The organism is Ruegeria sp. HKCCSA071 (assembly GCF_017872555.1).
Lineage (GTDB): Bacteria > Pseudomonadota > Alphaproteobacteria > Rhodobacterales > Rhodobacteraceae > Ruegeria.
The window spans coordinates 166,948-224,618 of the sequence record NZ_JAEDOX010000003.1; the positions used below are offsets into that span (position 1 = coordinate 166,948).

General features: G+C 57.4%; 53 protein-coding genes and 1 riboswitch (2 of these 54 only partly in view). Of the genes, 26 read left to right on the forward strand and 27 right to left on the reverse strand.

The features are described 5' to 3' along the window. On the forward strand, nt 1-107 hold the 3' end of the coding sequence (locus I9188_RS10450) for a glyceraldehyde 3-phosphate dehydrogenase NAD-binding domain-containing protein (RefSeq protein ID WP_209505451.1). 880 nt of this gene lie to the left of the window's left edge; 107 of the gene's 987 nt are visible here — the last part of the coding sequence; the start codon falls outside the window, past its left edge; the stop codon is at nt 105-107. Nucleotides 108-143: 36 nt separating this feature from the next. On the opposite strand, the gene I9188_RS10455 is transcribed toward I9188_RS10450, so the two are convergent. Next, nucleotides 144-1,079 carry a LysR family transcriptional regulator gene (locus I9188_RS10455; RefSeq protein WP_209505449.1) on the reverse strand — a complete coding sequence of 312 codons (936 nt, stop codon included), beginning with the start codon at nt 1,077-1,079 and terminating at the stop codon, nt 144-146. 330 nt (nt 1,080-1,409) lie between these two features. On the opposite strand from I9188_RS10455, the gene I9188_RS10460 reads away from it, so the two are divergent. Both I9188_RS10460 and I9188_RS10465 read left to right on the forward strand, forming a co-directional pair. Then, nucleotides 1,410-3,215, forward strand: coding sequence for a BamA/TamA family outer membrane protein (locus I9188_RS10460; RefSeq protein WP_209505447.1), 1,806 nt, complete (start codon nt 1,410-1,412; stop codon nt 3,213-3,215). Between the two features lie 38 nt (nt 3,216-3,253). After that, complete coding sequence (locus I9188_RS10465; protein WP_209505445.1) at nt 3,254-7,300, forward strand: translocation/assembly module TamB domain-containing protein; 4,047 nt, start codon at nt 3,254-3,256, stop codon at nt 7,298-7,300. A 21-nt stretch (nt 7,301-7,321) separates the two neighbouring features. On the opposite strand, the gene I9188_RS10470 is transcribed toward I9188_RS10465, so the two are convergent. The 6 genes from I9188_RS10470 to ychF all read right to left on the reverse strand — a co-directional run bounded on the left by I9188_RS10470 (nt 7,322) and on the right by ychF (nt 15,384). Then, a complete protein-coding gene (locus I9188_RS10470) occupies nt 7,322-7,843 on the reverse strand; it encodes a thioesterase family protein (RefSeq protein ID WP_209505443.1) in 522 nt (173 codons plus the stop codon). A gap of 10 nt (nt 7,844-7,853) precedes the next feature. Next, complete coding sequence (locus I9188_RS10475) at nt 7,854-8,642, reverse strand: cyclase family protein (RefSeq protein ID WP_209505441.1); 789 nt, start codon at nt 8,640-8,642, stop codon at nt 7,854-7,856. Nucleotides 8,643-8,753: 111 nt separating this feature from the next. Further along, nucleotides 8,754-11,537: a formate dehydrogenase subunit alpha gene (fdhF, locus tag I9188_RS10480; RefSeq protein ID WP_209505439.1), complete on the reverse strand. Its 2,784-nt coding sequence runs from the start codon at nt 11,535-11,537 to the stop codon at nt 8,754-8,756. A gap of 13 nt (nt 11,538-11,550) precedes the next feature. Beyond that, nucleotides 11,551-13,254 (reverse strand): NAD(P)H-dependent oxidoreductase subunit E, encoded by a 1,704-nt coding sequence (locus tag I9188_RS10485; protein WP_209505437.1) that lies wholly within the window; start codon nt 13,252-13,254, stop codon nt 11,551-11,553. 85 nt (nt 13,255-13,339) lie between these two features. Beyond that, a complete protein-coding gene (locus tag I9188_RS10490; protein ID WP_209505434.1) occupies nt 13,340-14,221 on the reverse strand; it encodes a LysR family transcriptional regulator in 882 nt (293 codons plus the stop codon). A 65-nt stretch (nt 14,222-14,286) separates the two neighbouring features. Further along, nucleotides 14,287-15,384, reverse strand: a complete 1,098-nt coding sequence (gene ychF / locus I9188_RS10495; protein ID WP_209505432.1) for a redox-regulated ATPase YchF — start codon at nt 15,382-15,384, stop codon at nt 14,287-14,289. Nucleotides 15,385-15,584: 200 nt separating this feature from the next. Here ychF and I9188_RS10500 point away from each other — a divergent pair, with 200 nt between their 5' ends. The 7 genes from I9188_RS10500 (at nt 15,585) to I9188_RS10530 (ending at nt 21,608) form a co-directional block, all read left to right on the forward strand. Further along, the gene (locus I9188_RS10500) at nt 15,585-16,073 is read left to right on the forward strand and encodes an acyloxyacyl hydrolase (protein ID WP_209505423.1); all 489 of its coding nucleotides are present in this window, start codon (nt 15,585-15,587) and stop codon (nt 16,071-16,073) included. 79 nt (nt 16,074-16,152) lie between these two features. Continuing rightward, on the forward strand, nt 16,153-16,944 hold the full coding sequence (gene trpA / locus I9188_RS10505) for a tryptophan synthase subunit alpha (protein ID WP_209505421.1): 792 nt from the start codon (nt 16,153-16,155) through the stop codon (nt 16,942-16,944). Between the two features lie 145 nt (nt 16,945-17,089). Then, a complete protein-coding gene (locus tag I9188_RS10510) occupies nt 17,090-18,256 on the forward strand; it encodes an alpha-hydroxy acid oxidase (RefSeq protein ID WP_209505419.1) in 1,167 nt (388 codons plus the stop codon). A 251-nt stretch (nt 18,257-18,507) separates the two neighbouring features. Beyond that, nucleotides 18,508-19,155, forward strand: coding sequence for a 50S ribosomal protein L25/general stress protein Ctc (locus I9188_RS10515; RefSeq protein ID WP_209598217.1), 648 nt, complete (start codon nt 18,508-18,510; stop codon nt 19,153-19,155). Between the two features lie 141 nt (nt 19,156-19,296). Then, nucleotides 19,297-19,977, forward strand: coding sequence for an aminoacyl-tRNA hydrolase (gene pth, locus I9188_RS10520; protein ID WP_209599614.1), 681 nt, complete (start codon nt 19,297-19,299; stop codon nt 19,975-19,977). 83 nt (nt 19,978-20,060) lie between these two features. Further along, nucleotides 20,061-21,224 carry a serine hydrolase gene (locus I9188_RS10525; protein ID WP_209599615.1) on the forward strand — a complete coding sequence of 388 codons (1,164 nt, stop codon included), beginning with the start codon at nt 20,061-20,063 and terminating at the stop codon, nt 21,222-21,224. A 9-nt stretch (nt 21,225-21,233) separates the two neighbouring features. Further along, complete coding sequence (locus tag I9188_RS10530) at nt 21,234-21,608, forward strand: DUF2237 domain-containing protein (protein ID WP_209505410.1); 375 nt, start codon at nt 21,234-21,236, stop codon at nt 21,606-21,608. Between the two features lie 28 nt (nt 21,609-21,636). On the opposite strand, the gene I9188_RS10535 is transcribed toward I9188_RS10530, so the two are convergent. The 6 genes from I9188_RS10535 to rpsA form a co-directional block, all read right to left on the reverse strand. Next, nucleotides 21,637-23,292, reverse strand: coding sequence for an Ig-like domain-containing protein (locus tag I9188_RS10535; protein WP_209505408.1), 1,656 nt, complete (start codon nt 23,290-23,292; stop codon nt 21,637-21,639). 689 nt (nt 23,293-23,981) lie between these two features. Then, nucleotides 23,982-25,229 (reverse strand): tryptophan synthase subunit beta, encoded by a 1,248-nt coding sequence (gene trpB, locus I9188_RS10540; protein ID WP_209505407.1) that lies wholly within the window; start codon nt 25,227-25,229, stop codon nt 23,982-23,984. A gap of 98 nt (nt 25,230-25,327) precedes the next feature. After that, on the reverse strand, nt 25,328-25,972 hold the full coding sequence (locus I9188_RS10545; RefSeq protein WP_209505406.1) for a phosphoribosylanthranilate isomerase: 645 nt from the start codon (nt 25,970-25,972) through the stop codon (nt 25,328-25,330). Between the two features lie 5 nt (nt 25,973-25,977). Continuing rightward, nucleotides 25,978-26,328, reverse strand: a complete 351-nt coding sequence (locus I9188_RS10550) for a LapA family protein (RefSeq protein ID WP_209505811.1) — start codon at nt 26,326-26,328, stop codon at nt 25,978-25,980. Nucleotides 26,329-26,335: 7 nt separating this feature from the next. Further along, on the reverse strand, nt 26,336-26,620 hold the full coding sequence (ihfB, locus tag I9188_RS10555; protein WP_050603110.1) for an integration host factor subunit beta: 285 nt from the start codon (nt 26,618-26,620) through the stop codon (nt 26,336-26,338). Nucleotides 26,621-26,890: 270 nt separating this feature from the next. Next, nucleotides 26,891-28,567: a 30S ribosomal protein S1 gene (rpsA, locus tag I9188_RS10560; protein ID WP_209505405.1), complete on the reverse strand. Its 1,677-nt coding sequence runs from the start codon at nt 28,565-28,567 to the stop codon at nt 26,891-26,893. Nucleotides 28,568-29,200: 633 nt separating this feature from the next. Here rpsA and I9188_RS10565 point away from each other — a divergent pair. After that, on the forward strand, nt 29,201-29,677 hold the full coding sequence (locus tag I9188_RS10565) for a YHS domain-containing (seleno)protein (RefSeq protein WP_209505404.1): 477 nt from the start codon (nt 29,201-29,203) through the stop codon (nt 29,675-29,677). 24 nt (nt 29,678-29,701) lie between these two features. Here the strand turns inward: I9188_RS10565 and cmk are convergent, their stop codons facing one another. From cmk to miaB, 10 genes are all read right to left on the reverse strand, one after another. Continuing rightward, on the reverse strand, nt 29,702-30,319 hold the full coding sequence (gene cmk / locus I9188_RS10570; RefSeq protein WP_209505403.1) for a (d)CMP kinase: 618 nt from the start codon (nt 30,317-30,319) through the stop codon (nt 29,702-29,704). Then, nucleotides 30,316-31,662, reverse strand: coding sequence for a 3-phosphoshikimate 1-carboxyvinyltransferase (aroA, locus tag I9188_RS10575; protein WP_209505402.1), 1,347 nt, complete (start codon nt 31,660-31,662; stop codon nt 30,316-30,318). Before aroA ends, cmk begins: the two co-directional genes overlap by 4 nt. Nucleotides 31,663-31,730: 68 nt before the next feature. Further along, nucleotides 31,731-32,441: a tRNA (guanine(46)-N(7))-methyltransferase TrmB gene (locus tag I9188_RS10580; RefSeq protein ID WP_209505400.1), complete on the reverse strand. Its 711-nt coding sequence runs from the start codon at nt 32,439-32,441 to the stop codon at nt 31,731-31,733. A gap of 96 nt (nt 32,442-32,537) precedes the next feature. Then, the gene (gene metK, locus I9188_RS10585) at nt 32,538-33,719 is read right to left on the reverse strand and encodes a methionine adenosyltransferase (RefSeq protein ID WP_209505398.1); all 1,182 of its coding nucleotides are present in this window, start codon (nt 33,717-33,719) and stop codon (nt 32,538-32,540) included. 5 nt (nt 33,720-33,724) lie between these two features. Continuing rightward, nucleotides 33,725-33,773, reverse strand: a riboswitch (SAM-SAH riboswitch). 30 nt (nt 33,774-33,803) lie between these two features. Further along, complete coding sequence (gene lnt, locus I9188_RS10590; RefSeq protein WP_209505396.1) at nt 33,804-35,318, reverse strand: apolipoprotein N-acyltransferase; 1,515 nt, start codon at nt 35,316-35,318, stop codon at nt 33,804-33,806. After that, nucleotides 35,315-36,202, reverse strand: coding sequence for a hemolysin family protein (locus I9188_RS10595; protein ID WP_209505394.1), 888 nt, complete (start codon nt 36,200-36,202; stop codon nt 35,315-35,317). The genes lnt and I9188_RS10595 overlap by 4 nt, the downstream gene beginning before the upstream one ends. 35 nt (nt 36,203-36,237) lie before the next feature. After that, nucleotides 36,238-36,732, reverse strand: coding sequence for an rRNA maturation RNase YbeY (gene ybeY / locus I9188_RS10600; protein ID WP_209505391.1), 495 nt, complete (start codon nt 36,730-36,732; stop codon nt 36,238-36,240). 36 nt (nt 36,733-36,768) lie between these two features. Then, on the reverse strand, nt 36,769-37,791 hold the full coding sequence (locus tag I9188_RS10605; protein ID WP_209505382.1) for a PhoH family protein: 1,023 nt from the start codon (nt 37,789-37,791) through the stop codon (nt 36,769-36,771). Nucleotides 37,792-37,927: 136 nt separating this feature from the next. Continuing rightward, nucleotides 37,928-38,692 carry an outer membrane beta-barrel protein gene (locus I9188_RS10610; protein WP_348540333.1) on the reverse strand — a complete coding sequence of 255 codons (765 nt, stop codon included), beginning with the start codon at nt 38,690-38,692 and terminating at the stop codon, nt 37,928-37,930. 172 nt (nt 38,693-38,864) lie between these two features. After that, complete coding sequence (miaB, locus tag I9188_RS10615) at nt 38,865-40,184, reverse strand: tRNA (N6-isopentenyl adenosine(37)-C2)-methylthiotransferase MiaB (RefSeq protein ID WP_209505380.1); 1,320 nt, start codon at nt 40,182-40,184, stop codon at nt 38,865-38,867. A 122-nt stretch (nt 40,185-40,306) separates the two neighbouring features. On the opposite strand from miaB, the gene I9188_RS10620 reads away from it, so the two are divergent. Further along, nucleotides 40,307-41,170: a hypothetical protein gene (locus I9188_RS10620; RefSeq protein ID WP_209505377.1), complete on the forward strand. Its 864-nt coding sequence runs from the start codon at nt 40,307-40,309 to the stop codon at nt 41,168-41,170. A 6-nt stretch (nt 41,171-41,176) separates the two neighbouring features. Here I9188_RS10620 and I9188_RS10625 read toward each other — a convergent pair whose 3' ends face one another. After that, a complete protein-coding gene (locus I9188_RS10625; protein ID WP_209505375.1) occupies nt 41,177-41,974 on the reverse strand; it encodes a phytanoyl-CoA dioxygenase family protein in 798 nt (265 codons plus the stop codon). 83 nt (nt 41,975-42,057) lie between these two features. On the opposite strand from I9188_RS10625, the gene I9188_RS10630 reads away from it, so the two are divergent. After that, nucleotides 42,058-42,981 carry a LysR family transcriptional regulator gene (locus I9188_RS10630; RefSeq protein ID WP_209505373.1) on the forward strand — a complete coding sequence of 308 codons (924 nt, stop codon included), beginning with the start codon at nt 42,058-42,060 and terminating at the stop codon, nt 42,979-42,981. Here I9188_RS10630 and irrA read toward each other — a convergent pair. Then, a complete protein-coding gene (gene irrA, locus I9188_RS10635; protein WP_209505807.1) occupies nt 42,959-43,375 on the reverse strand; it encodes an iron response transcriptional regulator IrrA in 417 nt (138 codons plus the stop codon). The two genes, I9188_RS10630 and irrA, sit on opposite strands and share 23 nt — an antisense overlap. Nucleotides 43,376-43,563: 188 nt before the next feature. On the opposite strand from irrA, the gene fabA reads away from it, so the two are divergent. Genes fabA through I9188_RS10655 form a run of 4 tightly spaced genes read left to right on the forward strand, consistent with a single transcriptional unit; the run spans nt 43,564 to nt 46,369 of the window. Continuing rightward, the gene (gene fabA, locus I9188_RS10640; protein ID WP_209505371.1) at nt 43,564-44,073 is read left to right on the forward strand and encodes a bifunctional 3-hydroxydecanoyl-ACP dehydratase/trans-2-decenoyl-ACP isomerase; all 510 of its coding nucleotides are present in this window, start codon (nt 43,564-43,566) and stop codon (nt 44,071-44,073) included. Nucleotides 44,074-44,104: 31 nt separating this feature from the next. Continuing rightward, on the forward strand, nt 44,105-45,334 hold the full coding sequence (gene fabB, locus I9188_RS10645) for a beta-ketoacyl-ACP synthase I (protein WP_209505369.1): 1,230 nt from the start codon (nt 44,105-44,107) through the stop codon (nt 45,332-45,334). A gap of 5 nt (nt 45,335-45,339) precedes the next feature. Continuing rightward, complete coding sequence (locus I9188_RS10650) at nt 45,340-46,131, forward strand: enoyl-ACP reductase (protein WP_209505367.1); 792 nt, start codon at nt 45,340-45,342, stop codon at nt 46,129-46,131. 58 nt (nt 46,132-46,189) lie between these two features. Beyond that, on the forward strand, nt 46,190-46,369 hold the full coding sequence (locus tag I9188_RS10655; RefSeq protein ID WP_209505365.1) for a hypothetical protein: 180 nt from the start codon (nt 46,190-46,192) through the stop codon (nt 46,367-46,369). Between the two features lie 33 nt (nt 46,370-46,402). On the opposite strand, the gene I9188_RS10660 is transcribed toward I9188_RS10655, so the two are convergent. Beyond that, nucleotides 46,403-46,831, reverse strand: coding sequence for a peptidylprolyl isomerase (locus I9188_RS10660; RefSeq protein ID WP_209505363.1), 429 nt, complete (start codon nt 46,829-46,831; stop codon nt 46,403-46,405). 126 nt (nt 46,832-46,957) lie between these two features. Here I9188_RS10660 and I9188_RS10665 point away from each other — a divergent pair, with 126 nt between their 5' ends. From I9188_RS10665 to I9188_RS10705, 9 genes are all read left to right on the forward strand, one after another. Continuing rightward, nucleotides 46,958-47,644 carry a haloacid dehalogenase type II gene (locus I9188_RS10665; RefSeq protein ID WP_209505361.1) on the forward strand — a complete coding sequence of 229 codons (687 nt, stop codon included), beginning with the start codon at nt 46,958-46,960 and terminating at the stop codon, nt 47,642-47,644. Continuing rightward, on the forward strand, nt 47,644-48,474 hold the full coding sequence (locus I9188_RS10670; protein WP_209505359.1) for an alpha/beta hydrolase: 831 nt from the start codon (nt 47,644-47,646) through the stop codon (nt 48,472-48,474). Before I9188_RS10665 ends, I9188_RS10670 begins: the two co-directional genes overlap by 1 nt. Further along, complete coding sequence (locus I9188_RS10675; protein WP_209505357.1) at nt 48,471-49,445, forward strand: threonine/serine dehydratase; 975 nt, start codon at nt 48,471-48,473, stop codon at nt 49,443-49,445. Before I9188_RS10670 ends, I9188_RS10675 begins: the two co-directional genes overlap by 4 nt. A gap of 60 nt (nt 49,446-49,505) precedes the next feature. Next, a complete protein-coding gene (gene pcaD / locus I9188_RS10680; RefSeq protein ID WP_209505355.1) occupies nt 49,506-50,294 on the forward strand; it encodes a 3-oxoadipate enol-lactonase in 789 nt (262 codons plus the stop codon). Nucleotides 50,295-50,306: 12 nt separating this feature from the next. After that, entirely contained in the window at nt 50,307-51,023 is a 717-nt protein-coding gene (locus tag I9188_RS10685) for an alpha/beta fold hydrolase (protein ID WP_209505353.1), read from the forward strand. Nucleotides 51,024-51,109: 86 nt separating this feature from the next. Further along, nucleotides 51,110-52,309, forward strand: a complete 1,200-nt coding sequence (locus I9188_RS10690) for a TCR/Tet family MFS transporter (RefSeq protein WP_209505350.1) — start codon at nt 51,110-51,112, stop codon at nt 52,307-52,309. Nucleotides 52,310-52,391: 82 nt separating this feature from the next. After that, nucleotides 52,392-53,486: a Zn-dependent alcohol dehydrogenase gene (locus I9188_RS10695; RefSeq protein ID WP_209505348.1), complete on the forward strand. Its 1,095-nt coding sequence runs from the start codon at nt 52,392-52,394 to the stop codon at nt 53,484-53,486. Between the two features lie 23 nt (nt 53,487-53,509). Continuing rightward, the gene (locus I9188_RS10700; RefSeq protein WP_209505347.1) at nt 53,510-54,742 is read left to right on the forward strand and encodes a mandelate racemase/muconate lactonizing enzyme family protein; all 1,233 of its coding nucleotides are present in this window, start codon (nt 53,510-53,512) and stop codon (nt 54,740-54,742) included. Between the two features lie 111 nt (nt 54,743-54,853). Further along, entirely contained in the window at nt 54,854-55,141 is a 288-nt protein-coding gene (locus I9188_RS10705; protein ID WP_209505346.1) for a metalloregulator ArsR/SmtB family transcription factor, read from the forward strand. 6 nt (nt 55,142-55,147) lie between these two features. On the opposite strand, the gene I9188_RS10710 is transcribed toward I9188_RS10705, so the two are convergent. Continuing rightward, nucleotides 55,148-57,671: the 3' portion of a cyclic nucleotide-binding domain-containing protein gene (locus tag I9188_RS10710; RefSeq protein ID WP_209505805.1), read on the reverse strand. The gene runs 473 nt beyond the window's last position; only the last 2,524 of its 2,997 coding nucleotides appear in the window; the start codon falls outside the window, past its right edge — the gene reads right to left on this strand; the stop codon is at nt 55,148-55,150.

Genomic DNA, 57,671 nt, shown 5'->3' on the forward strand with positions numbered 1-57,671 from the left:
CCCGCATGGTCGGAGAAAATCAGGTGCGCGTTTTCGGCTGGTACGACAATGAATGGGGCTTTTCGGCTCGCATGCTGGACGTGGCCCGTCTGATGGCCGCGTCGTGACCGGACTAACCTTCGTACACAGCGTCGGGTCGGCAACTATGGTTTAGGCCCCGCGACAGGGTATTCTGTAACGCGAACCACCTTACTGATCCGTTCAATCATGAAATCCATGAACAGGCGTGCCTTTGGATCCTGGTGGCGCCGATGCGTGTATAGGCAGGCCATCTGAACTGAAACAGGCGGAGTTTCCGTTGCAACCGGCACGAGGCGGCCGGATTTCAGATGCTCGGCCACCTCGAAAACCGGCTTCATTGCAATGCCTTGACCGGACAACGCCCAATCCGTCAGAACATCCCCATCATCACATTCGAACCGCCCGGACACGGCAAATCGTTTCGGACCATCGGGTGTGACCAGCATCCACTGAAACTCGGTCGCACCCGGAAAGCGCAGATTCAGGCATTCATGCTTGTCGGCAATCAGGTCAGCCCCGGTCTTAGGCATACCGCGCCGCGCCACATAGTCTGGCGCAGTGCACAGTACACGCTGGCAGTCGGCAATCTTGCGAATACGCAACGTGCTGTCCTCGGGCTGGCCAATGAAAAACGCCAGATCCAGACCTTCCGTCGTCAGATCAACCGAGCGATCCGTCAGGCGCAAGCGGACATCAATCTCGGGGTATTCCGTAAGAAACTCGGGCACATGTGGAGCCAGCAGTCGCCGCCCCACCCCCAGTGGAGACGCCACGAACAACGACCCGCGCGGTGCCTCGGTCAGATGTGTGACCTGAGCCTCGGCCTCGTCCACCGCATCCAGAACCGCCACCGCACCGGGATAGAATGCCTTTCCTTGCTCTGTCGGGGACAGGTTGCGTGTGGTGCGCTGGAACAGACGTACACCCAGATGGTCCTCAAGCTGCGATATTCGCGCCGATGTCACCGCTGGCGAAATCCTAAGATCCCGCCCGGCCGCAGACATGCTGCCCAGATCGTAAACCCTGACAAAGGTTCGGATGTTGTCGAGATAGGACATTTTTTCGGTTTTTTTGATACCCGTTGACAATATACTGGGAATACCGAAGAACCGCCCGTTTGCCTAGTGAATTGCACTGGGCCAAGACCAAAGGCCGGCCCGGACATTTGTTGCATACGGTTGGCTATCGCCTGCAACGCGGCAATTCCAGTCTGCCAATCTAGATGCGCAATACGATTGTGTCGGCACAGACCGGGACAATTTGACCAAAATTACCCGATCCCGCGTTTATCTCTTTTCCCAATAGCATTCAGATGTTCTAACCTGACACTATAAGACCGTCCGTGACACGGTAGCTGAGATTTGGAACTGGGACAGTTGGGGCAATTCATGCAAGGGCGCACGCCGCAAGGCCGTTTGAAGTTCTGGCTGAGTGCCATTGTCATGGCACTGACCCCGAACGCTCTGATGGCGCTGGAAACCTCTCTGACGGCGCCGGGCGCTTCGAAGGAACTGGTTGAACGCCTGAAAAAGACATCATCGGTTACAACAGCGAAAGAGCGGGGCTTGGATACGCCACTTGAGATCCTGTCTGCCGCCTTGTCGGATTACCGCACGCTTGTACAGATCTTGTATGATGAAGGGTATTTCAGCCCGGTTGTCAGCATCAAGCTTGACGGGCAGGAAGCCGCTGAGTTGAGCTCTTTGAGTGTGCCAACACAGATCAATAGGGCCGCAATTACTGTTGAAACCGGGCCAAGCTTCAAATTCGGCACGGCCATTGTTCAGCCCTTGGCGTCTGGTACCGTGCTGCCCGAAGGTTTCGCCCCCGGCAAACTGGCAACGACCGGAGCCATTCAAAATGCAGGCTCGGACGGTGTGCAGGGATGGCGGAATGCGGGCCATGCAAAGGCAAAAATTGAGGATCAGACCATTATCGCCCGCCACGCGCAGGCCCGTCTGGATGCGCAGATTGATTTGGACCCGGGGCGCAGGTTGACGTTTGGCAGAATGTTTATCAGGGGCGACACGGATGTGCGCCACCGGTCCATCGAAAAAATCGCCGGTTTCCCAAGTGGAGAAGTTTACTCACCAGAAAAAATCCAGAAGGTTGGAACGCGTTTGCGCCGAACCGGCACATTCAACGTCGTCTCATTGCAGGAACATGAGACAGCAAACCCCGACGGGACACTGGATTTCGACGCCACATTTGAAGACCTGCCAAAGCGCCAACTGACCTTTGGGCTCGAGCTGGCCTCGCGCGACGGTATCGATGTGACCGCGACTTGGATGCATCGCAACATGTTCAAACGCGCGGAACGCCTGCGTTTTGAGGCCGCGATACGAAATATCGGTGGTTCCGAAGATCTTGATGGGCGGATCGGATTGCGTCTGGATCAGCCCGATCGTCTGGGTCCGGACGACAATACATTCTGGAACGCGTTGCTGGAGCGCCGCAATACCGAAAACTACAATGTCTCGGTTGCGTCTGTGGCGTATGGTGCGCGCCGTACATTCTCGGACACGCTCTATGCTGAAGCCTCGGCTGGGTTACAGTGGTCAGATGCTGACGACGCCTACGGAAACGGCCGCAAGTTCAGGTACTTTATCCTGCCCTTCCGCTCGGAATGGGATGAGCGCGACAGTAAAGTTAGTGCCACACGCGGTTTCTATCTGGATTCTCAGATAATGCCGTTTGTCGGTTTTTCTGGCACCGACACAGGCATTCGCATGTTCTTCGACGGTCGGGCTTATACCAGCCTTGGCACGGGAGGAAGGATAGTGCTGGCCGGGCGGGCGCAGCTTGGATCGGTCATTGGCCCGCCTGCGAGTGGCGTTACACCTGATTTTCTATTCTTTTCCGGTGGCGCGGGAACTGTGCGCGGGCAACCCTATGAAAGCCTTGGCATCCCTGTCGGGACCGGTGTCGCAGGCGGCAAATCGTTCCTTGGACTTTCAGGTGAAATCCGGGGCAAGGTGACAGATTCCCTGTCGCTGGTCGGGTTTTACGACTACGGTGTCGTCGATACCTCTTCCTTTATAGGAAGTGGCGCGGAAGATCATGCAGGGGCTGGTATCGGCGTAAGATATGATCTGGGCGGTTTCGGACCCCTGCGGTTTGACCTGGCCTTCCCGGTAAGCGGGTCCAGCGGCGACGGTCTGCAGTTCTATATCGGGATCGGGCAAGCGTTTTGAGACGGCACCTTTCATACCCACTGCTGATTGGCACGCTAATGCTTGTGCCAGTAGCCGGCCCCGCGCAGGAGGACGAAGGCGGCAGCATGATCGAGCGGTTCCTACAGGACACGCTGTCGGGCGACGATCAGAATGTTACCGTCAAAGGCCTGCAAGGCGCGCTGAGTTCACGCGCCACCATTGCCGAGATCACGGTGGCTGATGATGAAGGGGTCTGGCTGACCATCCGGGAAGCGGAACTGGATTGGAACCGGTTGGCGCTAATCCGCGGGCGGTTCTCGGTCAACGCGCTGACCGCGCAGGAAATCGACGTCGCCCGCGCACCGGGCACCACGACCAAGGACACACCGTCCCCTTCTGCCGAGACTCAGGCTTTTCAACTGCCTGAACTGCCCGTGGCCATCGAAATCGGCGAAATCCGTATTGGCGAACTGGCATTGGGCAAACCTTTGATCGGTGTCGCGGCGGAACTGGCCGTCAATGGCAACCTGTCGCTGGCCGACGGCACGTTGGACACCAAACTGGACATCACTCGACTGGATCGGACCGGTGATGAAATCTCCTTGGCTGCGGGTTTTCGGAACTCCGACAGCCAGATCGATCTTGACCTTCAGGTCGTCGAAGCTGCAGAGGGTCTGATCTCGACCGCCTTGAAAATGCCGGACAGCTCTCCGATCGGATTGACCGCAAAAGGGTCCGGGCCGGTGACAGATTTTACGGCCGATATCGGCCTGAGCAGTGATGGGCAGCCACGAGTGACCGGGCAGGTTCGTTTGCGTTCTGCCCCAACAGCCGCGGCTAGCGCGGAGGAGGGCATCGCCTTTACCGCAGATCTGGGCGGTGACCTGACGCCCTTTGTCGCTGAGAATATGGATACGTTTTTCGGCCCCAAAACGCAGTTGATCGTGGATGGGCGTACCCTGCCTGAAGGAGCGTTGGATATCAGTGATCTGGAACTCAGTTCTCAGGCACTGAACCTGAAAGGGGCGCTGCAACTGGCGCCGGGCGGTCGGCTGCAACTGGCGGCCCTGCAAGGACGCATTACGCCGCCAGAGGGGCAAAGCGTCGTCCTTCCGTTATCAGGTGGCGACACATCGATAGAGGCTGCTCAGGTCTCTGCGTTGTTTGATGAGAAAAACGGCAATCTCTGGGATCTGAGCCTGACCGCAAACGCCATAAAATCCGACACCCTGAACCTGCAACGCGCGCAGATTACGGCGCAAGGGACCTTGGAACTGGGTGACGTTTTGCGGATCGACGGTGATTTGCAGGCAGCTTTGGATGGTATCGACCTGGCTGACGATGCCCTGAACACCGCCGTTGGCGACCGCATTACGCTGGACGGTACGTTCCAGTATGGCAGGGATCAGACGTTGAACCTGTCCGGGGTCGAGATGGTCGGCTCGGACTACGAACTGGGCGTTGACGCCGAGATCAGCGGCTTGTCCAGTGGTTTGGCCGTCAATGGTGCCGCGACATTGCAGGCGAGGGATCTGGCACGGTTCTCGGGCCTGGCGCAAATGGAGTTGGGCGGTCAGGCCTCTGCCCGGCTGACGGGCCAGGGTTCACCGCTTGAAGGCAGCTTCGATGGCAAGCTTGAGGTCGAGGGGCGCGATCTTTCCACAGGGCGCGACGACATTGACCCGGTGATCCGGGGCAACACAACAATCGCGCTGGACGCCAAACGCGGAGCTGATGGCGTAACAATCCGTGATTTTACTCTGATCGGCGACACTCTGCGCGCGCAGGCTGACGGCAGGGTTACCACCCCTGATGGCAACGTGACGATTGACGGGCAAGCATCAGTCAACGCGCGTGATCTTTCCGTGTTCTCGGGCCTCGCCAAACGTGAGCTTGGCGGTGCGGTACAGGCGAAACTGGACGGCAAAGGCGCTGTTCAGACGCTCGAATTTGATGGCACCGCCAGCGTGATGAGCCGGGATATCAAAACGGGCCTGCCCGAGATTGACCCGCTGTTGGTCGGTCGGACCGAGATCACATTCGATGGCGCGCTGAGCCAGAAGCAGATTGAAATCCGCGACGCGGTGATCAAAGGTCCAGCCCTTGTGGCAAGCGCCACTGCAACAATTGACGATCCGACGGATGCACTGGCCGTGAACGGAAAGGTTAGTCTGAACGTCCCGGACCTGTCACCTTTTTCAGCCTTTGCCGGGCGAGATCTTGCAGGCTCGGTCATAGCGGACGTCGCTGGCAAAGGTACGGTTGGCAGCAGGGTATTTGACGTCAAAGGCAACTTGGCTGCTGATGACATCAAGTCCGGCATCAACGCGGTTGACACCCTGATCCCGGGGCGAACGAACCTGACCGTGGATGCGGTGAATGACGAGGCCGGTCTGAACATTCGCACATTCCAACTGATCGGCACCGCCCTTTCTGCGGATGCATCCGGCAAACTGGATCGCGATGCGGGCGGAGTGACCTTTTCCGCAGCACTGGATGATCTGGGGCGGCTGTCAAAAACACTCTCCGGGCCTCTGAAACTGGACGGCAACGTCGCTCCGACACAGTCCGGGCTCGAAGGAACCGCTCACTTGCTTGGGCCAGAGAGTTCTTATGCCAAAGTGGCCGGTACGGTGGACACAAATGGATCCGCCGATCTGGACTTTGATGCCAAGTTCAACCGCATCGAAAGGTTTGTGCCAGAGTTTCCCGGCACCCTTACCGCTGCGGGGAATGCAAAGCGGGACAGTGGCGTTTGGACCATCGACGCCAAGGCACAAGGTCCCGCGGACATCGTCAGCACGGTTGCAGGGACATTTGATGAAACCAGCAGCAATGCTGATATTTCTGCGCAGGGTGGCGTAAACTTGGGGATTGCGAATGCCTTTATTACACCCAGAAAAATTGAAGGATCCGCGCGTTTTGATCTGGCCCTCAAAGGCCCGGCTGATCTGGCGTCCCTAAGCGGATCGATTACCACCTCGGGAACATCCCTAGCACTTCCCGGCGCGGGTCAGACCATCACCGGGATCAACGGACAGGTGGATCTGGCGCAAAGCCGTGCAACCATCAAACTGAACGGCGGTGTGCGGGCCGGTGGTGGCTTTACCGTCAATGGACCTGTCGATCTAACACCCCCGTTCAACGCGCAGATCACGACAACAATCGACAACCTCGTCCTGACCGATCGGCTTTTGTATGAGACGACTTTGAATGGCCAGATTGCCATGACCGGCGCCTTAGCCGGGAACAGTTCGCTGGCCGGGCAGATCACCTTTGGTGAGACCAATATCAACCTCGCTGCGGCTTCGGGGGCTGTAGGTGCTGCACCAATCCCCGAGATACAGCATGTCAACGAAAGCGGTGCCAGTTTCATCACGCGCGAGCGCGCAGGTCTGGTGGCTACCGAAGACAAGGGCCAACGCACATCCAGAATAGCGCTGGACATCAACTTGCTGGCGCCCAAAGCCGTGTTCGTACGGGGGCGCGGTGTAAATGCCGAGCTGGGTGGCCGGATTTCAATTGGTGGCACCACGACCTCAGTTGTCCCATCAGGTCAGGTTGAATTGATCCGTGGTAATTTCGATATTCTGGGCCGCAGGCTGGCCCTCACCAAAGGTATCGTGACCCTGCAGGGTGACTTGACGCCCTACATCGAGTTTGAATCCTCCGCCAGCACCTCGGACGGAACCGCGACCATCGAAATCGCAGGGCCGCTGGATTCACCTGAGGTCAACGTGTTTTCCGATCCCGAGCGCCCGGCTGAAGAGGCACTGGCGATGCTGCTCTTTGGGAACAGGTTCTCGGAAATCTCGCCGTTCCTGATTGCACAGATGGCCGCATCGCTGGCGCAACTCAGCGGTGCTGGCGGGGACGCGACCAAGGGACTACGTGATTCTACCGGTGTTGATACGATTGATGTCGGTGCGTCAGAAGGTGGTGCGGGCCGACTAGGTGCTGGGGCCTATCTGGGTGAAAACCTCTACACCGACTTCACCGTCAATACCGAAGGCAATACCGAGGTGAACCTGAACCTTGATGTCACCGACAATTTCTCGGTCAAGGGCACGGTTGACGGTCGTGGAGAAACAGGCATCGGAGTGTTCTTTTCAAAGGACTACTAGAATCGCGTCCGACCCCGGAAACTAATTTCGGCGAATTCCTATCGGCTGGCCGATCTGCGAAGCCGGTTCCAGAGATTTGTGATCATCCACCATTTGCGCAAGACGTGCCGCTGCCCAATCCGGATAGGGCTCGGAGCGCCCGGTGCAGTGGCTGACATTCATGAAAAGCGCCTCTTGCGTCGCGCAAATCTCGTCAGTTTCTGACAAAAGCATCTGCGCGAAATAATGTCCTCTCTTGCTGTCAGCATCCAACATTCGGAACCTGAAATAAAACGATGAACCGTCTTTGACTTCCTGCACGAAATGCAGATGAGACTGCAGGATGTAAGGTCCCTGCCCCAACGCCTTGACCTGCACCTCGCCCAAACCGAGATGGTCAACCATCAGCTTTTCCAAAGCCATGTCAAAGGCGACACCGTAAAACCCAACATTCATATGGCCGTTATAGTCGATCCATTCGGGCCGTACTTCAAAGCCGCGAATTTCCACCGGCGCGGCATATGGGCCATCATGCCCGCCAAGAGGTGTCATAGTCGGCTGCATCTGGCCCCCTTTACTGTGCGTCTTGTTCGTCAAATATTGCAACGGCCCGGACAAATCCGGCAGAGGCCCCTTTTATCTTGAAAGGGAAACAGGAAATCTCGAACCCTGTGGGCGGCAAATCTTCCAGATTGGTCAGTTTTTCCAAGTGGCAATAGCCGATATCCATCGACGCACGGTGGCCTTCCCAGATTATAGATGGATCTCGGGTCTCAGCGTATTCCTGAGCGGTGAGCGGAAACGGTGCATCCCAGCTCCAGGCGTCGGTGCCGGTAACACGCACGCCACGTTCAGTCAGAAAAAGCGTCGCCTCGCGCCCCATTCCACATCCTCTGACCAGATAATCCGGCGCGCCATAACGTGTCCCTGCAGCAGTGTTGACCACAACAATATCCAAGGGGCAAAGCTTGTGGCCGATGCGCTTCAATTCGGCTTCGACATCTGCCGCGGTAACGACATACCCATCCTCGAAGTGTCGAAAGTCCAGCTTGACGCCAGAGTTCATGCACCATTCCAACGGCACTTCGTCGATGGTTATCGCCCGTTCACCTTTGTTCATCGTGGAATGATGGTGATACGGCGCATCCAGATGCGTGCCGTTGTGGGTCGCGATCTGCAACCGTTCGATTGCCCATCCTTCACCGTTCGGCAAGTCTTGCCGTTCCAGGCCCGGAAAGAATGACATGACCTGTTCTGCCGTCTGGTCATGGGTCAGATATTCGATTTGCGGCAACATGATTGGCGGGTCAGACACGATCCCGGTTTCCAACGGAACGGACAGATCGACGAAACGACGTGCCATAAAAAATTCCTCCACCATATTCCCAAACAAGGTTGGTCGAGCACAAGCGTCTGTCAAGAAAAGAAAAAGGCGACCTGTCTGGCCGCCTTCTTTGCTTGATATGTGTTGATCTTACTCAGCCGCAACTGCGCTTTCGATCTTTTCGACGCGAATGGCCGAGAATTTGAACTCGGGGATTTTGCCATAAGGGTCGATGGCCGAATTGGTCAGGATGTTCGCCGCCGCCTCAACATAGGCAAACGGGATGAACACCATATCCTCGGCAATCGCCCGGTCCGCGCGGACCATGATCTCAATCGAACCACGGCGTGTGGTCAGGCGGATCATGTCGCCTGGTTCGATTCCCATCAGCTTGAGCGTACGTGGATTCATCGAACAATTCGCCTCGGGCTCAACCGCGTCCAGAACATTGGACCGGCGGGTCATCGAGCCAGTGTGCCAATGTTCCAGCTGACGGCCAGTGGTGGCGATCATCGGGTATTCGTCGTCCGGAGCCTCATCCGGCGGAATGACGCTGGCGGGGGTGAACTTCGCCTTGCCCCCCGAGCGGGGGAAACCATCCCCGAACACGATGGCCTGACCCGGATCGGTTTCGCTGAGCGACGGGTAGGTAATCGTCTCGGTCTCCAGACGCTCCCACGTGATGTTGTCAAGCGACGCCATGGTCAGTTTCATCTCGGCAAAGACCTGCGACACATCGGTGTAGTCCCAGTTCAACCCGATGCGCTGTGCCAGCTCGACTGTGATCTTCCAATCTTCGCGCGCTTCACCCGGGGGGGTAACGGCAGGCCGTACACGCTGTACCTGGCGGTTGGTGTTCGACACAGTGCCGTTCTTTTCATAGAGCGCCGAGGCAGGCAGGATGATGTCAGCGTAGTTCGCCGTCTCGGTCAGAAAGATGTCCTGTACGATCATCAGATCCAGTTTGGCCAGCGCCGCGCGGGCGTGGTTCACATCCGGGTCGGACATGGCAGGGTTTTCACCCTGAATATACATGCCCTTGATGTTGCCCGCATATGCCTGATCGATGATCTCAGTAACGGTCAGACCTTTCTCGTTCGAGAAGTCATCCGAATGCCATACATCATTGAATCTGGCGCGAACGCGGTCGTCTGTCACCGACTGATAGTCTGGTAGGAACATCGGGATCAGCCCGGCGTCTGATGCACCCTGCACGTTGTTTTGCCCCCGCAGCGGGTGCAGACCCGCGCCCGGTTTGCCGACATTGCCGGTCATAAGGGCCAGCGAGATCAGGCAGCGCGAGTTGTCGGTGCCGTGGATGTGCTGGCTGACGCCCATGCCCCAGAAGATCAGGCCCGCTTTGGCCTGCGCAAAGGTGCGGGCGACCCGGCGCAGCTGATCCGGTTCAATACCACAGATCGGGGCCATCGCCTCGGGCGTGAAGGCGCGCAGGTGCTCTTTCTCGGCCTCCCAGTTCTCGGTCCAGCGATGGATGTACTGGCTGTCATACAGCTCTTCCTGGACGATAACGTTCATGATCGCGTTCAGCATCGAGACATCCGCCCCCGGACGGAACTGAAGCATTTCGTCGGCAAACTTGCGCATACCAACGCCGCGGGGGTCCATCACGATCAGCTTGCCTCCGCGCTTGGCGAACTGCTTGAAATAGGTCGCCGCGACAGGGTGGTTCTCGATCGGGTTCGAGCCGATGATGATCGCCACATCGGCGTTCACAATCTCGTTGAAGGTCGCAGTCACCGCGCCCGAACCTACATTCTCGATCAGCGCCGCAACGGATGAAGCGTGGCACAGACGGGTGCAGTGATCGACGTTGTTGTGCTTGAAGCCCTGACGGATGAACTTCTGGAACAGGTACGCCTCTTCGTTGGTGCACTTGGCCGAACCGAAGCCCGCAACCGAACGTGGGTCTTCGGCACGCAGGGCCATCAGCTTGGTCGCGGCCAAGTCCATCGCCTCTTCCCAGGTCGCCTCGCGGAAATGGCTCGACAGGTTGCCCGGATCAACGTTCAGCCCCTTGGCGGGCGCATCCTCGCGCCGGATCAAAGGTTTGGTCAGGCGGTGCGGGTGGTGGATGTAGTCAAAGCCAAAGCGACCTTTGACACACAAACGACCTTCGTTTGCGGGGCCATTGATGCCCTCGACATATTTCACCTTGCCGTCCTTGACCTTCAGTGACACCTTGCAGCCCACGCCGCAGAAGGGGCAAACGCTTTCGGTTTCGCTGTCGTAGTCCTTGCTGTCCCCCTGCTGCTGGTCGTCCAGCACGGTGGCCGGCATCAGCGCACCGGTCGGGCAGGCCTGAACACATTCACCACAGGCCACGCAAGTTGACGCGCCCATCGGGTCGTTCTGGTCGAACACCACCTGCGCGGTATGACCGCGACCAGCCATGCCGATCACGTCATTCACCTGCACTTCGCGGCAGGCCCGAACACAAAGATTGCAGTTGATGCAGGCATCCAGATTGACCCGCATCGCCACATGGCTGTCATCCAGCAGCGGGATTTTCTCGGCCTCTTTCGCAGGAAATCGGCTGTCGCTGACATCGTTCAGCTTGGCCATATCCCAGAAATGGCTGGATACGTCATGCGGCTGCTCGGGCTGGTCAGCCACGAGCAATTCCATCACCATAGCGCGCGATTTTTCGGCACGGTCGGTATCGGTCTTGACCACCATCCCGTCAGCCGCCGGGCGGATGCATGAGGCGACCAGCGTGCGCTCGCCCTCCACCTCGACCATGCAGGCGCGGCAGTTGCCATCGGGGCGGTATCCCGGCGCAGGCTTGTGGCACAGGTGCGGGATCACCAGGCCCCGGCCATTGGCTGCTTCCCAGATCGTGGTGCCCTCGGGCACAGTGACGTCATCGCCGTTCAGGTTGAAGGTGACGGTCTTGGTTGGGCTTGCGTCAAGCATGGCTCTGTCTCCCTCAGATTTCGTCAGCGAAATGTTTCATGACCAAGCGGATCGGATTCGGGGCCGCCTGCCCCAGACCGCAGATCGATGCATCGCCCATTACCTGACACAGATCCTCCAACAGATCGGTGTCCCACTTGTCGGCCTGCATCAGCTTGACCGCCTTTTCGCAACCTGCCCGGCAGGGTGTGCACTGACCACAGCTTTCATCCTCGAAGAACCGCAGCATGTTCAGCGCGGCATCGCGGGCGGTGTCCTGATCGGACAGAACCACAACGGCGGCAGACCCGATGAAGGTGCCAAGCGGCTGAAGCGTGTCGAAGTCGAGCGGGACGCCGTCAATGCTTGAGGGGAGAAGACCAGACGACGGCCCGCCCGGTTGATACGCCTTGAACACATGGCCATCAGCCATGCCGCCGGCGGCATCAATCACATCAAGAATGGTCGAACCTGCGGGCAGCAGGTAAACGCCTGGCTTCGCCACACGCCCCGAGACCGAATAGCTGCGCAGGCCCTTGCGGCCGTTCTTTTCAACAGAGTTCAGAATCTGCGGCCCTTCGCGGCAAATTTTTGAGACCCAATACAGCGTCTCGACATTGTGCACCAAGGTCGGACGGTTGAAGACCCCAACCTGCGCCACGAACGGAGGACGGTGGCGTGGCAGGCCCTTCTTGCCTTCGATCGATTCGATCATCGCGGATTCTTCACCGCAGATATAAGCGCCAGCACCCCGGCGCAGGTCGATATAGCCTTCTTCGACAATACCCGCCTGTTCCAGAGCCGCAATCTCACGACGCAGAATACCCAGCACTGCTGGGTATTCGTCGCGCATGTAAATGAAGCAGGTTTCGGCCTCGACCGCCCATGCAGCGATCAGCATGCCTTCAAGGAAGACATGCGGCGTGCGCTCCAGGTAATAGCGGTCTTTGAACGTGCCGGGTTCACCCTCGTCGCCGTTGACAGCCAAATAGCGCGGGCCTTCGTTCATGCGAACAAAACCCCATTTCTTTCCCGACGGGAAGCCAGCGCCACCCAGACCACGCAGGCCCGAGGCCAAGACAGTTTCCTGTACTTCTTCCCAGTTTCCGCCGTTGCGCAGATTTTTCAGCGTGGCGTAGCCGCCGTTGGCCTCATAGGCCGCAAAGGTCTCATAGTCGGGCAGATGCGCATGGGTGTCCCCTGCTGCAATCGCCGACTGCACCTTTTCGGGGGTCGCATGATCAATGTGATTGTGGCCAATCTCCAATACCGGGGCGGTATCGCAACGCCCCATGCAGGGCGCGCGAACAACGCGAACTTCGGCAGGGTCCAAACCGCCTTCCAGTGCCTGCTGCAACTGCTGGGCACCGGCCATTTCGCAGGAGAGGGAATCACAAACCCGGATGGTCAAAGCGGGAGGAGGCGTCTCGCCTTCTTTCACCACATCGAAATGGGCATAGAAAGTCGCGGTCTCGTAGATCTCGGCCTGACCGATCCGCATCTCGACGGCCAATGCCGCGATATGGTCGGCGCTGATATGGCCGTGTTCGTCCTGAATCAAATGCAGGAATTCGATCAACAGATCACGGCGGCGCGGGCGATCGCCCAGCAGGCGTGTGATTTCAGCCTGCGCCTCATCCGTGAACTGACGGCCCTTGGGTGTGTGCCGCCCCTTGCCTTTACCTGACTTCCAGACGCCCTTGGGTGTGCCTGATGGCTTGGTATCTAATGGTGCCATGATGCCCTCCGATTGAGGTTCCGTCTCTCATCAGGCAAACATATCGTCAAATCGCTTTTGGCAATCGCACGATAACGACACCTTATTACCGCAAAGAGGTCACCACATCCCGCAAAGCCTTGACCGTCGGCAATTCGGGGTCCCGGTTAAGGGTCGCCAGACAAATCGGTTTGCTGACAACAGGTTCGATCAGCGGCAACACTTTCGTTCCCTTCAAATCGCCCAGCGCGCGCACCAGAACCCGAGGGACAACCGTCGCCGCCAGCCCCTCCCGCACCATGACCATCGAAGCCGTGAAACCGCTGGTTTCGGCCACGATATCAGGGTGCAGCCCCTGTTCGGCAAACACCCGGTCCAGAATACGCCGGTTCTGCATCTGCGGTTCCAAAAGGCTGAGCGGAAATTCTGCGACCTGCGCCCACGGAATCGGGCCGTTCTGGTCCGTCAGATGCGTGGGCACCAACAACACATAGGTTTCCTCGTAAAGGGGCTGAACCTGCCGGAAATCGGTGCCGATACTGTCACCATAAGTCACCCCGGCATCAAGGCTGCCTTCGTCCAGCCGATGCTGAATTGCAGTGGCTGACATGGTTTCAATGCGTGTGACGATACGGGGATGCGCGTCACGCAGCCTTTTGACCAACCGTCCCGTGAAAGCGATTGCCGTCGGGATCACGCCGAGGATCAGTGTACCCGTTATTTCGCCCTTTGCAGCAAGCACCTGCTGTTCCAGCGCCTTGGTGTCGTCCAGAATACGCCGCGCCCGCTGGACGATCATCTCGCCCTCTTCGGTCAGGCCCTGAAACCGGTTGGCGCGGCGGACGATGGAGACACCCAAACGATCCTCAAGATTGCGGATGCGCATAGAAAACGCAGGCTGTGAAATTCCGCACTCCTCGGCCGCCTTGGCAAAATGCCGATGCCGCGCCAAAGCGCTGAGCAGTTGCAGGTCGCGGATTTCGATCAAGGAAAGCTCCAATGCTGCGGATAAGGCAGGATACCCCGCTCACCCGACAGGAACAGCCCAATTGATCAGGTATTAAACAAAAAGTGCATCACATCGCCGTCCTTGACGATATAGCCCTTACCCTCTGCCCGCATCTTACCCGCCTCTTTCGCGCCCTGCTCGCCATTTGCGGCGACATAGTCGTCATAGGCGATGGTCTCGGCGCGAATGAAACCCTTTTCGAAATCGCCATGGATCACACCGGCGGCCTGCGGAGCGGCGGTGCCAGTGCGGATGGTCCAGGCGCGGGCCTCTTTCGGGCCAACGGTGAAATAGGTTTCCAGCTTCAGTAGATCGTAACCAGCGCGGATCAGACGGTCGAGGCCGGGCTCTTCCAATCCCATCTCCTCAAGGAACATCTGGGCTTCGTCCTCATCCAGCAGGCTTATCTCTTCTTCGATCTTGGCACTGATGATGACATGGGCATTACCCTGCGCGGCGGCCATATCGGCCACGCGGGCAGAGTATTCGTTGCCTTGTGCGGCGTCTTCCTCGGACACGTTGCAGACGTAGAGAACCGGTTTGGTGGTCAGCAGTTGCAACATCTTCCAAGCCTTGGCGTCCTCGTCGCTGACTTCGACCAGACGTGCGGGCTTGCCGCTTTCCAGCATCGCCTGCGCCTCGGCCAGCAAACGGTCCTGCTGCTGCGCCTCTTTGTCATTGCCTTTCAGCTTGCGCACCAGATTGGCGCGGCGCTTTTCGATGCTTTCCAGATCGGCCAGCATCAGTTCGGTCTCGATCGTGTCAGCGTCCGCAACCGGATCAACGCGACCATCGACATGTGTCACGTCGCCATCTTCGAAACAGCGCAGCACATGGGCAATCGCATCCGTTTCGCGAATATTCGCCAGAAACTGGTTGCCCAGCCCTTCGCCCTTTGACGCGCCTTTCACCAAACCCGCGATATCCACAAAAGTCATACGCGTTGGGATAATCTGTTTTGAGGACGCAATCGCCGCCAGCCTGTCGAGACGGGCGTCGGGAACCGCAACATCCCCGACATTGGGTTCAATGGTGCAGAACGGGAAGTTCGCGGCCTGCGCAGCTGCGGTTTTGGTCAACGCATTGAACAGGGTCGACTTGCCGACATTCGGTAGACCCACGATTCCCATCTTAAAGCCCATCACGGCCTCCTGCATATAATACGATCGCAGCTTCTATGCAGGTCCGCCTAGATGCGCAAGGGATTGCTGGCGGCACCTTTGCCGAGTCCATTTCGCCACATCACAAAATTGTTTGGAAAATGTGTTCTTGTCTAAATTGAAAAACGGCGCCTACGATAACCAGTTAATATCGCACGATCACTTTTTGTTAGCGGAACCCGATGAAACACTTTTTTCTTGTAACCGTAATGGCGGCAACAGCCTGCGTGTCAGCCCAGGCACAGACCATTGTTTTTGGCGCTGGATACGCAGATTATTCCGAAGACACGTCCGAGGATCAGGGCCTGATCTCGATTGAATACCACCATGCACCATTTCATCAGGCCACGCGGTTTCGCGCCGGTTGGGGTGCGGCCCTAACTGTAGATGAAGATGGTGACACGCATATCGGCGCGGGCCTGATCGGGCAGTATGCGCTGAGCGATCGCTGGTTCGTGGAAGGCAGTGTAATGCCCGGCTACTATAATGCCAGCAACGACCTGAATGATCTTGGGGGCGATTTTCAGATTCGCAGCCTTTTGGGTCTTGGCTATAACCTGAACAATGGCAACAGCGTGTCTGTCGCGCTTACCCATAAATCCAACGCCAGTACCAATGACGAAAACCCGGGCGTGAATGCCCTGCTGGTACGCTATCATCTGGGCTTCTGATCCATTCCTGTCTGGGCGGGATTGATTTTCGGTCAAAGTTTCTGCACATCAGGTCGAAACCCGAGTGCAAGGACATCCGATGACCCGTATCGACGCCAAGTTCGCCGCCCTGAAAGCTGAAGGCAAGAAGGCCTTTGTCGCCTATGTCATGGCCGGGGATCCCGACTATGACACTTCGCTTGAAGTGGTCAAAGGCCTGCCAGGTGCTGGTGTGGATGTTATCGAGCTGGGCCTGCCCTTTACCGACCCGATGGCCGATGGCCCTACTATTCAGGCTGCGGGCCAACGTGCGCTTGAGCAGGGCATGACCTTGCAACGCACATTGGATCTGGCACGAACGTTTCGGGAAACAGACGATACAACCCCCATTGTCCTGATGGGGTATTACAACCCGATCTACAGCCGCGGTGTCGACGCGTTTCTGGCCGATGCAAAAGCGGCTGGTATTGACGGGTTGATCGTGGTGGACCTCCCCCCCGAAGAGGACGCAGAACTCTGCCTGCCCGCGCAAGCGGCAGGTCTGAATTTCATTCGCCTGGCGACCCCAACTACGGATGACAAACGCCTGCCTCGTGTTCTGCAAAACACTTCGGGCTTTGTTTATTACGTTTCGATCACCGGGATAACAGGCGCAGCCGAGGCAGAGGCAACAGATGTTGGCCCCGAGGTTGCCCGCATCAAGGCCGCGACCAATCTGCCGGTGATCGTGGGGTTCGGGATCAACACGCCCGAGAAATCGCGCAATATCGCCTCGGTGTCGGACGGCGCGGTGGTCGGGTCAGCGATCGTCAGCCAGATCGGCGCAGGTAAACCTGTGGCCGACGTGCTGACCTTTGTAAAATCTCTTTCGGATGGCGCGCACAGCGCCTGATTTCGCAGCCAACATGCGAGAATTGTAACCCGTCGCGGGTACCGCGGCGGGTATTTCGTGACTCATTGTTGTAGCGTCAAAACATTGCAGCCTTGGGAATGAATTGGTAAAGAAAACTAACCAATAAACGCGGAGCCCTGTTTTCATGCCTGTGATCACCAATATCGAAGACCTCAAACGCATATATGAACGCCGCGTGCCCCGTATGTTCTATGACTACGCCGAAAGCGGCAGCTGGACAGAACAGACTTTTCGCGAAAACACGACCGATTTTGAAAAAATACGCCTTCGCCAAAGGGTTGCGGTCGATATGTCCGGTCGGTCGACATCTTCGCAAATGATTGGCGAAGACGTTTCAATGCCCGTGGCGCTTGCCCCGGTCGGGTTGACGGGGATGCAACATGCAGACGGAGAGATGAAGGCCGCCAAAGCCGCCGAGGAATTTGGTGTACCCTTTACGCTGTCCACAATGTCCATCAACTCGATCGAAGATGTGGCCGGGTATACCGACAAGCCCTTCTGGTTTCAGCTATATACGATGAAGGACACGGACTACATCAATCGCCTGATCCAGCGGGCAAAAGACGCAAAATGCTCCGCGCTGGTGATTACACTCGACCTGCAAATTCTGGGCCAACGGCACAAAGATCTGAAAAACGGTCTGTCGGCCCCGCCCAAATTGACGGCAAAAACCATCGCCAACCTGATGACCAAATGGGCCTGGGGCATTGAAATGCTGCAGGCCAAGCGGCGCGAGTTCGGCAATATCGTGGGGCATGTGCATGGTATTTCGGACGCGTCTTCATTGGGGGCCTGGACCGCAGAACAGTTTGACCCCAGCCTGGACTGGTCCAAGGTTGAAAAACTGATGGAGCAATGGGGCGGGAAAGTCATCCTCAAGGGCATCCTTGATGCGGATGACGCGAGGATGGCCGCCAAGCTGGGTGCCGATGCGATTGTTGTGTCAAATCATGGAGGGCGTCAGCTTGACGGCGCGCTGAGCTCAATTCGTGTCCTGCCCGAGATCATGGATGCGGTTGGGGGCGATATCGAGGTGCATCTGGATAGTGGTATCCGATCCGGGCAAGACGTGCTCAAGGCGTTGGCGCTTGGGGCCAAAGGGACCTATGTTGGCCGCGCGTTTGTATATGGTCTGGGTGCCATGGGTCAGAAAGGTGTCACTACGGCGCTTGAGCTGATCCAGAGGGAGCTTGATACGACAATGGCGCTTTGTGGTGAGAAAAACGTGGCAGCGTTGGGGCGTCACAATCTGCTGATACCTGAAAACTTCGGGGGCCGCTGGCAAGCGTAAGCGATGTTTCACAAGTGGGCTCTGCCCCCGACGCCCGTTCCGGGCGCCTCCCCCGGGATATTTTTGGCCAGATGAAGCTGGGGATGCTTCAGTCGTTCGCCAGATAAATACTCCAGGACAGGCGATAGAACCCAACCGAACGGCATGGCAAGAAATACCTCTTTCCAAATCGGGTGAATCAAGCTAAGGACGCGGCTTCACGCGGGTATACAGCCTTGGAGGATGCCCGCCCTAACAATGGAGAATATATCATGGCTGGTGAGATTCCTGATCTCGTAGCTCTGGAACGGACGGGGACAGGCAAGGGCGCCGCTCGTCAGGCACGCCGCGACGGCATGGTTCCGGGCATCGTATTTGGTGGCGACAAAGATCCGCTGCCAATTCAGATCCCTTTCAACGTCCTGTTCAAGCGCCTGAAAGCGGGCCGGTTCAAGTCGACTTTGTGGAACCTCAAGGTTGAAGGTCACGAAGATGTCCGCGTTATCTGCCGCGACGTTCAGCGTGACGTTGTCAAAGACCTGCCGACCCATCTGGACCTGATGCGTCTGCGTCGGACCACCAAGATCGCGCTGTTCATTCCCGTTGAGTTCATCAATGAGGATGCAGCCCCTGGCATTAAGAAGGGTGGCGTTCTGACGGTTGTCCGCCCGGAAGTCGAACTGATGTGCACCGCCGGCGACATTCCCGAGAAGATCACGGTTGATCTGACCGGTCTGAACATCAACGACGTTGTGACCATTTCGTCGGTTGATCTGCCTGAGGGCACCAAACCGACCATCGACCGTGACTTTGTGATTGCCAACATCTCGGCGCCGACTGGCCTGTCCACAAGCGACGAAGATGAAGAAGTTGAAGTTGCAGCCGATGAAGTCGAAGTTGTCGGCAAAGAAGAAGAATAAGTTAGGAATAGAATTTCCGACTTTGAAACGGGGCTCGGGTGAGCCCCGTTTTTTTTGGGACCCGACATTCACGCGCGACTGGATTTCCTGACGTTTTCCGGGCATGAAATGTCTTTGAAGTGACAAAGGCAGAACAGAAACATGAAGCTGTTTGTTGGATTGGGAAACCCGGGTCAGAAATATGCCCGGAACCGGCACAATATCGGGTTCATGGCCCTGGACCGGATCGCTGCAGATCACGGGTTTGGCCCCTGGAAGTCGAAGTTTCAGGCCGAGATATCGGAAGGTCGGCTTGGCACTGAGAAAGTCCTTTTGTTGAAACCGCAGACCTACATGAACCGATCGGGTCAATCCGTGGGTGAGGCGATGCGGTTTTACAAGCTGGAGTCCACCGACGTTGTTGTATTTCATGACGAATTGGACCTTGCCCCGGGCAAATTGCGCGTCAAGGCAGGGGGCGGGCACGCCGGGCATAACGGACTGCGCTCGATCCATGAGCATATCGGGGCGGCATATGACCGTGTACGCCTTGGGATCGGGCATCCGGGCCGCAAGGAAATGGTTTCGGGGTACGTGCTCAGTGATTTCGCGAAATCCGAAACCAGTTGGCTGGACGACGTTCTTCGGGGTGTTTCGGACGGGGCACCCAACCTGGCACAGGACGAGGGCGGCAAGTTCATGAATGCAGTTGCATTGCGCACTGCCCCGCCGCGATCATCAAAAACCGCTGCACCTAAAGCCGACACACCTTCAACGCCCGCACCCGACACCGAGGATGACGACCGGTCTGCCATGCAGAAGCTTTTGGACAAATTCAGGTAGCACCCCGGCCTCTTTCCGTTACGTAGAGGTTGCGGAATGTGATCTCCCGCGTTCCAATACCGGCCAACTAGGGAGGCAATGCGATGAAATCCATCTTGAAGTGGGTGCTGCGCATCGTACTGGCGCTGGTTCTGGCCGCCACTGCCGTCGGGCTGTGGAAGCGCGAAGAGTTGCAGCGCCTATTGGCCGTAAACTCGTTATTTTCGGAAGAGAAGATCGTTCACAATTTCTCGCATATGGACGAGGCTTTTCTGACCGTAAACCTGCCGCGCGGAGACGCGCCAACCTGGGACCTGCCTTATGGCGAAGGATTCGACTTGCCGGAAGGAACCGACAGCTGGATCGATGAACGATCGGTCACGTCGTTGCTGGTCATGCAGAACGGCAAGATCAGATTCGAGGAATATTATCTTGGCACCGGGCCGGATGACCGGAGGATTTCTTGGTCGGTCGCCAAAAGCTATCTTTCGGCGCTTTTCGGTATCCTGCTGCAAGAGGGCGCAATCGGGTCGTTGGATGACCCGGTCGTCAAATATGCACCCAAACTGAAAGGCAGCGCGTATGAAACCGCGTCGATCCGCAACGTGCTGAACATGGCAAGCGGCGTGACGTTTGATGAAGATTATCTCGACCCAAATTCCGACATCAATCGGATGGGGCGTGTGGTTGCCCTGGGTGGTGAGCTGGACGATTTCGCAGCCTCGCTGCAAGACAGCTTTGCGACGCCGGGTGAAACCTGGCAATACGTCTCGATCGACACCCATGTTCTGGGCATGGTGATACGCGGTGCGACCGGGCGGAATGTGGCAGACCTTCTGACGGAAAAGATCCTTCAACCGTTGGGGCTGGAGCGGAACGGATACTACATCACTGATGGTGCAGGGGTCGCTTTTGTTTTGGGGGGCCTCAACTTTACTACGCGCGATTTCGCCCGGTTCGGACAAATGATCCTGCAGGACGGCATCGCGAATGGAAAACAACTGGTTCCTGCCGAATGGATTTTCGAAGCCACCCAACCCAGCGCACCGACCGCACAAGGAGAGATCGGGTACGGGTATCAATGGTGGATTCCCCGCGGCGCGCATGAAGGAGAGTTTCTGGCCCGTGGCGTCTATGGGCAATACATCTATTTCAACCAGCCCAGGGGCGTTCTGATTGTGTCCACTGGTGCAGACAGGCTATTTCGTGAACCCGGCGTGAATGATCTTAACATCGAAATGTTCCGCAAGATTGCGGAAAGTCTGTAAGATGCCATTATGCAGAAACAAGAAAGTATCAATGTACTGGGTGGCGTTCTGGCCCCGTGCTCTCGCGACCCTTTGACGGGGTTCTTCCGGGATGGTGCGTGCAATACCTGCCCCGAGGATCAGGGCAGTCATACCGTCTGCGCCGTGATGACGGCCGAGTTTCTGGCGTTCTCAAAATATGTCGGCAATGATCTGAGCACGGCACGACCCGAATTCGACTTTCCAGGCCTTCGCCCCGGCGACAGTTGGTGTTTATGCGCCAGCCGATTTTTGCAAGCTCATGACGAAGGATGTGCACCGCAGGTTCATCTGGAGGCGACACATCAACGCGCGCTTGAGATCGTACCACTCGACATTTTGCTTCAAAATAAGGCAAAGACCTAAAGGACCCCCTAAGGGGCGCATGTCTGATTCAGAATGCCATTTGCCAGATCAGGCTGACACTGTAGTTTTCAAAACCGCTTTCGCCGATACCGTCATAGAACAGGTTTGCAGCCAGAAGGCTGTCGTTTTCCAGCCGGTAATCAAAACCCAGATCAGCGCGGGCGCGGGCGGTATCCCCTATCGGTGTCACGCCAGGAACAGTGCCTGAGCCGGATGTTGTACTCCAAATACCAGACAGACCACCGGTCAGCATCATCTGACCACGCGACACCTGGATTGGGTGACTGAAATCCATACCCAGCCGTGCAGTGGTCAGGCTGAAATCCTGCTGTGGGATCAGGTTGCCCAGACTATCGGTATAAGCCTCCTGATCGTCGCTGGCATAGCTAACATCCAGCAGCGGCATAAGCGTCAGGTCACCGCGCTTGAACTCTCCGGTTACGCGCGACTGGATCAGCCAGCGTTCACTATCGAAACTGTCGGTATAGGTGCCCAGTGGAGAGATTTCGTTATCGGCCTGACCGTACAAAACGCGCCCTTCTAAAAACACCGGCTGGCTGGGCAGTTTGGCGACGACATAAGGTCCGACCAACCACCCTGTGCCATCCACGCTGGCCGGGCCGTTTTCGGTTTCGGCATAGTCGATCTGCAACATGGCGCCGATCAGAAGGTTCGAGTTCACCCAGCCATGCGCCCCCACCACGGCCAAGGCATAAGAACTGTCGTAATCGTTTTGCGAGCTCCAGTTCCCGGACAGATTGAACCAGACCGGTTGGGTTGGATCACTTGCAAATTTCAGATACCCCGATCCCTGCGTCACCGACGAGTCCAGCGCACCTGATCCTGATTGCTGAAGAAACTGCGTCAGCTCTGGCTGATTGGTCACGAGGCTGTTGGCCCGGGCGTTCTGAAAGGCCTGCACCAGTCGCTGTGTGTCCGTTACACCCTGTTGTGTGCTGACCCTGTTGGACGCAAGGTTCAGGTTCCCGGCGGCATCCGAAAAAACGCCTGCGGGAATAAACAGCTCAATTGTACCGTTATTTTGCGCAGTCAACGTCGCAACATAATTGGATCCCGATCCTGTCAGGCTTGCGGACGCATTGGTAACCGACAAGTCGCCCACCGTGAAATCTGTGCTGGGTTCACTCAGTGTGATCACCGCTTGGAACGTACCGTTCCCGATTGTTGTCAGCGCACCAATTGAGGCCGTCGGCTGCGTCGTGTCTGCCAAAGTCCTAGTGTTGATAATCTGGGTATTCGTGACGCCCGACAGCGCTATTTCATAAAGGTAAAGCGACCCTCCGACGGTTTCGCGCGCGGTGAACATGACCCCAAGATAGCCATCAGCGGCGTAAGTGGAATCGGCTCCATTCTGGCTGAGTATCGTCGCGCCAATATATCCAAGATTGGCCAATCCTGCTGGCGTAATAGCAGGTTGAGTCAAAACACCATTGTTGAAATAGAACGATCCTCCCGGGCCTTCTCCCGAGCCGCCCAACGACATGAACGCTGTCGCAGTACTTTGGAGATTGGAAAAGAAAATCTGCCCGCCGTTAGGTGTTGCGACTGTCTGGGACGGAAACGAAGGGTTGCCAAATGCCAGACCCTCTTTGACGCTTCCCATCAAAAGCGCGGAAACCAAAAGACCCAAGCACGACAGCCTCGTAATTGCGGACCAAACCATATTACCTCCTACAGCACCGCGTGGGTGCCAAACACCAGAGTGCCCGGGGTTAAAATCGCATCCCAAGCAGCGTCATCCTTGCCCCATCTTCGCAGAGACATCCCCAGAACCGGCGGCAAATCGCCGGTTAATGAGAAGTTAATTCAATTGGAAGACGCTGTATAGAACGCGGCAGGAATCAACTGGGGCGTGCGGGGCACGTCGTGTTGTTAGAACAACCGGGTTTTGACCAAGGCTAACTCTCAAACAGCTTGAAACACCCAGTATTTACAGTGTCGTCTCGCGGAGAAAGAAACCTGAGGCAGGCTACGCTGGAAACTCGTCTGCAAAGACAGAAGGGACATAATCGCTGAAATTTCAGCAATTTTACAACAGTGTGGCTCCACTTGCCGCACTGACCACCATTTGGAAACCTTCGGGCGCAAGTGGAACAGGGCGATATCGCTTGTGGGCGATTCTTTGGCCGGGCTCCGGCGGGTCCAAAAGGATCGCTTGCGAGGGCGAGCATACAGTGACAAAACCGGATGCCACGCCGGGTAGGAGCCACAATCCATCTGCGCCCGGTGAAACAGAAATTGGATCCGAAAGCCATTTCGGAGCGGCACTACAATCAAGGGTGGACCGACGGGTTTTCCCGGCAGCTTGATTGATCGAAATTGTAAACCGGGGCATGTGGCCCCGGTTCGAAATCAACCGACAGTGCGACCCTCGGTGTCAGACATATCGAAGTTCAGGTATTTTGCGACGGTCTGAACATCCTTGTCACCGCGTCCACACATATTCATGCAAATCAGGTGGTCCTTGGGCAACTCTGGCGCGATCTTCATGACATGCGCCAGAGCGTGGCTGGGTTCCAGTGCGGGAATGATACCCTCGGTGGCACAGCACAGCTGGAATGCCTCAAGCGCTTCCTTGTCGGTAATCGAGACGTAAGTCGCGCGACCGACCTCATGCAACCAGGAATGTTCGGGCCCGATACCCGGATAGTCCAGACCAGCCGAAATCGAATAGCCTTCCAGAATCTGCCCGTCATCATCCTGCAACAGATAGGTCCGGTTGCCATGCAGTACGCCCGGGCGACCGCCTGTCAGCGAGGCACAATGCTCCATCTTTTCGTTTACACCTTTACCGCCGGCCTCAACACCGATGATGTTAACGGCCTTGTCATCAAGGAAAGGATAGAACAGGCCCATCGCGTTCGAGCCGCCACCGATAGCTGCAATGATCGTATCCGGCAGACGGCCTTCGGCCTTCATCATCTGCTCTTTGGCTTCCTTGCCGATGATCGACTGGAAATCACGCACCATCGCCGGGTATGGGTGCGGACCGGCCACTGTGCCGATGCAGTAAAACGTATCGCGCACATTGGTCACCCAGTCGCGCAGCGCGTCATTCATCGCGTCTTTCAGCGTACCACGACCCGAAGTGACCGGGATCACCTCGGCCCCCAGTAGGCGCATACGAAACACGTTCGGGGCCTGACGTTGCACGTCGTGGGCACCCATATAAACGATGCATTTCAGACCAAATTTCGCACAGACCGTGGCTGTCGCGACACCGTGCTGCCCTGCCCCGGTCTCGGCAATGATCCGGGTCTTGCCCATGCGGCGCGCCAGAATGATCTGGCCCAGCACGTTGTTGATCTTGTGTGCGCCGGTGTGGTTCAGTTCATCACGTTTCAGATAGATCTTCGCCCCGCCCAGATGCTCGGTCAGGCGTTCCGCGAAATACAGAGGTGAGGGGCGGCCCACATAGTTGGCCCACAGATCATCCATCTCGGCCCAGAAGGTCGGATCATCCTTGGCTTTGTTGTATTCCTCTTCCAGTGACAGGATCAGCGGCATCAGCGTTTCGCTGACAAAGCGCCCGCCAAAGATGCCAAATCGCCCTTGCTCGTCAGGGCCGGACATGAAGGAATTGAAAAGATCGTTGGCCATGGGTGTCTCCCTCGTCGTACCTGACTGTCATAGGTGGTCGTAGCGGGATTTGCCATGGCAAAACGCACCATGTCGCCCCCTTGCAGCGGCAAACAAAATCAGCGTGTCGCGTCGATAAATGCCTGTATCAATACAGCGTCCTTTACGCCCGGTGCGCTTTCAACACCGGACGCCACATCGACTTGCCGCGCACCCGTCATGCGGATCGCCTCAGCGACATTGTCTGGGTTCAGACCACCGGACAACATCCACGGCCTGCGCCAGTATTTGCGACCTGCCAGCAGCCGCCAGTCAAAAGGAAGACCGTTGCCGCCGGGAAGTTCCGAATTCTTCGGCGGCTTTGCATCGATCAGAAGCTGGTCTGCAACTTCGGAATACAGATCAATCGCAGCCAGGTCCTCGGCCTCGGCAACACCGATCGCCTTGATGACGGGCAGGCCATAGCGCTGCTTGATCTCTGCCACACGCTCGGGACTCTCTCCACCGTGAAGCTGCAACATATCCAGCGGAACACCCGCGACAATCTCATCAAGCTGCGCGTCCGAGAAATTCACGGCCAGAGCGACCTTGGCGACGCCGATTGGTATTTCGGCGGCCAACGCCGCGGCTTGCGGTATCGGCGCGTAACGGGGCGATTTGGGAAAGAAGTTGAACCCGACGTAGCGCGCGCCAGCTTCAACCGCAGCGCGCGCATGTTCTGGGGCGGTCAAACCGCAGATCTTGACGGACACAACGGTAGACATAAGCCTCAGCTGGCCTCGTCGAGCAGGGCCAGAATATCATCCTTACCCTCGTTCTGCTTTTTCTTGAGCTTCTTGACTTCGCGTTCAAGCTTGCGGACCTCGCCCTTTTTCACGGTCGCATCGCGGCGGTGTTTATGTTCCCGCAGCCATTCCCACATGAAACCGATGATCAAACCGGCGACAACGCCACCGAGAACGACCAGAAAAAGCGGTAAAGAGGTACTGACGTTAAAGCCCAGAAGCTCGGCCAGAGCATCGGGCATCAGTTTCAGTTCCACAGACTGAACATTTGCCAAGGAAACGGAAATCAGAACGATCCCGAGAGTCCCAAGAAAAGCATATCGAAGGTAACGCATCATGAGGTCAGGCTTTACCGTTCAAACGATCCCTTAGCAACTTACCAGTTTTGAAAAATGGTACACATTTTTCTTCGACCTGAACGGTTTCACCGGTACGGGGGTTGCGCCCAACGCGGGCATCCCGCTTTTTCACCGAAAAGGCACCAAAGCCGCGCAGCTCGACCCGGTCGCCGCGCGCCATGGCATCGGTGACTTCTTCGAACACGGTGTTCACAATCCGCTCGACATCACGCTGATAGAGATGCGGGTTTTCGTCAGCGATTTTCTGAATCAGTTCTGAACGGATCATTCGTGATACCCTCCCAGGCAGCCGGTGTGACAGGTCTACTGTTTTGACAGTATAGGAAAAAACCCAGAACGGGGGAACGGATACTCTGCGTGTTGAGGCTTTATTTTGCCATATTCTCACGCGAAATTTTGCCCGACAGACTGATTTACACACTTCAAGCGCGAACATAATCGAGTTTAAGCAGCGTGTTTGGAACACGTTGATTCGCAACAAAAACGGCCCCGCACTTCCATGCGGGGCCGTAAATCATACTTGGGATGCGCCCCGGGCTTAGTCGCCCGACTTCAGCGCCGCACCCAGAATGTCGCCCAGCGACGCGCCCGAGTCGGAAGAACCGTACTGTTCCACGGCTTCTTTCTCTTCTGCGATCTCGCGTGCCTTGATCGACAGACCCAGACGGCGGGTCTTGCTGTCGACATTGGTTACGCGGACATCAACCTTGTCACCGACCGAGAAACGCTCGGGGCGCTGTTCGGAACGGTCACGCGACAAGTCGGAACGACGGATGAACGACTTCATGCCTTCGTACTCAACCTCGATGCCGCCATCTTCGATTGCGGTCACTTCGACAGTGATGACCGAGCCACGCTTCACGCCGCCAACGGCTTCTGCGAACTTGTCACCACCCAAAGCTTTGATCGACAAGGAGATACGCTCTTTCTCGACATCCACTTCCGAGACAACGGCCGAAACCATGTCGCCTTTGCGGTAGTTCTGGATCGCATCCTCGCCACGCTCGTCCCAGGACAGGTCCGACAGGTGAACCATGCCGTCGATGTCGCCCTCGAGGCCAATGAACAGACCAAATTCGGTGATGTTCTTGACTTCGCCTTCGACTTCGGTGCCCTCGGGGTGTGTTTCTGCAAACACTTCCCATGGGTTGCGCTGTGTCTGCTTCAGGCCCAGAGACACGCGACGCTTGGCGCCGTCGATTTCCAGAACCATGACGTCGACTTCCTGGCTGGTCGAAACGATCTTGCCGGGGTGGACGTTTTTCTTGGTCCAGGACATCTCGGACACGTGCACCAGACCTTCCACACCTGCTTCCAACTCGACGAATGCGCCGTAGTCGGTGATGTTGGTGACGCGACCCTGATGAACCGAGCCCAGCGGGTATTTGGCAGCAACCAGATCCCACGGATCTTCCTGAAGCTGCTTCATGCCCAGGCTGATGCGGTGGGTGTCTTTGTTGATCTTGATGACCTGAACCTTGATGGTTTCGCCGATCGTCAGGATCTCGGACGGGTGGTTCACACGACGCCATGCCATGTCGGTGACGTGCAGCAGGCCGTCAACGCCGCCCAGGTCAACAAATGCACCGTATTCGGTGATGTTCTTGACGACACCCTCGACGGTCTGACCTTCGGACAGGTTGCCGATGACTTCGGCACGCTGTTCGGCACGCGATTCTTCCAAGATGGCGCGGCGCGACACAACGATGTTGCCACGGCGGCGGTCCATTTTCAGAATCTGGAACGGCTGCTTCAGACCCATCAGCGGGCCAGCGTCGCGCACGGGGCGCACGTCAACCTGCGAGCCGGGCAGGAACGCAACTGCGCCACCCAGATCGACGGTGAAGCCACCCTTGACGCGGCCAAAGATTGCACCTTCGACGCGCTGGTCGTCGGCATATGCTTTTTCCAGACGGTCCCATGCCTCTTCACGGCGGGCCATCTCGCGCGAGATGACGGCTTCGCCACGGGCGTTTTCTGCGGCGCGCAGGTAAACTTCGACCTCGTCGCCGACAGCGATTTCAGGGGCTTCGCCGGGATTTGCGAATTCTTTCAGATCAACGCGGCCTTCCATTTTGTAGCCTACGTCGATGATGGCTTGGCCGGCTTCGATCGCCAGAACCTTGCCTTTGACAACAGAACCCTCTTCGGGTGTGTCCATTTCGAAGCTTTCATTCAGGAGGGCTTCGAATTCCTCCATGGATGCGTTAGCCATGTGGCGTTCATTTCCTTTACAGTACGTTTTTGCTGGCCGAGCGGTTGTCTCCGCCGGTCTTGTTTCATGATGCCGTCTGGCGTGACCCGGTGCGCCCCTGAGCAAACAAACACAAAGGGCCGAGGTAACCCGGCCCTGCTCAGAAACGTCATCCGGACGTTGACCGCCCTTGTATCGACAGCGCGCGTATAGGCTGAATCTTGAACCGGTGCAAGTGCAAAGCCTATGGTGCGCGGCAGCGCGCGCAGGAACTCTTGCCTAACGCTGATCCCCCCGAGCGTCATAGCAACCTGAACAATAGCGGGTTCTGACTGAAATGGCTTGCACGGTTCGCGTCGGGTCTTCTTTAGGCGGTTTCTCGGTATTGGGACGCGGGACCACATGGTTGTGTCTTCGAGTGCAGCGCAAGGGTGAAGTGTCTTGAAACACCGCGCGGGACCCGGCACTCAGCTGCCTGTGTCACGAGATGTATCGTGGAGAATTGGAGTGAGAACAGCAATCCATTCGACCGTTTGTACGATCTGCAACATTTGGCGACGTATCTGAGATTAAACGTTCGGCATTCTTTCCCTAATTTTGCCTTGTCGGTCGACAAAGCGGTCGACCCGAAACCAGAACCAAAGGGAAAATATCATGAAATCTCTCATCTTTACCGCCATGGCAACTGCAATTGCCCTGTCCACCCCAGCCTTTGCTGCTGACGAAATCAACGTGTCCAACGGCATTTCAGCCGCCGGTGCGCCGCTGGCCGCCCATGGGGTTGATCTGGTTGCACTGGTCAATGATGGCAACCCGGTCGAAGGCTTCGCCACTCACTCGTCAACTTATGACGGAGCCTCCTACTATTTCACGTCCGCCGCGAACCGAGAAGCGTTCGAAGCAAACCCTGCTGCATACCTGCCGCAGCACGGTGGCTTCTGTTCGTTCGGTGTATCGGTCGGCAAGAAGTTTGACGGTGACCCGGATCAATACCTTGTCGCAGACGGAAAACTGTTTCTTTTCCTGAATGCAGAAACCCGGGCAGCCTTCTTGAAGGATGTTGGCGCCACCGCAAAAACCGCGGATGACCAATGGGCGAATATCAAAAGCGTCGCCGTGGGCGAACTGTAAGACCTGACCCGTTTGCCCGCGGCGTTAGCGCGTCGCGGGCAGTTTCACGTTGATCACCTCAACGGCTTTGGCCAACGCCGCCTCGATACTCAGATCGGTGGTGTCCAACTGCACAGCATCTTCAGCGGGTTTCATCGGAGCTGTGCTACGCTCAGCATCCCGCGCGTCGCGTTCTCTGACATCAGCCAGAACCTGTTCACGGGTTACGTCAGCGCCTTTTGCACTAAGCTCCAGAAAACGACGCTCGGCGCGCACTTCTGCACTGGCTGTAACAAACAGCTTCACTTCGGCATCCGGACAAATCACCGTGCCAATATCACGACCGTCCAGAACGGCCCCACCTGCCCTGCGGGAAAACGCGCGCTGAAAATCGACCAAGGCTGCGCGAACCTCTGGAAGAACCGCCACTTTGGAAGCTGCCTGTGCAATCTCGGCGGTGCGCAGATCCCCTTGTTCAAGTTCTTCCGCTGTCAGGGCCTGCGCGGCTTCTAGCGCGTCAACCCCTTCCAGGGTTCGCCTTCCGACAGCGCGATACAGCAAACCCGTGTCCAGATGGGCAAAGCCGAAATGCGTCGCCACAGCCTTGGATATTGTGCCCTTGCCCGCAGCCGCTGGTCCGTCAATGGCAACCGTGAAACTCACGTGCGCTCTACCTTTGCACCCAATGACGCCATCAAAGGTTCAAATATCGGGAACGACGTCGCGATCGGGCCGCCATCATCCACACTCACGGGGCTCTGTGCCCCCATACCCATCACCATGAACGACATGGCAATGCGGTGATCCAGAAAGCTTTCGCAGGTGCCGCCGCCCGGAACGTTGCCGATGCCCAGCCCTTCAACCGACCACCAATCGTCACCCTCGTTGACCGTGACGCCGTTGGCCCGCAGACCGCGCGCCATGGCATCGATGCGGTCGCTTTCCTTCACCCGGAGTTCCTTTACTCCGCCCATCATCGTGGCGCCCGTGGCGTTTGCAGCAACCACGGACAAAACGGGATATTCGTCGATCATCGAGGCCGCGCGTTCTGGCGGCACGTCAATGCCCTTCATGTTTGGCGAGTATTTCGCGCGCAGATCGGCAACCGGCTCGCCGCCCTCTTCGCGCTCGTTTTCATAGGTCAGATCAGCGCCCATCTCACGCAGGGTCGTAAAGAGGCCCGCGCGTGTGGGGTTCAAACCGATCCCCGGCACCAAAACATCGGATCCAGGTGTGATCAGTGCCGCGCAAACCGGAAAAGCCGCGCTGGACGGATCGCGCGGTACAGCGATGACCTGCGGCTTCAGCTCCGGACGACCGGTCAGAGAGATAACACGGCCTTCGTCGGTATCCTCGACGGTGATCTCGGCGCCAAATCCAGCTAGCATCCGTTCGGAATGGTCGCGCGTGGCCTCTTTCTCGATCACAACGGTCTTTCCGGGGGCATTCAGACCCGCCAGCAGAACGGCGGATTTCACCTGCGCCGACGGCACCGGAACTTCGTATCGCACAGGGGTAGGGTCCGCCGCGCCAACGATGGTCATCGGCAAGCGCCCGCCGGACCGTCCAACCGATTCTGCCCCAAACAGGGCCAGAGGATCAGTCACCCGGGCCATGGGGCGTTTGTTCAGACTGGCATCACCAGTAAATGTCGCAGTGATCGGAGAGGTCGCCATCGCCCCCATGATCAAGCGCACACCGGTTCCCGAGTTGCCACAGTCGATCACTTGGCCCGGTTCGGCGAAGCCACCGACACCCACGCCGTGCACTGTCCATTCCCCGTTTCCGTGATCTGTGACCTCGGCGCCGAAGGCACGCATCGCCTTGGCGGTATCCAGAACGTCTTCGCCCTCGAGCAAACCCGAAATCCGGGTTTCACCCACGGCCATCGCGCCAAGGATCAGCGACCGGTGCGAAATCGACTTGTCGCCGGGCACCTCTGCCGTGCCGGTCAGCGGGCCGCAGGGATGCGAGGTCATCGGGATGGGCGTGCCGTGTCCGGACATGAGGGCTCCTTTTGCGCTATCAGTGCTCAAGCCGATTAGCGAATTGACGCCCGTTGGTCCAGCGGCAATCAGCCTTTGCGTCGGAAGGTCAGGTAATGAGGTGTCCGACCCTCGCGCAGCGCCTTCTGTTCGTATCGCGTCGAGATCCAGTCGTCCCACGGTTCACGCCAGTCAGAAGGACGTTCCGCCAGCCATTCAAACCCGGTGCGCGGAACCTCTTCCAATGTCTGACGCACGTAATCGGGAATGTCAGTTGCAACCCGGAAGATCGCCCCGGGTTTCAGCACCTTTGCCAGTGGCTCAAGATGTTCCGGCGTCACAAAACGGCGGCGATGATGCCGCGTTTTAGGCCAGGGATCGGGGTATAGCAGGAACGCGCGCGAAATGCAGGCCTCTGGCAGCACGTCGAACAGGTCGCGCGCATCTCCGGGGTGCACGGCAAGGTTGTCTACACCTGCCTGACGGATTTTGCCTAGCAGCATGGCAACACCGTTGATGTAAGGCTCGGCCCCGATGATGCCAATGCCAGGATTGTTTTGCGCCTGGTGCACTAAATGCTCACCACCGCCAAAGCCGACTTCCAACCAAACCGACCTGCCGCCGAATAGACCGTCCAGGTCTAGCGGCCTGCGTTCAGGGTTAGTGTCCCAGTCCACAGCGCCGGGCGACAAGGCCACCAGATCTTCGTTCAGATAGGTCTTTTGACTGGGCTTCAGGGTCTTGCCCTTGAAGCGGCCATAAAAGTTTCTGCGCGGGCGTTGTGGGGTCTCGGTGCTCATGACGGTGGCCATACTGCGCAGCGGAGTACGTTGCAAGAGCGTGCACTGCCCCAAAGAAAAAGCGCGCCCATGAAGGCGCGCTTTGGATTTTTCAGATCAAACTGCGGATTTCAGCGCGTCGACCAGATCAGTGCGTTCCCAGCTAAAACCGCCATCTGCATCCGGTTCGCGGCCAAAGTGACCGTAAGCCGCTGTACGCTGGTAGATCGGCTTGTTCAGTTGAAGGTGCTGGCGAATGCCACGCGGCGTCAGATCCATGATCTGACCAACTGCTTTTTCGATCGCCGCATCTGCAATCTGACCCGTGCCATGCGTGTCTGCGTAAATCGAAAGCGGCTTCGATACGCCAATGGCATAGCTCAACTGAATAGTACAGCGCTCGGCCATACCTGCGGCTACGACGTTTTTCGCCAGGTAGCGCGCAGCATAGGCCGCCGAACGGTCAACCTTGGTCGGGTCTTTGCCCGAGAAAGCACCGCCACCATGCGGGGCTGCGCCACCATAGGTATCCACGATGATCTTACGACCGGTCAGACCCGCGTCGCCATCCGGCCCGCCAATAACGAATTTGCCGGTCGGGTTGACGTGCCATTCGGTTTCGGCCGACAGCCAGCCTTCGGGCAGAGTTTCACGGATATAGGGTTCAACGATGGCGCGGATATCATCCGACGTCAGAGCCTCGTCCAGATGCTGCGTCGACAGAACAATCGAGCTGACGCCGACCGGTTTGCCGTCTTGATAAACGACAGACAACTGAGATTTCGCATCCGGCCCCAGTGCAGGCTCGGTGCCGTTCTTGCGCACTTCGGCCAGACGCCGCAGGATTGCGTGCGAATACTGGATCGGTGCAGGCATAAGCGCAGGCGTTTCTGTTGTGGCAAAGCCAAACATGATACCCTGGTCGCCAGCGCCTTCGTCCTTGTTGTCTGCGGCATCCACACCCTGCGCGATATGGGCGGATTGTTCGTGCAGAAGGTTCGTCACCTCGACGGTTTCGTGGTGGAACTTGTCCTGCTCGTATCCGATGTCTTTCACGCACTCGCGCGCAATTTCGTCGATGCGGCCCATGTAGTCGTGCAGTTTGTCCTTGTCCGACAGACCAACTTCGCCACCGATGACGATGCGGTTGGTCGTGGCAAAGGTTTCGCAAGCCACGCGCGCCTCAGGCTCTTCGTTCAGAAATGCATCAAGGACAGCATCCGAGATACGGTCACAGACCTTATCCGGGTGCCCTTCAGAAACGGATTCCGAAGTAAAAGTATAGTTATGTCGGGACATAAATGTGCTCCATTAAGGTTTCTCCGCCACGCCAGGAAGCCGTTGTGGCAGACCACAGACGCATACGCCTGCCCAAAGTTGGGGTCAATCTCTAATTGCCCGGTCGCCGCGGATACCAAACAGCGCCATTGCCAAAATAAACAGTAGGACAACAACGACCGGACTGTCCCCGATACGAGCATAAGTCGTGCGACGGTGTGGTTGCGGCAGCACGGCGTCCACATATCCCGCCTCACCCAGAGCCAATGACGCAGTCACCCGACCCAATGGGTCAATCACGGCCGATACACCGGTATTGGCCGAACGGATCATCGGCAAGCCCTGCTCGATTGCCCTCATCCGGGCTTGCACCAGGTGTTGAAACGGTCCCGACCGCGTACCAAACCAGGCGTCATTTGTGATCTGCAATAAGAAGTCAGCCCGACCCGGCGCGCCATTCACATCTTGCGGAAAAATGGCTTCGTAGCAAATCAGGGGCAATGCGTTTCCAAGCTTGCCGAGGTCCAACCGGGAGGGGCCCGGCCCCGCGCTGAACCCGTGCCCGGTTGTGGCCGCCAGACCACTGACCCCGAAACGCCCCATCAGATCACCCAACGGGACGTATTCACCGAAAGGCGCCAAGTGGTGTTTGTCATACAACCCTGCCTGACGCCCGGTTTCATCCAGATAGACCAGCGAGTTGAAGATCCTCGAGCCTTCTGCACGCTGAATCCCCAATATCACCGGCACACCCTGCGCGGCATCCGCAACAGTCGACAGAAACGGTTGCGCGCTACCCAACCACGCTGGAACTGCGGTCTCGGGCCAGACAATCAGGTCGGGTCTAGGAAAAGCTGCGGTATATTCAACCTGACGCGCGAAAAACAAAGGCGCATATGCCGGATCCCATTTTTGGTGCTGAGGTGCATTCGGCTGGACCACGCGAACCAGATGCGAACTACCCTGAACGACGGGTCGCATCGACCCATAAGTAATCGCCATCACCGCCATCGCAACAGTAAAACCCAGGGTCCGCGCCAAACCGTTCAAGGGTTTGTCCTGCACCAATGCCGCGCCAATTGGTAACGTTGCGGCAAAGGTCAGCGCGTTCAACCCATACGGCCCAACCAGAGACAGCACCTGAGCCACCGGTGTATCCACCCAGATCTGCGCGACGCCAGCCCATGGAAAGCCAGTCAGCACATATCCACGCGCCACCTCGGCCAGGGACAAGACTGCAACCAGTAATATGCCCTGACGAATGGGCGTCGCACCAATTCTGCGCGACAGGCCAAAGGCGGCAGCCCAGAACAAGGCCAGTCCGCCCGCCAAGAACACCAACGCAAACGGGGCCATCCAGGCATGGCGTTCAGCATCCACCTGGAACGGTTCAATGATCCAGCCGAGGGCATGGGCAAAATAGCCGGTCGCGAAGGCCCAGCCGACCCAGGCCGCCCGGCCTCGGGTTTCGCTGGTAAGGAAGATCGGCACAATCAGGACCAGAGCCAAAACGGTTGCGCCCCAATACAGATGAGGCGCCTGACCAAAAGCGCCTACCCCGCCAAGGGCGGCGGCGGCCAGCAATCTCAACGATAATGGCCATCCCCGCACTGGGGTCATGCAGCAACGCCCGGCAGCATGACGCGCAGCCGTTTGATACGGCGTGGATCGGCTTCGATCACTTCGAATTCCGGGCCCTCTGGGTGAATGACAACCTCACCCCGCGCCGGAACGCGGCCAGAGAGCATAAAGACAAGCCCGCCCAGAGTATCGATTTCCTCTTCGTCGACGTCTTCATGACTGGTCAGAGACCGGCCAATCTCGGCCTCAAAGTCTTCGAGCGGCACACGCGCCTGTACCACATAGCATCCGGGCTTTTCCTGCACCCAAAGCTGGTCTTCATCCGCATCGTGCTCGTCAGCGATTTCGCCGACGACCTGCTCGATCAGGTCTTCGATCGTCAGCAGACCATCAACGCCGCCATATTCATCAATCACCAATGCCATGTGACGCCGCTCGGTTTGCATCTTGGTCAACAAGACGCCGATCGGCATGGATGGCGGCACGAACAAAAGCGTCCGAAGCATAGAGGTCAGATCAAACTCTTTACCCCCACCGTTGAAACCGTGGGTCAGGGCAAAATCCTTGAGATGAACAAAGCCAAGCGGTGTATCCAAGGTTCCCTCATAGACCGGAATCCTCGACATACCACTGCTCCGGAAAACATCCGCCAGTTCATCTTTTGTGATCGTTGAAGGAACCGAGACAATTTCAGCGGTAGGGATGGCAACGTCCTCAACGCGCATCCGACGCAGGTTAATCATCCCGCGTGGCTGCGCCACAGCCGCGTTTTGTCCGTTCACCGACTGGTCCGGTTGAGTATCTTCGCTCGAAAACACATCAAGGATTCGAGAAAACAGACCGGTTTTCTCTTCCGTTTCAGTACTGCTGTCCTGAGGTTGCGCGCTTTGCGCCGCCCTAGAACTGCCTTCTATATCGCCCATTACCTTGTTCCAACTGATCGGGTCTTGAACCCACATTATACCTTATATGGGTCATCAATACCCAATTTGCCAAGTATCTTGACCTCAATCCCTTCCATCAAGGTGGCATCGGGGTCACGAATGTGATCATAACCCAGCAAATGCAACGTTCCGTGAACAAGCAAATGGGTCACGTGATCGTTCATTGCCTTGTTGGCCTCAGCCGCCTCGCGGACGCAGGTGTCATAGGAAATCGCAATATCACCCAGAACAATCTCACCGGTAAAATCAGGCTCTGGCAGGCGTGGTGTTTGCCCTGGCTCGTCCGGAGCCAGGTCTTCCGCAGGCCAGCTCAACACATTGGTGGGCGTCGGTTTGCCGCGAAATTCTGCGTTCAGTTCTGAAATCCGCGCGTCGTTGCACGCCAATATACTGACTTCGCACTGTTCCGGCGCCAGTCCGCAATGGGCCAGAACGGCGTCAATCGACTTTTGTGACAAGACCTCCAGGTCTTGCCACCTTTCGTCTTCGAAAATGAGATCCAGGGTCATCTTCCCGCGCAACAGCCTCGTTAACGGGCTATGTGCTCACGTGGTTTCACGGCCCGCATCGGCCTCATACGCCTCGATGATCGCGGCGACAAGCGGGTGACGCACCACGTCTTTTGAGGTGAAGTAGTTGAAACTGATATTCGGGATCGTTTTCAACAACCTCTCAGCATCCGCCAGGCCCGATTGAACGCCACGCGGCAAATCGACCTGTGACCGGTCGCCGGTGATGACCATGCGGCTTCCTTCACCCAGACGGGTCAGAAACATCTTCATCTGCATCGTGGTGGCGTTTTGCGCTTCATCCAGAACAACAAATGCGTTGGCCAGCGTACGACCACGCATAAAGGCCAGCGGAGCGATTTCGATTCGTTTCTCTTCGATCAGTTTGGCCAACTGTTTTCCGGGCAGAAAATCGTTCAACGCGTCATAAAGCGGTTGCATGTAAGGGTCGACCTTGTCCTTCATGTCACCCGGCAAATAACCCAGTTTTTCGCCCGCCTCGACCGCCGGACGGCTCAGGATGATTCGATCCACATGTCCGCCGATGAACATCGAAACCCCGACCGCCACTGCCAGATAGGTCTTACCCGTCCCCGCGGGACCAATTCCAAAGGCCAGCTCATTGTTGAACAGTGACTGGACATAGGCTTTCTGGGCGTCGGTGCGCGGTTCAACCAGCTTCTTGCGGGTCTTGATCTCGACCGAACCGCCCTTGAACATTTCAAGCTGGTCGCCATCCCGGCTTCCGGTTCCCTGTTCCGAAACACCCATCCTCAACTCGCGATCGACGTCTGCGGCCTCAACCTCGCGCCCACCTTCAAGCCGTGTATACAGCGATTGAAGTACCTCAACCGCCTGTTTCTGAGCATCTTCATCGCCCATCACAACAAGCTGATTGCCGCGGCGCACAATCTGGACCGAAAGCTTTGTTTCGATCTCGGCCAGATTGCGGTCATATTCACCGCACAGGTCAATCAGCAATCGGTTGTCGGGAAATTCTACGAACGCCTCGTGTTGGGGCATTTCATCTTGCGGTGGGGTCAGGGCACCGATGGCCAATCCGCTCTCCTGTCTTGGCTGTTCACCCCGAGCGTAGACAACAAATCTTGGTAGGCGCAAGCCACAGTTTCAAAAATAAATGCTGAGATGTCATAACAGCCGATTTAATGGTGATCGGTTGCCGATTGGATGTACATCAGAAGGTGTAATTCAGCCCGATTCTCAAGCCGCTGTATTTTGGTGTGGACTTTGTGGAAAAACCAGAACTGAACTGGACGTCCTTTGATTGGAACTGGACATATTCATATTCGCCCGTAATCGACCAATTGCCCGACAACTTATGCTCGGCCCCTATGCTTGCCGAATAGCCGTTCCGCCGATCTGACACCGAGAAATTCTGAACCGAAGTACCCGAGGCAATACTGTTGGTTGTTTCCACATCGCCCCACAGATATCCGACACTGAAGAAATACAGAATTCGTCCGCTGCGGTTTGTCAGACCGTTGCGAAATCGGACTGCCAGAACATCCGATATCTCTGTTCCGCCTTGCACATTGACGCCGCCGATCCGCCTGCTGACAGTGTCGTCCAGGGATCCGAATTCATACCCGACTTCAAAGCCATAGACATAGTCGCGCCCACCTGCAGCTGGTAAGACACCACGCCAGCCGCCCCGGAGGCCACCGTATGTTCCGGATAAATCCTGATCACCGATATCAAACTGTCCGCCGGGTGTTGTCAGGCCAAACCGATCATCCCCACCAGACCCATAACCGCCGGTAAGTCCCAGGTAAAAAGCGCGGACATCGCTGCTGAATCTTTTCGGGCTGACCACTTCCGGATCGCTTATGTCACCTTTCAAGTCACCGGCTATGGATGCGCCGGCAATCAGTGTAACAGCGGCAGTTAGCGTCAGTGTTTTCAACCTGCTCAGGCTCCCAAAGCTCTTGATAGTCGACACTCGTACCTCCCTCATCCCGTTTTCCGGGACCGGCATATCGCCGATTTGTAGACGCAGATCCTTACGCCCAAAAAACCATGGCTCCTCTCGGAGCATAGTTCCAAGCAATAAATCAAGGGTAAATTTTGGAAACAAACACCAACTATGGTGTCCGGGAGGTGTTTGCACCGATCTACAGCAACTCGCCCGCCAGAGAATTCGCCCCCGACGCAGTGATCCGGACCTCTCTCAAGTCACCCGTGGCGATCTCTGGTCCTTTTACGTGCACCGAATGCAGATATTCAGACTTTCCAACCATCTGCCCGGACAAGCGACCCGGTTTTTCAAAAAGAACGCGGACAGTGCGTCCGACCATACCGTCCTGAATCTCCCGCTGATGGCGCGTGATCAGGGCCTGAAGCCGCTGCAACCGTTCATCTGCCGCTGCCGGATCGACCTGAGCCCGTTCAGCCGCCGGGGTTCCCGGACGTGTGGAGTATTTGAAGGAATAGGCGTAGCCGTATTTGACCTCTTCGACCAAATCCATCGTGGCCTGAAAATCATCTTCGGTTTCTTCGGGGAAACCAACGATGAAGTCCCCCGACATCACGATATCAGGCCGCGCCGCACGAATGCGTTCGACCAGCCGTAGATAGCTTTCTGCCGTGTGGCTGCGGTTCATCCGCTTGAGGATACGGTCCGAACCCGACTGAACCGGCAGGTGCAGATAGGGCATCAGCTTGTCACAGGTGCCATGTGCCTCGATCAGATCGTCGGCCATGTCGTTCGGGTGCGAGGTGGTAAAGCGGATACGTTCCAGCCCGTCGACCTTGTTCAGTTCCCAGATCAAACCAGCAAGCGTCATGTCACCATTCGCACCGGCACCGTGATAGGCGTTGACATTTTGGCCCAGCAACGTGATCTCCCGCACCCCGCGCTCGACCAGATCATGGGCTTCGCGAATGATGCGATCCGCTGGGCGGCTGACTTCAGCACCGCGTGTATAAGGAACCACGCAGAAGGCGCAGAATTTATCGCAGCCCTCCTGAACAGTCAGAAACGCCGTCGGGCCACGCTTGGCCTTGGGGCGGTTTTTCAGTTTTTCGAACTTATCCTCTTCGGGGAAATCCGTGTCCAACGCCTTTTCACCCGCTCGGGTCTTTGCCTCCATCTCGGGCAGGCGGTGATAGCTTTGCGGGCCGACCACCAGATCGACCAGAGGCTGGCGGCGCATGATCTCTTCGCCTTCCGCCTGAGCGACACAGCCCGCCACGCCGATTTTCAGATCAGGCTTCTCGGCCTTCAGGCCCTTGAAGCGCCCAAGTTCGGAATACACTTTCTCTGCCGCTTTCTCACGGATGTGGCAGGTGTTCAGCAGAATCATATCCGCATCATCAGGTGTCTGGGTTTCAACATAGCCCTGCCCGCCCAGCGCCTCGGACATGCGTTCGCTGTCATAGACATTCATCTGACAGCCATAGGTCTTGATAAACAGCTTCTTCGGTTCGGACATAAGACGGGCCTTTGCATTCGCTGGACCGGCGTCGTCTATATGCTTCGAACGCCGCTTGCAATGCAGGCGCAATTACCCGAATTTGGCGGAACTTTCCAGCAAGACAAAACCGAAAACAGCCGATGCAATACGATTCCCTAAACCATTTCCTGAAAGCCGGGCAGCCCGCAATGGCGCAAGGCCCCGTTGCTATGGTCTTTGCCGAGGACGAGGTCGAGTTGGAAAGTACTCTGCATCACCATTTGAAGCTTGGGTTCAAATCCGTTATCGCCTTCATGCCTCAGGAGTTCCGACTGGAGCCCGCGTTGACCGACCGGGTGCATCGGGTCACCTTGAAATGCGTTCCCCGAACGGTGGTTTTCGATACCCTGAACAGAATAATTCAGGCCGCGCCCGGCATCTGGATGTACTACTGCTACAACGCCGAATACCTGTTCTTTCCGTTTTGCGAAACGCGCAGCATTGCTGAGATGCTGGCCTTTCACAGCGAAGAACGCCGCAACGCGATGCTGAGCTACGTCATCGACCTTTATGCCGAGGACCTGACCGCTTTTCCCAACGGCGCCGCTCCCGAACAGGCTTTGTTCGACAAAACGGGTTACTATGCCCAATCACGCCACGACCCTGACGGCCAACCGCTGGACCGGCAGGTTGACCTGTCAGGTGGCTTGCGCTGGCGGTTCGAGGATCACATTCCCTATGAACGCCGTCGCATCGACCGCATCGCCCTGTTCAAGGCGCAAAAGGGCCTGATCCTGAAATCCGACCACACGTTCAATGAGCCGGAATACAATACCTATTCCTGCCCTTGGCATCACAACATGACCGCAGCTATTTGTTCCTTCCGCGCTGCGAAGGCGCTCAAAACAAATGCCGGGTCGACTTTTGACATTCCAAATTTTAGCTGGCGCAACTCCGTACCTTTTGAATGGCACTCGCGGCAGTTGCTGGATCTGGGTCTGATCGAATCAGGCCAATGGTTCTGAAGCGCCTCAGCGCTGAAACAGGACCGGAAACCAGTCTTCACGAAGACGCTGCCCCGGTGTCATGCCATGGCCGGGAAAAGGTGGAGAGGTTCTGCCTGGACGCTCTACATACCGCGCGTCATCGCCGACCAGCCGCAGAGAAAAGGCGCGGCGACGGCTGTCTGACTGGTTACCCCGCGCACCGTGAAGGGTGCGATAATTGAAGGCAACGGCGTCACCGGGGTCCATTACGAATTCAACGACTTTCATGCCCTCGGCATCTGGGTCCGGCACGGGGATGTACTGCCCTTCATCCGGGAAAAAACCTTCCTCTGAAACCCAGCGGATTGGCAGCACCTCTTTCTCCCACCGGTGAGAACCTGCGACACAGCGCAACGTCGCCTGCCTGACCGGATCCAGCGGAGACCAGAAGCTGATGGTTTGCTGACCTTCAACGAAGTAATATGGGCCATCCTGATGCCAGGGCGTGGCCATGGATGTCCCGGGTTCTTTTACCAATACGTGGTCGTGAAACACCTGCACGCTTTTCGACTGCATCAGGTCCGCTGCGACCTCGGCCGCGGGCGAGTTTTCGATCACCTCACGGAACTGTGGGATGCGGGTCCAGTTGCAGTAATCGTCAAAGAACAGACCCGTTTGACCCTCTTTCTTGTTTTCTGATGCATACGGGCCAGGCTCTGCCATATTCGCGGCCACACCCTTCCGCAGTTGATCCACATAGTCTGCAAACAGCCCTTTGATCAGAACGACGCCATCATCCTGATAAGTTGTGATCATTTCTTGAGTAACAAGCGGGTGAGGCATCCGGGTCTCCATTCGTTTTCCAATCTTTTGCGTTGGAGATGTGTTCTATTCAAATCATATCTTTCGAAGTTATAATTAACTTCATGTTATATATTTCACTGCGTCAGTATGAATATGTTTGCGCAGTCGGGCGCCACGGCAGCCTGTCCGCCGCCGCACAATACCTGAATGTTTCGCAACCAGCACTGTCCACGGCCCTGACGCGTGTCGAAGCACATTTGGGATACCCGCTGTTTATCCGCCGCCGAGGTTCGGCCATGGCGCTGACACCTCAGGGGCGAAAATTCATCGATCAGGCCGAGACCCTGCTGAAAGACGCAGCCCAAATCGAGGCATCAGAAACTCCGTCGCCAGGCACGACACGTCTAAGACTAGGGTGTTTTACAGACCTCGCGCCCTTCCTGCTGGCACCCGCCCTGCACCATTTGCGCGATGCTTTTCCAAACATCGCTATCACTTATTTTGCCGCCTCATTCGAAGGGCTGTTGAACAGATTGATTGATGGCCAGATCGATGTTGCAATCACTTACGAGCTGACAATGGATGCCGGGTTCACACGAACAAAACTGTTCGACAGTCGGCCAAAGGCCCTTATGCCCCCGGATCATCCGTTGGCGACAGCGGGCACAGTCACGCTGGCTGACTTGGCCGCTCATCCGTTGATCCTGTCGACAGAAGGCTGGTCGGCACAACACATCCTCAGTCTCTTTCGGCGCAACGGTCTGCACCCGACTGTCGCGCATAGGGCGGCATCGATTGAGATTCAGCGCAGTCTTGCCGCCCATGGCGAAGGGATCGGGATCAGCTATACCAGCCCGCTCAACCCGGTCAGTTATGACAATAAACGTCTTGTCAGTGTTCCGATCAGCAATCAGGACGCAACTGAATCCGTTGTTCTTGCGCGCCACGGAACAGGACCCGCTGACGCGACCATTGATCAGGTTGAACGCTTGTTGTTGGCGAGTTTGAAAGGCGGTTTTGGCGCTACTTTTTGCGCAGGCGAATGACAACGTCGACCGAGGCAATCTCGACACCCTCAGGCGCTTCAGGCAGGCGCTGGATCACCAATTGGTCCGACGGCGCATCACTAAGGCGCGCCTCGTCTTCCCAATAAAAATGGGGGTGGTCATGCGTGTTCGTGTCGAAATAGCTTTTTGACCCGTCCACAGTAATTTCCTGCAGAACACCAGCGTCGCAAAACGCGCGCAGGGTATTGTATACCGTCGCCAGGGACACAGCGTCACCATTCGCCTTGGCCGATTCAAACAGGCTCTCGGCGGTGACGTGACGATGGCGGCCATCGCCCACCAGAAGCTCGGCCAACGCCACACGCTGACGCGTCGGACGCAGGCCGGCGTTCACCAGCCAACCCGTTGCTATTTCGTCGCTCTGCGGTGTCATTGATCCAATACCCATAGTCACTTCCATTATATATAGGAGCGCATGGTTGGCAATTTCAAATGAAATTCATTCGCAAAGAACGCGGCATACACAACATGATGTAGCCGCTGCTCTTGCAGGACCTTGCAAACGGGTGCTAGACGAGGCCAGATATAACGAACGGACCCACGGCAGGAGAGGCGGCAAGAATGGCCCAGTTCCCAAGCAGTTTTGACAAAGACGATCTGCTGAAATGCGCCCGCGGCGAATTATTTGGCCCCGGCAATGCACAATTGCCCGCCCCGCCAATGCTGATGATGGACCGGATTACCGACATCTCGGAAGACGGTGGCCTGCACGGTAAGGGCCATGTGCTGGCCGAGTTCGATATCACCCCTGACCTTTGGTTCTTTGACTGCCATTTTCCCGGCAACCCAATTATGCCGGGCTGCCTGGGCCTTGACGGTCTATGGCAGCTGACCGGTTTCAACCTGGGTTGGCGTGGCTGGCAAGGGCGCGGCATGGCTGTCGGCGTGGGCGAAGTGAAACTGACCGGTATGGTTCGTCCCGACCGCAAGATGCTAACGTATAAAATCGATTTCAAAAAAGCGATTCAGACACGTCGCCTGACCATGGGTGTGGCAGATGGAATCGTCGAAGCCGATGGCGAGATGATCTATGATGTCAAAGATATGAAGGTCGTTCTGTCCGAGGCCTGAGCCTGACCGACCCGAAATAAGGAGTGCGCACATGCGTCGAGTAGTCGTCACCGGTCTGGGGGTAGTGTCTTCGATCGGGAATAATGCCCAAGAGGTTCTGGCCTCGCTCAAAGCAGGTAAATCCGGGATCGAAGCCAGCGAACAGATGGCGGAACATGGGTTTCGCAGTCAGATCGCGGGAACGCTCAAGATTGACGTGGCTGAACACGTAGACAAACGCACCCTGCGCTTCATGGGTCCCGGGGCCGCCTATGCACATATCGCCATGAGCCAGGCGATTGCCGATTCCGGGCTGACCGAAGACCAGATCGTTAATCCCCGCACCGGACTGGTTGCGGGCTCTGGCGGCCCGTCGACAAGCGCGATGCTGACGGCGCATCAGACCGTTCTGAAGACAGGCGCGACCAAGCGGATCGGCCCGTTCGCTGTGCCGAAATGCATGTGCTCGACAATCTCGGCAAACCTGGCGACCGCATTCAAGATCAAGGGTATCAACTATTCGATCACCTCGGCCTGCTCGACCTCGCTGCATTGCATCGGCAACGCGGCCGAACAGATCATGCTGGGCAAGCAGGACGTCATGTTCGCTGGCGGCGGCGAGGAATTGGACTGGACACTTTCGTGCCTGTTCGATGCAATGGGCGCGATGTCGTCAAAATATAACGACGCTCCCGAGAAAGCCTCGCGCGCGTTTGACGAAAACCGTGACGGGTTTGTGATTTCCGGTGGCGGCGGCATCCTCGTTCTGGAAGAGTTGGAGCACGCTCTGGCCCGCGGCGCAAAGATTTATGCCGAAGTCACCGGCTATGCTGCCACGTCGGATGGCCACGACATGGTGGCCCCTTCGGGTGAAGGCGGCGAGCGCGCAATGCGGCTGGCGCTGGACACACTGCCCGAAGGTCGCAAAGTTGGCTATATCAACGCACATGGGACCTCGACACCTGTCGGTGACGTGGGTGAAGTAGAGGCTGTGCGCCGAATCTTCGGTGAAGGTAACGTGCCACCGATTTCCTCGACCAAATCAATGACTGGCCACGCGCAAGGCGCGGCAGGAGCGCTTGAGGCGATCTTCTGCCTACTCATGCTGGACAATGATTTCATTACGCCATCGATCAATGTCGCCACACTCGCCCAAGGCATCTTGCCCGGTGAAATTGCAACTGAAGTGGTTGAAAACGCAGGACTGGACAGTGTCATGACCAACAGCTTCGGCTTTGGCGGCACCAACGGGTCCATGATTCTGTCTAAGTATAACGGGTGAATGTGATGTCGGATCTTCTCAAAGGTAAGCGCGGCCTGATCATGGGCGTGGCCAATGACCGCTCAATCGCGTGGGGCATTGCCAAGGCCATGCACGAGGCAGGCGCAGAATTGGCCTTCACCTATCAGGGCGAGGCGTTCGGCAAGCGGCTGGAACCTCTCGCTCAAAGCTTGGGCAGCGATTTCATGGTGGATGCTGATGTGACCGACGACGAGTCACTGGATCGCGCCTTTGGTGAGCTGGCCAAGCGTTGGCCCACCATCGACTTTGTTGTTCATGCTATTGCGTATTCGGACAAGTCCGAGCTAACAGGTCGGTTTCTGAATACCACGCGGGCCAACTTCAAACACTCGATGGACGTGTCGGCCTATTCTTTCATCGAGGTAGCACGCCGCGCCTATCCGATGATGAAGGACAATGGGGGCTCGCTGCTGACGCTGACTTATCAGGGATCAAACCGCGTAGTACCGAACTACAACGTCATGGGTGTTGCCAAGGCTGCGCTGGAATCGGCGACCCGTTATCTGGCCAATGACCTTGGCCCGGATGGTATTCGCGTGAACGCAATCTCACCGGGGCCAATGAAAACCCTTGCCGGTGCGGCCATTGGCGGTGCGCGCAGGACATATAAGTTCTGCGATCAGAATGCGCCGATGCGTTCGAATGCCACACTGGAAGCTGTTGGCGGAACCGCAGTTTACCTGACATCTGATGCGGGAGCCTGCACGTCCGGCGAAATCATCCGCGTTGATGGGGGTTTCCACGTTCTGGGCATGCCGCAGCCCGATTTCATGTGACCATATCTTTCCCTGCCGCCGCCAAGATTTCACCATCTTTGGGCGGCAGGACTTCGATATGAGCAAGCTAGATCAAATCATTGCAAACAACGCACGATCAGTGCAAAGCCGGAAGAAATCCGGTTTCCTCAGCCAGCGGGCCAGAGTGCTGCTGCTCGGGCTGACATCATTGCTGCTGGTGTTTGTCTTTTTCACCCAGCCACAGGTACGTGAAGCTGTCGAAGCTTTGATCGGCTGAAGTCCGGGCAGGCGTTCCAACCCGAACTATGTCTCAATTGATCGAGACGACTTCAATCTCAAACACCAGATCCTGACCGGCCAACGGATGATTCCCATCCAGGGTCACAGTCGCTTCGTTGGCGTCCACAACTGTCACAGGTACGGCCTGACCGTCTGGTGTCTGCATCTGCAGTTGAGTGCCCGGATCCAGCGGAATATCCTCGGGAATACCCTCACGTGGGATTTCCTGACGCATCGCAGGATTGATCGGGCCGTAGGCGTCGGTACAGGCAATCTCGACCCGTTTTTTGTCACCTGCGGACAAACCGGGCATGGCACTGTCCAGACCGGGAATGATCTGGCCCGATCCAACCACGAACTCCAACGGATCACGCCCATCCGAGCTGTCAAAGACTTTGCCATCCAACAATGTCCCTGTGTAATGGATACGAACCGTGTCGCCTTGCTTGATTTCGGTCATAGTGGTCTCCGGCCGTTTTTAGGGGTTAAGCGGCCAACCCTAGAGATTGACACAAAGTTGTAAACCCTTGGCCCTTCCCCCCCCTTTCGCGTTGTGCCAACCTGCGCGCAATCAGAGGAGGGTCATATGGCAATCACGACCTGCGTGTTCGACGCCTACGGAACGCTGTTTGACGTGGCGGCCGCCGCCCGGCAGGCGGCAGGCGAGCCGGGGTTCGAAGCCCTGAAAGACAAATGGCCCGAAGTCGCGGGGCATTGGCGCCTGAAGCAATTGCAATACACATGGCTGCGTGCTGTGGCTGATGCCCATGCGGATTTCTGGGATGTCACGCAGGACGGGTTGGACTGGGCGCTGGAAGCTGCCGGCCTTCAGGGCAACCCTGAACTGCGCCAACGCCTGCTGGACCTTTATTGGGAGTTGCAGGCCTATCCCGAAGTTCCTGCGATGCTGAAAGCCCTCAAGGGTGGTGGGATGCGGACTGCCATCCTGTCCAACGGATCACCACCCATGCTGGACGGCGCTGTTCAATCCGCCGGGATCGGCGATGTGCTTGATGACGTGCTGTCGGTCGAAAGCGTTGGGGTCTTCAAACCCCATTCCCGTGTTTATGATCTGGTTCAGAACAGGTTTGACTGTGCCCGCGACGAAGTCTTGTTCGTCAGTTCAAACGGCTGGGATGCTGCAGGGGCCAGCGGTTATGGTTTTGTCACCACCTGGGTCAATCGGATTGGGGAACCAATGGACCGGCTACCGTGGACGCCAGCGCATGTACTGTCTGACTTGACCACCATTCCCAAGCTGGCTGGTCTTTGATGTCAGACTTTACGACTTCGGACGGCAGGCGCATCTATTTCGAAGACCATGGATCGGGCACGCCGCTTTTGTGTCTGGCCGGATTGACCAGAAACGGCCGGGATTTTTCGCATTTCGCACCACATGCCACTGAATTGCGCATGATAACGATGGATTACAGGGGGCGCGGTCGCTCAGACTACGACCCCGATTTCATGAACTACAACGTCTTTCGTGAATCCCATGACGCGATTGAACTGCTAGATGTTTTGGGCATCGAAAAAGCGATCGTTCTGGGCACCTCGCGGGGCGGGTTGATTGCCATGGCATTGGCGGCAAGCCACCCCGAACGTTTGGCCGGTGTGATCCTAAACGATGTGGGGCCGGTCATCGAGACGTCAGGCATCGCTAAGATCATGGCCTATGTAGGCGCACAACCCACCGCAAAAACCTATGACGAAGCTGCTGTTGTCCTGAAACATGTGATGGAGCCGCAATTCCCGAAAGTTCCGTTGGAGATTTGGCGCAAACAGGCCGAAATTCAATACGAACAACAGGGGGACGGCCTGGCGCTGCGCTATGACCCGGCCCTGCGCAAAGCGCTTCTGGAACAGGCCGCGAGCGGTGCCATACCCGATTACTGGTTGTTTTTTGAAGCGCTGCGCAACATTCCCTGCGGCGCGATCAGGGGCGCGAACTCGGACGTTCTGAGCGCAGAAACACTGGCTGAGATGCATCGGCGGCATCCCGGTCTGATCTCGGCCGAAGTACCGGATCGCGGGCATGTTCCGTTCTTGAATGAGCCTCAATCTCTGGATGTCATCAAAAAGGTATTGAAGAACGCTGCATGAGCACAATTGAAATGATCGAAGCCGCGGCCAAACGGCTTAAGGGACATGTCCGCGAGACACCAATTCTGTCATCGCCATTTCTTGACGCGATCGCCGGGCGCCGGATTTGGGTCAAGCCGGAATGCCTGCAACATACGGGCAGTTTCAAGTTTCGGGGGGCTTGGTCTGCCATATCCACGCTGGACGAAGACACACGCCAGCGCGGCGTGATTGCCTATTCCTCGGGCAACCACGCGCAGGGCGTTGCGATGGCGGCGTCGAAACACGGTATTGCTTCGGTCATTGTCATGCCGTCGGATGCGCCGCACCTGAAAATCGAAAACACCCGCGCGCTAGGGGGTGAGGTCATTCTTTACGATCGCGCAAACGAAAGCCGCGAAGAGATCGGGGAAACCATCGCCGCCGACCGCGGGCTGACCCTGATCCGGCCATATGACGAGCCTCAGGTGATTGCCGGGCAAGGAACCACCGGCTTGGAGATTGCCAGACAGGCGACGGAACTTGGGGTTTCTCAGGCGGATGTTCTGGTCTGTTGTGGTGGTGGCGGCCTTACCTCTGGCATTGCGCTGGCGCTTGAAAAACACGCCCCCGACCTAAGGGTACGCCCGTGCGAACCGGAAGGGTTCGATGACGTCAAACGATCACTGGCGACGGGACGGATTCAGAACAACAACGCGGCATCAGGCAATATTTGCGATGCCATCCTGACACCGCAACCCGGCGATATCACCTTTCCCATCCTAAACCGACTTTGCGGGCCCGGTATATCGGTCACCGAAGACGAGGCGCTGCGCGCTATGGCACTTGCTTTCCTGCGCCTCAAGATCGTGCTGGAGCCCGGCGGCGCAGTTGCATTGGCCTCGGCCCTATTCCGGGGTGACGAGATCGAGGGCGACGACGTGATCGTGGTCACTTCGGGTGGTAATGTCGGTCCGGATATTTTTTCCAGAGCGTTGGAATTCCTGACCTGACAGGCACCCCAAACCTGTGCAAGTTGCACCTGGAACGCCGGGGCTGCAAGGACCTGAGTCATGATGATCGCTGATCTGGGCGACGTGAAACTGAATTATCGTGTCGATGGTGCGGCGGATGGCGCGCCACTGGTTTTTGCCAACTCGTTGGGAACAAACCTGCACCTGTGGGACGCCGTGTTACCGCACTTGCCCAACGGATTGCGCATCATCCGGTATGACAAACGCGGACATGGGCGATCCTCGGTTCCACCGGCGCCTTATTCTATGGGCGCCCTGATTCGTGATGCCGAGGCACTGCTGGATCACCTGAAGGTTCGCGACTGTGTTTTTGTCGGCCTGTCCATTGGCGGCATGATTGCACAGGGGCTGGCCGTCAAACGTATGGATCAGATACGTGCGCTGGTTCTGTCGAACACCGCTGCCAAAATTGCCACACCCGCAGTCTGGCAGGATAGGATCGACGCCGTGCGTCGCGGTGGGATCGAAGCACTAGCGGACGCCACGATGGAACGCTGGTTTTCCCGCGATTTCCGCGCGGCGCAAGACCACCTGCCATGGCGCGACATGATGGTCAGCCAACCGCTTGACGGGTATCTGGGCTGTTGCGCCGCCATCGCCGGGACCGACTTCTATACACCCACAAGCGGCCTGCGCCTGCCCACGCTTGGCATCGCCGGAAGCGCAGACGGCTCGACCCCGCCCGATCTGGTGCGCGAAACCGTCGACCTGATCCCCGGATCGCGATTCGAACTGATCCGCAGGGCCGGCCATTTGCCCTGTGTCGAGAAACCCGCAGAATACGCAGCAATCCTAACCCGGTTTCTGACCGATACCGGGCATATCTGAAGGAGAACAGCGATGGCGTCTTTCCTGTTGGTCCACGGCTCCTGCCACGGTGCCTGGTGCTGGCGCGATCTGATCCCCGCGCTGGAGGCTTTGGGACACTCTGCCCGGGCCATAGACTTGCCCAGCCATGGGGCGGATCCAACGCCGGTGCCCGAGGTGACACTGGACAGTTGCCGCGATGCCGTTCTGAACGCCTGCACGCCCGATACGATTGTCGTGGGTCACTCGTGGGGCGGCTATCCGATCAGCGCCGCAGCCGAGGCTCGGCCGGACGCCATGCGCGCCCTGATCTTTCTGTGCGCCTACGTGCCTCACGATGGGCTTTCGCTGGCAGATATGCGTAGGCGCGGGCCACGGCAAACCATAGCACACGCGGTGGAAAAATCTGCAGACGGTCTGTCTTACACCGTGTCGGTAGACGCCATCCCCAAGCTGTTCTATCATGATTGTCCGGACGATATTCTGCCCTTTGCCTATGCACGCTTGTGCCCACAGGCCATTCTCCCCCAGGAAACACCACTGCCGGTCAGCACCAATTTCAACGAAGTACCCAAGGCCTATATCCGCACCACGGATGACCGAACGATCCCCACAGAATATCAGGCGGACATGTGCGCGTTCATCCCCAAAGAGCTGCGACGAACCATCGACAGTTCGCATTCTCCGTTTTTTTCGCATCCACAGGAACTGGCCGGACTGCTGAGCGAATTGGCAAGCAAATTCGGGTGATACAGCAGATTGGACGTGAAACTCTGTCTTCCCACATCCGGTGACTGTGCCTAGGGTGCCCCGAACAGATCACCTGCCCGGGTCCCATGCGCTTGCCATCACTCTTCATCCTCAGCATCGTCATGATCGACGCAATGGGCATTGGTCTGGTGATGCCAATCATGCCGCAACTGATTGTTGACGTGCAGGGCAGCTCGCTTGCCAATGCGGCAATCTGGGGCGGAGTGCTGAGTACCGCATTTGCGGCGATGCAATTCATCTTTGGTCCAATCCTTGGAAACCTGTCCGATGCCTATGGCCGCAGAACCGTGCTGCTGGTGTCGCTGTTCGTCATGGCGCTTGATTATATGGTCATGGCCATGGCGGGCAGTATCTGGCTGTTGCTGGCCGGTCGCATTGTCGGCGGTATTACCGCAGCCACGCATTCCACCGCTGCCGCGTTCATGGCGGATATTTCCGATCCCAAGGACAAGGCAGCGAACTTTGGTCTGTTGGGGGCTGCCTTTGGCGTGGGTTTTGTCCTCGGCCCGGTGATCGGCGGATTGCTCAGCGAATATGGAACCCGTGCCCCGTTTTGGGTGGCGGCAGGGCTGGTGGCACTGATCTTTGTCATCGGCTGTTTCGTAATGCCAGAAACCGTGACCGACAAGACCCGGCGCGCCTTCAACCTGCGCCGCGCCAACCCGGTGAATTCGCTGCGCGCGATTGCTGCACTGCCCGGTATCCGACCTATGCTGTGGGTCTACTTTCTGTATTCGGTCTCAATCTACGTCTACCCCGCCATCTGGTCCTTTTTCACCACCGAACGGTTCGGCTGGTCCCCTCAGATGATCGGCCTGTCACTGGGCGTCTATGGGATCGGCATGGCCGTTGTGCAGGGCGGTCTGATCCGTCCCGCAATCCGATTATGCGGAGAACGGGGAGCCATCATCTACGGGATGGGTTTTGAGATTCTTAGTTTCGCAATTTTGGCCTTTCTGACCAACGGGTTCATTGCGCTTTTGTTCATCCCAATCACCGCAATCGGGGCAATCACGACACCAGCACTTCAGGCAATGATGTCCAAAGCTACACCGGATTCGCAGCAAGGAGAGTTGCAAGGCGTGTTGGCCGCACTCCACGCGCTTTCGATGGTAATCTCGCCTCTGGTCATGACCAGCGTATTTGCGCAATTCATTCGGACCGACACACCGCTGTACCTGCCGGGTGCTCCGTTCCTGCTGGCACTGGCGCTGATGCTGGCCGGGTTTGTGTTGTTTCGCCGGTCCCCGCCTGTCGTGGCTTAACAACGACACACACATGACGGTTTCTGCCTTGCGATCAACGCTTTCCCACGCCACCGTGGGGCCAACGGGAATGAGGGAAATTATGCAAACAATCAAAGCCGCAGTCTGCCGGGCATTCGGCGAACCCCTGGTTATCGAAGAGGTTCAGCTAGCACCCCCCGGCACGGGCGAAGTCGAAGTGACGCTGGATGCAGTGGCCATCTGCCATTCAGACATATCCTATGCCGAGGGTGCCTGGGGAGGCTTCCTGCCCGCCGTTTACGGCCACGAAGCCGCAGGTGTGATCTCCGCAGTTGGAGAGGCCGCCGGGGACTTCAGGATTGGCGAGCCCGTGGTTGTGACCCTGATCCGCGCGTGCGGGTCCTGCCCCACCTGTGCCGGAGGGCACCCGACAAATTGCGAAACTCCGTACGACACCGTCAAAGGCCCGCTGAAAACGGCTGAAGGCGAACCGTTGGAGCAGGCCATGGCCTGCGGTGCTTTTGCCGAAAAGGTCGTGGTGAGCCATCGGCAGATCGTCAGGATACCCGAAAGCCTGCCCAAAGACCTGGCCAGCCTTCTGTCTTGCGGGGTGATCACCGGGGTCGGTGCTGCGGTTAACGCCGCCAATTTGCGTCCGGGTCAGGATGTCGTTGTCATCGGCGCGGGTGGTGTTGGCCTGAACGCCATTCAGGGCGCACGGATTGCAGGCGCACGGCGGATCGTGGCCGTCGACATGACAGAAGAAAAACTGGAAATCGCGAAGGAGTTCGGCGCGACCCATGGCGTATTGGCCAGCCTGAAAGAGCCCTGGAAAGCAGCGTTCAAAGCCCTTGGCGGGCGCGGGGCCGATGCGGTTCTGATTACGGTCGGCGCAATCGCCGCCTATGATCAGGCCCCTCGCTATCTTGGCCGCGGCGGCAAGGCCATCATGATCGGAATGCCGCATTCGGGCGGCATGGCCAGCTATGAACCGGTTGTTCTGGCAGCCCTGGGGCAGGGTGTTGTCGGCTCGAAAATGGGTGATGTGGTTATTCAGCGGGACATCCCATGGATGATTGACCTTTATGAGCAGGGTCGGTTGAAACTGGACGAGTTGATCTCGGGCCGCTGGTCGCTGGACCAGATCAACGAGGCCATTGCCGATACCAAAACCGGATCTGCCAAGCGCAACGTGATCCTGTTCGACAGAACCTGATCCCCCGGCTCGGAGGAACTGAGATGAAACTGCAGGATCTCGACATCATCGTCACTGCCCCACCCGCTCCGGGTTGGGGGGGACGATACTGGATATTGGTCAAACTGACGACAGATACCGGCATCACCGGTTGGGGCGAATGCTATGCCTCGTCCGTCGGACCCGAGGCGATGCGCCACGTCATCCGGGATGTGTTCGAACGGCACATGCTGGGCGAGAACCCCGAAAACATCGAGCTCATGTTCCGTCGCGTCTATTCCAGCGGTTTCACGCAGCGCCCCGACCTGACGGTAATGGGCGCATTCTCGGGGTTGGAGATCGCCTGTTGGGATATTCTTGGCAAGGATCGCGACCGCCCGGTTTATGCGCTGCTGGGCGGCAAGGTGAACGAACGAATTCGTGCCTACACGTACCTCTACCCTTTGCCGCATCACAATTTGACCGACTTCTGGACCTCTCCCGAACAAGCGGGCGAAACCGCTGCTGAAATGGTGCGGCGCGGCTATACCGCTGTGAAATTCGACCCGGCAGGCCCCTATACGATCCGTGGCGGCCACATGCCTGCGATGAGTGACATTTCCATGTCCGTCGCCTTTTGTAAGGCAATTCGCGATGCGGTGGGGGACAAGGCCGACCTGCTGTTTGGCACACACGGTCAGTTCAACACGGCTGGAGCCATCCGGCTGGGGCAGGCGCTGGAACCATACCAGCCCCTATGGTTCGAAGAACCCACGCCACCTGATATGATCGAGGACATGGCCCGTGTCGCCCGCAACGTCCGTATCCCCATCGCCACCGGAGAACGCATGACAACCAAGGCCGAGTTCGGAGCCGTTCTGCGCGCCGGGGCTGCGGAAATCCTGCAACCGGCGCTGGGGCGAGCCGGTGGAATCTGGGAGATGAAGAAAGTCGCCGCCATAGCTGAGATATTCAATGCTCAGATGGCGCCACATCTTTATGCAGGACCGGTCGAATGGGCCGCCAATGCCCACCTGGCCGCGTCGATCCCGAACCTGCTGTTGCTGGAAACCATCGAAACACCGTTCCATAATCAGCTTATCAAAGGCTCCATTCAGGTAGAGAATGGCTTCGTGATCGCTCCGACCGGTCCGGGCCTTGGGATCGACATCGACGAAGATCTGGCGCGCGCGCATCCGTATGAAGGTCGGGGCTTGCATCTGCAAATGCAGGAAGAGCCCTGCGATTATGTGAACGGCAATGCTTTTCAGGGCGGTGCCCCTGCAACCGAGGGGTGACAACACAGACGTGTTTGAGGCATATTAACCCAAGATTAATGGTACAACGGTCAGAACGTGACACTCCTAGAAACCGAACCTCAGGCACACACATCGGACACACCATCAGAAATGAAAGAAAATGCAGCCCGCGCGGCGGCATTTCTCAAGACACTGGCGCATGAAGGGCGCCTGATGATCCTGTGTCACCTTGGGAATGGTGAGAAATCCGTAGGCCAGCTTGAAGACTTGCTGCAATTGCGGCAAGCCGCCGTCAGCCAGATGTTGGCCCGCTTGCGGGAAGAAGGGTTTGTCACCACCCGAAGGGATGGCAAAACGATCTATTATTCGCTGCGCGATGGGAATGCAGCGCAGATGATCGGTCTGCTGTACGAACTGTTTTGCGAGCCTACCAGCTGATCACGCCTAGTTGGACACGTAACCGGCGATCACCTGCATCAGTTTGAACGCGGTTGCCGCATCGTTTTCCACAACGGCCAGGAACTCTTCCTCACCGATCCGAAGGCAGGACAGTTCCGTTTCGGCCACCATACTCAGCGCGCGTGGTTCTTTGCGGATCAGACCAAGTTCGCCCACCAATGCGCCCGGCCCCACGGTGGTTATCAATTGATCGGGGCCATCTTCCTGTGGCAGGTAAAGGCCTGCCTCTCCCTCCAGTACCACATAAGCGCCATCGGTCGGCTGATCATCTTTCAGGAAAACCACCTGACCGGGCTTGGCATCGAACCATTGTGCGCCAAAAGCCAGAAGGCGCAATTGCCGCCGGTCCAGCCCCGAAAACAAGGGGGTCTGCTCCAGCGCGCGAAGTTTCCGCGCCAAGTCTGCTGAAGATGCGCTGTCCTTTCCCACGTCTACCGGTCCTCCGTCCGAGACGACACGACCTTGCCGGATTTCCACGAACATGTCGAATACGTCCGGGTTTTCGAACTGGTCATTGAGGTAGAACACCGTGGCATCCGGCAACAACTCGCGCAGCTTCTTGTAGACCGACACCTGCGTTTTCATGTCGTAACTGGCCAATGCCTGCTCCAGGATCAGGATATCTGGCTTCTTGATTGTCGCGCGGGTAAACGCCAGCGGTTCGGCAAAGACCGCCGGAAGGCCCTGCCCCCCCAAGGCAACCGGAATGTCATAAATCAGCTCGACCACCAAGGGGCGCGCACCGTTCTCCTCCAACACGTCGACAATGACTTTGCGGGCCTCGTCCGATCGCGCGCCACCTATCTGGCTGACCTTGCCGAACAGCGCGTTTTCCATGACCGTCAATCCGGGTGCAAACTCTTCCGGGTCCAGCGGAACAAAAGCGTCCTTGAGGCTTTCCAACAGCTTGTCCGAATGACTCTGCCTCAGTTCCAGAATGCGGTCCTTCAACTCATCCGTGAAAGCCGGTCCAATCTGTTCAGCCGAGACGACGAAAGGCACAGCCAACATACTGGCCAGCTGTTCGTCATCCAGCCCTGACGTTCCCTCTTTGCGGGTTTGTTCAACCAGCTCCACGGCTGCCTCATAGGTCTTTGCATCAAGACCCAGCTTGCGGAACAGCGGATGGTCGGTTCCGTCGAGCCCGAAGATCTGGCGCAGCATCTCGATCACGTCACGGGTCAGGGCGATTAGTGTCTCATCCAGCCCCAGCTCTCGCAACTGCATGAGGAACACCTTCTGCCGGGCAAGCAAGGCCTGTGTCACCGGCACGCGGGGCGTCGCAAAAAGCAGGTTCTCGGCAACAGGCAGCGCCGGGTTGTAAACATTCCGGTCGAAGATGAGCGCTTGCTGTTCAAGACCCGCGTCCTGGACCGCCTTCCGCACAAGCGGGCGAAGCTCGACCAGTTTCCTTGCCAGTTCGCAGTGCTCCGTCGCAACAAAGCTTTGTTCAGCACCACGCCGGAACAGGGCAGCCCCAGACCCCATTCCATCAATCAGTTGCAACCACCAGTCACGCAGCGCCACCGCGTCGTGAAGCCCGGCCAGCGACGGGTCAAGCCATTCCGCCCTGAACGGATCCATGCTGTTTCCAGCCCGCAAGGTCTCGGCAAAATCTGGGTCATCTGTGGACTCAGCCAAGGGTTTGAACCGCATCGGCATCATCACGTTGTCACCCAACGTTCCCTGAAACATGACCGGGCGGGATGTGGCATACCCGATACGTGCGGCCACAACGCCCTGATGCAGGTCTGCCAGATTCAGATCCCCCACCTGAACCGTGCCGGCAGCGGGCAAAATCTCGCGAGTCAGTAACTCCCCCATGGCGCGACGGTCCTCTTCGCTTGGTGCGGCGATACCAATCGTTTTGCCGCCGGGGAAAGTCAGATTCAGATCATCCAGCACCTGATTGCCGTCCATGTCGCGAACCGAGACGTGCTTTAGCTCTATATCACCGCTGAGGTGGGGGCGCTCTGCTGGTTCGCCCTCGAACAGCGCTTCGTCCTTCAATCCGGCCGGATCGAAACGGTCAACGACGATATCCCAGCGCAACGACATGTCCTGGGTTTGGTTGTAATAGGTCAGCAGCTCTTTCCAGGGTGAGCTCAGATCTTTGTACGCCGCCAGCGCCGCAACCAACGCCCCCAGCGAAACCGAGCCCTGCAACACCAGAAGGCCACCGATCAGGTAAAACATGAATGGTGTCAGCTGCGAGATGAAGTTGTTTATGAATTTCATAAAGAACTTCTTCTGGTAAATATCAAAGCGGATCGCAAAAAGCCGCCCCAACTGATCAGAGATCATAGCCCGGCGATAACGCCAGCCGCCATTGCTGCGAAGGGTGGACGCCCCTGCCGCGTTTTCTCCGATCTGGGCAGCCAACGACCGTACTTCCTGAATACGTTTCTTGTTCAACAGGTTGATCTGACGTTGCAATTTTGGGATTAACCAGGCCTGCACCGGGATCAGGGCGACTGCGGCCAGTCCGAACCAAAAGCTTTGCAAGAAC

Excerpts from the sequence above, each read along its gene's own strand:
- I9188_RS10455 (WP_209505449.1), bottom strand. The coding sequence starts at position 1,079 with ATGTCCTATCTCGACAACATCCGAACCTTTGTCAGGGTTTACGATCTG.
- I9188_RS10460 (WP_209505447.1), top strand. The coding sequence starts at position 1,410 with ATGCAAGGGCGCACGCCGCAAGGCCGTTTGAAGTTCTGGCTGAGTGCC.
- I9188_RS10465 (WP_209505445.1), top strand. The coding sequence starts at position 3,254 with ATGCTTGTGCCAGTAGCCGGCCCCGCGCAGGAGGACGAAGGCGGCAGC.
- I9188_RS10470 (WP_209505443.1), bottom strand. The coding sequence starts at position 7,843 with ATGCAGCCGACTATGACACCTCTTGGCGGGCATGATGGCCCATATGCC.
- I9188_RS10475 (WP_209505441.1), bottom strand. The coding sequence starts at position 8,642 with ATGGCACGTCGTTTCGTCGATCTGTCCGTTCCGTTGGAAACCGGGATC.
- fdhF (WP_209505439.1), bottom strand. The coding sequence starts at position 11,537 with ATGCTTGACGCAAGCCCAACCAAGACCGTCACCTTCAACCTGAACGGC.
- I9188_RS10485 (WP_209505437.1), bottom strand. The coding sequence starts at position 13,254 with ATGGCACCATTAGATACCAAGCCATCAGGCACACCCAAGGGCGTCTGG.
- ychF (WP_209505432.1), bottom strand. The coding sequence starts at position 15,384 with ATGGGCTTTAAGATGGGAATCGTGGGTCTACCGAATGTCGGCAAGTCG.
- I9188_RS10500 (WP_209505423.1), top strand. The coding sequence starts at position 15,585 with ATGAAACACTTTTTTCTTGTAACCGTAATGGCGGCAACAGCCTGCGTG.
- trpA (WP_209505421.1), top strand. The coding sequence starts at position 16,153 with ATGACCCGTATCGACGCCAAGTTCGCCGCCCTGAAAGCTGAAGGCAAG.
- I9188_RS10510 (WP_209505419.1), top strand. The coding sequence starts at position 17,090 with ATGCCTGTGATCACCAATATCGAAGACCTCAAACGCATATATGAACGC.
- I9188_RS10515 (WP_209598217.1), top strand. The coding sequence starts at position 18,508 with ATGGCTGGTGAGATTCCTGATCTCGTAGCTCTGGAACGGACGGGGACA.
- pth (WP_209599614.1), top strand. The coding sequence starts at position 19,297 with ATGAAGCTGTTTGTTGGATTGGGAAACCCGGGTCAGAAATATGCCCGG.
- I9188_RS10525 (WP_209599615.1), top strand. The coding sequence starts at position 20,061 with ATGAAATCCATCTTGAAGTGGGTGCTGCGCATCGTACTGGCGCTGGTT.
- I9188_RS10530 (WP_209505410.1), top strand. The coding sequence starts at position 21,234 with ATGCAGAAACAAGAAAGTATCAATGTACTGGGTGGCGTTCTGGCCCCG.
- I9188_RS10535 (WP_209505408.1), bottom strand. The coding sequence starts at position 23,292 with ATGGTTTGGTCCGCAATTACGAGGCTGTCGTGCTTGGGTCTTTTGGTT.
- trpB (WP_209505407.1), bottom strand. The coding sequence starts at position 25,229 with ATGGCCAACGATCTTTTCAATTCCTTCATGTCCGGCCCTGACGAGCAA.
- I9188_RS10545 (WP_209505406.1), bottom strand. The coding sequence starts at position 25,972 with ATGTCTACCGTTGTGTCCGTCAAGATCTGCGGTTTGACCGCCCCAGAA.
- I9188_RS10550 (WP_209505811.1), bottom strand. The coding sequence starts at position 26,328 with ATGCGTTACCTTCGATATGCTTTTCTTGGGACTCTCGGGATCGTTCTG.
- ihfB (WP_050603110.1), bottom strand. The coding sequence starts at position 26,620 with ATGATCCGTTCAGAACTGATTCAGAAAATCGCTGACGAAAACCCGCAT.
- rpsA (WP_209505405.1), bottom strand. The coding sequence starts at position 28,567 with ATGGCTAACGCATCCATGGAGGAATTCGAAGCCCTCCTGAATGAAAGC.
- I9188_RS10565 (WP_209505404.1), top strand. The coding sequence starts at position 29,201 with ATGAAATCTCTCATCTTTACCGCCATGGCAACTGCAATTGCCCTGTCC.
- aroA (WP_209505402.1), bottom strand. The coding sequence starts at position 31,662 with ATGTCCGGACACGGCACGCCCATCCCGATGACCTCGCATCCCTGCGGC.
- I9188_RS10580 (WP_209505400.1), bottom strand. The coding sequence starts at position 32,441 with ATGAGCACCGAGACCCCACAACGCCCGCGCAGAAACTTTTATGGCCGC.
- metK (WP_209505398.1), bottom strand. The coding sequence starts at position 33,719 with ATGTCCCGACATAACTATACTTTTACTTCGGAATCCGTTTCTGAAGGG.
- lnt (WP_209505396.1), bottom strand. The coding sequence starts at position 35,318 with ATGACCCCAGTGCGGGGATGGCCATTATCGTTGAGATTGCTGGCCGCC.
- I9188_RS10595 (WP_209505394.1), bottom strand. The coding sequence starts at position 36,202 with ATGGGCGATATAGAAGGCAGTTCTAGGGCGGCGCAAAGCGCGCAACCT.
- ybeY (WP_209505391.1), bottom strand. The coding sequence starts at position 36,732 with ATGACCCTGGATCTCATTTTCGAAGACGAAAGGTGGCAAGACCTGGAG.
- miaB (WP_209505380.1), bottom strand. The coding sequence starts at position 40,184 with ATGTCCGAACCGAAGAAGCTGTTTATCAAGACCTATGGCTGTCAGATG.
- I9188_RS10620 (WP_209505377.1), top strand. The coding sequence starts at position 40,307 with ATGCAATACGATTCCCTAAACCATTTCCTGAAAGCCGGGCAGCCCGCA.
- I9188_RS10625 (WP_209505375.1), bottom strand. The coding sequence starts at position 41,974 with ATGCCTCACCCGCTTGTTACTCAAGAAATGATCACAACTTATCAGGAT.
- I9188_RS10630 (WP_209505373.1), top strand. The coding sequence starts at position 42,058 with ATGTTATATATTTCACTGCGTCAGTATGAATATGTTTGCGCAGTCGGG.
- irrA (WP_209505807.1), bottom strand. The coding sequence starts at position 43,375 with ATGACACCGCAGAGCGACGAAATAGCAACGGGTTGGCTGGTGAACGCC.
- fabA (WP_209505371.1), top strand. The coding sequence starts at position 43,564 with ATGGCCCAGTTCCCAAGCAGTTTTGACAAAGACGATCTGCTGAAATGC.
- fabB (WP_209505369.1), top strand. The coding sequence starts at position 44,105 with ATGCGTCGAGTAGTCGTCACCGGTCTGGGGGTAGTGTCTTCGATCGGG.
- I9188_RS10650 (WP_209505367.1), top strand. The coding sequence starts at position 45,340 with ATGTCGGATCTTCTCAAAGGTAAGCGCGGCCTGATCATGGGCGTGGCC.
- I9188_RS10655 (WP_209505365.1), top strand. The coding sequence starts at position 46,190 with ATGAGCAAGCTAGATCAAATCATTGCAAACAACGCACGATCAGTGCAA.
- I9188_RS10660 (WP_209505363.1), bottom strand. The coding sequence starts at position 46,831 with ATGACCGAAATCAAGCAAGGCGACACGGTTCGTATCCATTACACAGGG.
- I9188_RS10665 (WP_209505361.1), top strand. The coding sequence starts at position 46,958 with ATGGCAATCACGACCTGCGTGTTCGACGCCTACGGAACGCTGTTTGAC.
- I9188_RS10670 (WP_209505359.1), top strand. The coding sequence starts at position 47,644 with ATGTCAGACTTTACGACTTCGGACGGCAGGCGCATCTATTTCGAAGAC.
- I9188_RS10675 (WP_209505357.1), top strand. The coding sequence starts at position 48,471 with ATGAGCACAATTGAAATGATCGAAGCCGCGGCCAAACGGCTTAAGGGA.
- pcaD (WP_209505355.1), top strand. The coding sequence starts at position 49,506 with ATGATGATCGCTGATCTGGGCGACGTGAAACTGAATTATCGTGTCGAT.
- I9188_RS10685 (WP_209505353.1), top strand. The coding sequence starts at position 50,307 with ATGGCGTCTTTCCTGTTGGTCCACGGCTCCTGCCACGGTGCCTGGTGC.
- I9188_RS10690 (WP_209505350.1), top strand. The coding sequence starts at position 51,110 with ATGCGCTTGCCATCACTCTTCATCCTCAGCATCGTCATGATCGACGCA.
- I9188_RS10695 (WP_209505348.1), top strand. The coding sequence starts at position 52,392 with ATGCAAACAATCAAAGCCGCAGTCTGCCGGGCATTCGGCGAACCCCTG.
- I9188_RS10700 (WP_209505347.1), top strand. The coding sequence starts at position 53,510 with ATGAAACTGCAGGATCTCGACATCATCGTCACTGCCCCACCCGCTCCG.
- I9188_RS10705 (WP_209505346.1), top strand. The coding sequence starts at position 54,854 with ATGAAAGAAAATGCAGCCCGCGCGGCGGCATTTCTCAAGACACTGGCG.